The organism is Sulfuricurvum sp. (assembly GCF_028681615.1).
Taxonomy (GTDB): Bacteria; Campylobacterota; Campylobacteria; order Campylobacterales; family Sulfurimonadaceae; genus Sulfuricurvum.
Window position 1 is genome coordinate 513,106 of record NZ_JAQUHV010000001.1, and the last position, 57,671, is coordinate 570,776.

Consider the following 57,671-nt stretch of genomic DNA (forward strand, 5'->3'; position numbering starts at 1 on the left):
CTGCGTAATCCACAAATTTATCTTTTTTCCAAGATATGCAATTCAGTGTTGTTTGGACTTTTTTCATTTTTTTACTAATGTCTTGCAACGTTATACTGTCATCTTTACTAAGCAAAAATACTTTTTCACCTGCACATGTTTTTATATCTCCATTTTCTACTTTTAAATGTCCTTGCCCTTCAATAGTTGTTCTTTTAACCGCTGGAATAGAATTATCATTAATTTCTTGACTAGCCAATAAAGTCAAACACATCAATGTGCCTGTGACAAGTGTTAGTAAAATTTTATTTTTCATAATAAAACTCTTATTTTTTCATTGATTTTAAGTAATATCTTATCTCAAATACATTTGAAGTTAAAGATCAAGGCTAACATTCCCTTTCTCTTGATCTTGTATATTATTTTTGATAATTGTTCCATGTTATTGCAATAATTCTAAAACATAGATAACTAATTATGATTATTTTGTATTTTGAAATTCATATTAAAGAACAGTTAATGATTCAAATACGTTGGCCAACACTATTAAATTTTAAGAAAAAAGAAGTAACTTACTATACATAAATATAGTAACTGGTGTTTTATGAAGTTTTTTTAATGGTGGTCCCAACAGGACTCGAACCTGTGACCACTACCTTGTCGAGGTAGTGCTCTACCAACTGAGCTATAAGACCATCACAATTAATGCAAGAGCGAAATTATAGCCGTGCAGAAGTTAAAAGTCACTTAACTTTTACACATCTGTGGACGAAAGTTTAAAATCATCAAGGCGATAACGGCGATATCAATCATTACATCCGCGAAATTAAAGACGGCGAAATTAAATCCGCAATGCCAATAAACGTAATCGACCACTCCGCCATGGATAAAACGGTCCGCAACATTAGAGAGTCCCGCACCCGCCATAATGCCTACAGGGACAAGATAACACGTTTTTTTGAGCCAAAGGGTATAGCCGATCACTCCGGACAACAATGCAAGCTGAATCCATTTCAACGCTTCGTCTAAAAAAGCGAACATCGAAAAAGCGACCCCTTTGTTAAAAATCAAGATAAGATCGATACATTGGGTATTGAGCCGAAATCCGCCCAGAAAAATTGATTTAATCGCTTGATCGATGAAAAAAACACTGCTCATCGCCAGCAACAAAATAACAATCGATCTAGCCATTCAATGCCTTTTCAAAAAAGCTTACCATCTCGTCCATCGCTTTTTCCATCACTTTTGCATCTTTTCCTTCGAGTAAAACACGAAGTTTATTTTCCGTACCGGAATAACGGATAAGGTGACGCATATGTGCGGCTTCGATTTCAGCGAGTTTATCCTCCAGCCCTTTGATTTGATCAAGCGGTTTTTTGGTTTTAACTTTGATATTCACCAATTTTTGAGGATACAATTTAAACGGCCGTAAGATTTTACTCGCTTTTTCTCCTGAGGTAATCATTAACGATAAAACCTGTAACGCGCTCACCAACCCATCCCCTGTTTTAGCGAAATCATGCAAAATAATGTGGCCGCTTTGCTCACCGCCGAAGTTGATACCGTGCTCACGCATCATTTCAAGAACGTATTTATCTCCGACACTTGAGCGGTAAAGTTTAAGTCCATGAGCGTTTAACATATCTTCCAATGCCTGATTACTCATTACGGTAGCAATGATACCGTCACCCTTAAGTGCTCCGTTTCGTTGTAAAAACAAACTCAATGCACCCAATATCTGATCACCGTCGACCTCATCCCCTTTTTCATCAATTACGATTAGGCGATCGGCATCCCCATCCAGTGCCAAACCGATATCAGCCCGGTATTGCTTAACTGCACTTCGAAGATCTTTGGTGTGCATTGCACCGCACTCTTCGTTAATGTTAAATCCGTTCGGTTTATCATGAAGAACAATCACCTCAGCACCCAACTCTTCCAAAACGGTTGGCCCGACACGATACCCTGCACCATTAGCAGTATCCAAAACAATACGCAAGCCATGAAGGGTCAAATCACTCGAAAAGGAATTTTTAAGATGGACAATATAACGACCGATAACATCATCAATCCGCTTTGCGGCTCCTAAACTCTTGCCTGTCACCTGAGCATCTTGAATTAACCCCGGATCATTAGCAATTACCTCAATTTGTGCTTCCACATCTTCAGAAAGCTTATTACCGTTAGCATCGAAAAATTTGATTCCGTTATCTTCGAACGGGTTATGGCTTGCGGATATCATAATCCCGGCATCACAGCGCATATTTTTGGTCAAAAATGCAATTGCAGGAGTCGGCATCGGTCCGATTTGTATCACGTCATACCCTACTGCCGTCAATCCACTGACAATTGCATTCTCAATCATATAGCCGCTTCTACGCGTATCTTTTCCAACCAGAATTTTTTTTGTTCCAGAATGATCTCTAAAATAAACCCCTGCTGCCATTGCTACACGCATTGCCAATCCGGCACTTAAAAATGAGCCGGCTTCCCCTCGTACGCCATCTGTTCCAAACAATTTCATTCCGTTTTCTCCCTAAAATATTCGTCATTCTATTACACTCTATAAAATTTAACTTAATTTTAATTATCTTTAAGGTAGTATTCTACCCTAAAAAAAATTCGACAAGGATAAATGCCATGGCAAACCATAAGTCAGCATTGAAACGTATCCGTCAGACGGAAAAGCGTACTGAACGCAACCGATTCTATCGCACACGTATTAAAAACATCGTTAAAGCAGTTCGCACTGCAGTAGATGCAGGAAACAAAGAAGAAGCGCAAGCTGCTCTTGTCATTGCTAACGCCAACTTACACAAATATGTTAGCAAAGGTGTCTTGAAAAAAGAGACTGCTGCACGTAAAGTAAGCCGTCTTCACCTCGCTGTTAACGCAATCGCAGCCTAAGCTTGACCCCTCTGGGGTAGCTTTTCTCTTCTAGATTTTCTCAAAACGCCTCTTTTAGGACCACACGTATGTTATCCGACAAACTCACCCCTTTTATCAACCGTTACAACGAATTGACCGAACTGCTTAGTTCTCCTGATATCGGCAATGACATCAAACGGATGACCGACCTCTCTAAAGAGCAATCTTCCATCCAAGCGATTGTAACCAAAGCAACCGAGTATAAAAAACTTCTCGATGATATCGAAGAGAACAAAGCTCTTGCGTTCGATGCTGAACTCGGTGAGCTTGCAAAAGAGGAACTTCGCAGTCTTGAACCGATGGTTGCACCGCTCGAAGAAGAGATCAAAAAACTTCTCATCCCCGCCGATCCGAATGATAAACGCAATATCTATATCGAATTACGAGCAGGAACAGGTGGAGATGAAGCAGCTATCTTTGTCGGTGATTTGTTTAACGCTTATGTCCGCTATGCGGATGTTAAAGGGTGGAAAATCGAGTTAATGAGTTCCAGCCCATCCGATGCCGGAGGATACAAAGAGATCATTGCCCTCATCAAAGGAGAGCAGGTTTACTCACGTCTCAAATATGAAGCTGGAACCCACCGCGTACAGCGTGTCCCTGCAACCGAGTCTCAAGGGCGTGTTCACACTTCCGCCATCACTGTTGCCGTAATGCCGGAAGTCGATGACGTCGAAGTCACGATCAATGAGAATGATCTGAAAATCGACGTTATGCGTTCCTCCGGATCAGGTGGGCAAAGTGTCAATACGACCGATTCCGCAGTTCGTATTACCCATATTCCTACCGGTATCGTCGTCACCAACCAAGATGAAAAATCCCAGCATAAAAACAAAGATAAAGCGATGAAAATTCTCAAAGCGCGTATCTATGAAATGCAGATCGAAGAGGCAAAAGTAAAAGAAATGTCTGAGCGTAAAGAGCAAGTAGGAACCGGAGACCGTTCAGGCCGTATCCGAACCTACAACTATCCGCAAAACCGTATCTCGGACCACCGTATCAATCTCACCTTGTACCGTCTCGATGAGATTATGCAGGGGGGATTGATGGATGATATTATCGAGCCGTTGATCGCCGATGCTCAGGCACAAATAATGGAAAGAGCAGGCTTATAACTTTTAATATTCGTCTCTCTGGCTTCCTTGGAAACCACGCGCGATGGCAGAAGTGCCAAGAGTCGCGTGAGCGCTTTGCCAGAGAGATGCACTTCTTTTGTTTCTTTTCTTGGTGACAAGAAAAGAAAGTAAGTATTAATTTCTCCAAATGGTTTCAAAAACCCCTTTAACTTCCCCTTTGAACGTTATCGTCCCCTCATCAAGTCCCAGATAAAGTGTCTCTCCGCTTTTAGGAAACACACGAGCATTATCCGCAACCATCCCCTCGATTGAAGCGCGATAGAAACACGCAGCCATCCCTGTTCCGCACGCTAACGTCTCATCTTCTACACCGCGCTCATAGGTACGGACACGAATAGCCCCATTGCTCTCGACATGAGCGATATTGACATTGGCATTGTATTTATAACGAAGCTCTCTCGCCATCGCAATATCAAAGTTATCCATGTGGGCATCGAATGTTACAAGATGAGGAACACCTGTATCGAGAAGCCACCACGTCATCTCATACTCTGAGATAGCGTCATTGATAACAAGCGGCGGAGTCAAGTCGCTTTGAACCATATCCCCCTCAACGGCAGCTTTGATAACGCCAGCACCCGTCAAAAATTCCATTTTTTCACCTGCCAAACCGAAACGATGCGCATAATGGGCACATGCGCGGCTTCCGTTTCCGCACATCGAAGCGGTAGAACCATCGGCGTTGTAAAATTCCCATTCAAAATCATGCTGTTCATGCGGAAGAATGACAATCAATCCATCTGCTCCGATACCGTTTTGGCGGTCACACAGCGTTCGGGCAAGTCCGGATCGATCCGCGCCCTGGAAAGCATGAAAGATGACAAAATCGTTGCCGCTTGCACAATATTTGGCAATTTGAAGCATGGTAATCCTTTGGGATTAATAATAAGTGTAATTATACCTTAGGAGCGGGATAGAGAGCTTTAATTGTTTCGACAAAGTGTTCACACTCACTCTGAAGGTGTTTTAAATTGGAGGAGTTATCGATCACCCATGTCGCACGGGCTTTTTTCTCCTCTATATCCATTTGGCTCTCGATACGTCGAAGAGACTCCTCTTCCGAAAAACCGTTTCGCTTCATAAAACGCTCCAGTTGCAATGCTTTAGGGGTGTAAACAACGACAGAATTTTGTATCGGATAGGATAATGTCTCGAAAAAAAGGGGAATATCGATCAAATAGGGATATTTAAGACGGTCTTGTTTCTCACTTTGCTCTTCAATAGCTGCCCGTATCTTAGGATGTAAAAAAGTTTCAAGCTCTTTTTTGGCTTCCGGATCGGCAAAAACTATTTTGCCCAATGCAGGACGGTCTACTTTTCCGTTTTTGACAAAGTCACCACCAAACCGTTCGGCTACCCAAAAGCTGTTTTCATCCAAAATACGATGTGCAATAGTATCGGCATCGATAATACGCAAACCGTTTAGACCCAGCAAAGATGCAACCGTACTTTTACCTGTTGCGATCCCTCCCGTGAGTGCAATGGCATATTCAAATGCCATAATTATCTCGAATAGCGTGGTTTACTGCGCGTGGGCTCTCCGCCGAGGAGAACTTAGCGTTAGCGTAGCTATCGGGACGTGTTCCGATGGCGTGATAAAAAAGATGATACTCAAAAGCCATTAGTTACGGATAATCCCCAAATAATTTTTACGAACATATTGCGGCATCGCAAATGCGGCAACATGAATGTCACAATTATAGTATTGATGCCCTTCCAGTAAATCGCTGCGTTGCAAAATCAAATCTGCCGTCGGGTGATACTCTTTTGAACACAACAAGAGAGTAGAACCGTCTTCTAGGTGATACGGCATAATGATTTTGAAATAATTTCCTAAAATCTGCATCAGATTTGTATTTGCACTTACATCATCCAAATCAGGATGCTTTATAACCATAAGAGCGTCATCTTTTAAAATACGGTTTATATGTGCCAATACGGCACTATCGCTGCTTAGGGTATCGATCATAGCGACGTCAAGCGTTTTGTCTGCTACGTTTCGTAACGATTCAAGCAAATTGCCGCTTTCCACAACTACTGAATGAATATCACGATAACGGCCAAGCTCTTCTCCAAACAGATCACTATTCTCCGTTGCTAACAAAACGAAAGTAGGATTTTTATGCGTACACATAGGGACGTGTACCATCATTTCGGGATAAATAAATGTTTTCATGAGTTGCGTTATCTCTTCTTTACGGAATTTTTGAGCGATTGTAACACGCTGAGATTAAAAGGGTTTGAATATTCCAGCTATCTTTCTACATTAAAGCTTCTGCTATCCGCTTTTGATATAATTTTACCAAATTAATCCTATTATAGAATGGAGTTATAATGTGTGCTGAAAAAATTCAACGTTTTTTGATGGCAATCGTCTTGACAATCGCGATGGTATTGTTTGCAACCGGGAATTTGCAGTGGGGTGTCATTATTCAAACGTTTGTTATCGTCATGATCGTGGCATGGGCATTGACTGATTTCTGCCCTTCATTATGGTTTTTCAAAAAAGTTTTTGGCAAATGCCCCCAAAAAGATTAATCCCCTAAATTTCCCCTAACAACTCATCTGATATAATTCCCTCATTACAACAGATGAGGGACTTCATGAGTCAAATCAGCTATAAAGATGCCGGTGTCGATATCGATGCAGGTAACAGTTTTGTCGAAAATATCAAACCACTCGTTAAATCGACGGCTATCCCCGGCGTATTAGGCGGAATCGGATCATTTGCGGGAGCGTTTGAACTCCCTACAGGCTACCGTGAACCGGTTATGCTTGCCGCAACAGACGGTGTAGGCACTAAGCTCAAACTTGCCATCGACTCAGGTATCCATAATACTGTTGGTATCGATTTGGTCGCGATGTGCGTTAACGATCTCATCTGTAATTTTGGAACCCCTTCATTTTTCCTCGATTATTATGCAACCGGCAAGCTCGATGTATCTGCCGCTACAGCCGTAGTTAGCGGTATTGCTGAAGGATGCCGTCAGGCTGAATGTGCCCTCATCGGCGGTGAGACGGCAGAAATGCCTGGAATGTATCACTCCGATGATTACGATTTGGCAGGATTTGCCGTCGGTATCGGAGAAAAAAGTGAACTTGACCGCAGTGATAAAGTGCATGCAGGGGATGTCCTCATCGCTCTACCAAGTTCCGGCTTGCATTCAAACGGATTCTCATTGGCCCGTAAAGTATTGTTTGAAAAAATGGGGATGAAGTTTGAAGATGAATTCGAAGGAAAACCACTCATCGAAACCCTTCTCACTCCGACACGTATTTATGTCAAAACGTTTAAAGCACTCAAAACTAAAATTCAAGCATTGGCACACATCACCGGCGGAGGAATCGTAGAAAATTTCCCTCGCGTACTACCGGAAGGGTTGCGTGCCGTTATCACCGAATCTTCAATCCGCGTATTACCGATTTTTGAACTTATCGGCCAGCACGTCGAACGCTCAGAAATGTTCCGTGCGTTCAATATGGGTGTCGGGATGATCCTCGTTGTCAAAGAAGCAGATGTAGCAGATGTACTAGCATCTACAGACGGCTATATTATCGGTCACCTCGAAGAAGGTCCACGTGAAGCGGTACTCGTCTAACTAAACGCCTTTTTCCTCCCATCTTTGCTCTTTGAGATGGGTCTTCTTCTCTTCCTTAAAACAAAGCTGTTCTTTTTCTATTAACATTTCTTTTGTGTTTATATATTATTATTCTATTACTCTATGTTAAAAGGATTTTTAATGAAGGTAAAAACCATTGCAATCGCTGCAATAGCAATCGCTGTAGGAATACAGTTTATCCCATATGGCAAAGATCATACTAACCCCCCTGTTATGAGCGAACCGCAGTGGGATTCGCCGCGGACACAAGAGCTCTTCAACCGTGCATGTGCCGCCTGCCACTCCAATGAGACCAAATATCCTTGGTACAGTAATGTCGCCCCTGTATCATGGCTCTTGGCGCGTGATGTCGATGAAGGCCGTGAACATTTCAATGTCTCAATGTGGGGAATTCAAAAGAAAAATGAAGGTAAAGATGCCGCCAAAGAGGTACGTGAAGGGGATATGCCACCATGGTTTTTCCTCCCTACGCACCCTGAAGCCAGACTCAGCAGTACTGAGAAACAAGAGCTAATCAGCGGTTTGGAAAAAACATTCGGTAAAGAGGGAAAAGAAGGTGCTGAAGAGGGAGAAGAAAAATAATCCTAACTTCTCCACTTTAAAAGAGGAGAAGATTAGTCTTCTCCTTTATTTTTTTCTACTTCTTCCACAAGATCTTCTCGCGGGAAAGTAAAGGTCGATTGGCGAGTGACAACCACTTTGTCTTTTGCATCCGTTGCATATGCACGAATTGTAATCGGTATAACCGTATCTTTACGGTCATCTTTAACTAACATCTCATCGGTATATAGAACAACCACTTTTTTCTTAACAATACCCGGTTTCACTTTGAACGGTTTTTCAGGCTCACCGATTTTGATTTTACCTTCCATTCCGGCAGGAGCAATTACATCAAAATAATAATCATGATCTTCATTCAACGTATTTTGTACCAAGAACGTATAGGCATTATCAACACGTACTTTTCCATCGTCTGTTTTATTAATTGAATACAAACGGTTTTCTTTGTTGATATTAAGGAGCATGTACTCTTTTTTGCTTCCCATCATCCCCAAAATAACGCTGACAATGATTAAGATTGCCATATACCCTATAATTTTCGGACGGAAATAATGAGTTTTCCCTTTCATAAAGAGTGTCTCTTTTTCACTCGACCATTCAACGAGGCTCGGTTTTCCGAGTTTACCCATGACTTCAGTACATGCATCAACACATTCCAAACAATTGATACACTCAAGCTGAAGCCCTTTACGGATATCGATATGGGTCGGACATACCGTTACACAGCTTTCACATGTAGTACATTCGGCTTTTGGATTAATTGATAATAAATCTTTTTGTTTGGTGAATAATTTCTCTTTATTTTCATTATAAATGTCTCCGCCGCGGTTTGGATTATAGATCGCCATTACGGTATCTTCATCGTACAATACCGATTGAATACGGGAGTAAGGACATACATAGACACAAAAATTCTCTTGTAAGAAAATAACGTCATACACCAAAAAGGCAACGATTCCAAGAATCGACCCGACAAGTACGGTATGATCCATCGGATTTTGAATATATGCCAAGAAATCTTCCGGCGGAACAAAGTACCACATCAAATCTGCCGCTGCAATAAACGCCAATCCGGTCCATAACAAAATACCGACCACGCGTTTGATTTTATTCTCAAATTTAGAGTAATCCGGCTCTTGTTGTTTATTTTTGATCCGTTTACGAAGTCCTAAGAGTTTTGTTTCAATAAGATCACGGTAAACGACACGGAAAATAGTCTGTGGACACATCCATCCGCAAAATACCCGTCCGCCCAAAACGGTAATACCGAAAATACCGATGAAGAGTATCATCAGCAAAAACGGCATCAAATAGAGCTCTTGCATATCAAATTGAATAAACATCAAATGGAGTTTAAGTTTATCAAAGCTCAACAAAAAGAGATGATTTCCACCCACTCTTATCCATGGTACCGCTAGAGCGAAAATCGTAATCAGTCCGTAAAACCAATACCGTCTAATTCGCCACGGTGTCCACCCTGACAGATACTCTTTTCCTTGAGGACTTACTACTTCACTCATAACACTGTTTCCTTCGAATTAATTTCAATATTCGGGCATCGGATCGTACCGATAACCATTGCTTCCGCATCAACATCATCTCCGATGCCGATTACACCGCTCACAACTTCTTTAAGTTCACGCGATTCGATATAGTCTTTCAGCGAGCTTCGGCTCACCCCCAACACTCGTGCAATCTCGCTCACACTTTTTCGTTTCTTCAATAAATCGATAATTTGTTCTAAATACATATCGAATTTTGAAGATGATTTAGATCCTTTTGGTCTTCCGATCCCTTTTTTGGCATCATCTTGGAGGACCTGACGTAATTGATCAATAAGACCTAAAACGACCATTGTATCACTTTTACGGTCGATTACCACTCCCGGTTTGACAAAATGTATGGTATTGTCATTTTTAAGTAGACAGCTAAACATTTGAACCAAATCCTCGATATAGCTGCTTAATGTCCATGTATCGTAAATGATTAAAGTATCTCCGTTGAGTGAGCGAAAAAATCGAACCACTTCGTGTCGATCGGCTATCCGTTTATTCTGAGAGGTCTGATCGACTAACTCTTCTTGGATAGCAATCTCTTTTTGATCGGCATAGCCGTTAATCAATTTAAGCTGCTCATAAACACCATCGAAATCTTTATCGGGACGGATATAACTGACGGTCATTGTATGCTTAAATCCTTTGCAATGTTTAATTTCATCGTCATTTTATCAACTATGACGATGAAAGTCAATACAAAAGATTATTTTTTCGTCAAGTTTTTGCCGTCCATGATTACAACTTCACATTGCAGATCGATATTAAACTGTGCTTTTACACGAATTTTGGCTTCTTCTATAAGACTTAATGCATCCGCATACGTCCCTCCGCCGGTATTGACGAGGAAATTAGCATGTACGTCACTAAACGCCATTGCACCGACGCGTTTTCCTTTTAATCCGACCGCTTCAATAAGCCGTCCTGCATAATCATTCGGCGGGTTTTTAAAACAACTTCCCGCACTCGGGTCATTCGGCTGGTTCGAGCGCATCTGTGCAAACATTTCGTACCGCTCAACCGAATACCCTTTTTGCGCTTCGAATACGGCTTCAAAAACCACTTCATTGATTGACGTTTTACGATAGCCGTATTCAATCTCCCCTTTTTGTTTCCAACCGCTTTGGGTACGAATAGCAATGAGGTGGTTAAAGATTTCATACTCTTTCAGCCCAGCATTCATCTTGAGCATTCCGCCGAGGGTTCCGGGGAGCTTTGATAAATATTCAAAGTGGGCGATGTCGTGCTTTTTACAGAAGGAAACCACCCGCCCTCCCGGTGTGGCGGCACCGATATGGAGCCCGTCTTCTTCGAGTCGGATAAAATCATATTGCTTGGAAAGAATCATTAATGGCGGAGGAGTAGGAGAGACTAGGAGATTATTAGCACTTCCGACGATAAAATGCCCCTCCGGTACACCATCGTTTTCAATTAGGGCCACATCGACAATCGGACCGATCCGAATCGAACTAAATTTGGAAAAATCGATGGTTTTTGTATTCATAAATGAAACTTACTCCAAAAGTGCAGTTAAAGCACGCAAGCGCGCATGAGCCCTCCGCTGAGGAGAACACAGAGTTATCGTAGCCATCAGGACGCGTTCTGATGGCGTCTAAAATTACTGAGTAAAGGTAGGTATCATATTAAACATACGGATCGTGAAATCCTGCATCTCATTCATCATCCACGGCATCGTTAGAATAATGACGATAACAATTCCGATAACTTTGGGAATAAAACTCAGCGTCATTTCGTTGATCTGAGTCGTGGCTTGAAAAATACTGACCGCAAGCCCTAAAAACATCCCGACAAGCAATGCCGGAAGCGCTAAAATCAACGCTATTTTAAATGTCTCGATCCCCAGCCCGATCAAATCTTCTTGCATCATCTTGATATCCTTACGCCAACAGAACTCGTCCCGATGGCTACGCTAACGCTAAGTTCTCCTCGGCAGAGAGCCCACGTGCAGTACACCGCATTCATACTAACTGTACCTCAATTCTGTATATTCAAGAGGAATCATAAAGTCTTTTGGATTAATTTGAGCATCAAAGAAGCCATGCTTATGCCCCAGTTCAAACAAAAGTTCAATGGCTTTGTATTGAGTTTCGTTCAACGTAATCGATTCATCGTTTGCATACAACTCTAAATATTTTTCCAATGTCGGTGCATCGATGCGGACCAATGATCGCTCCATAAGCATTTTAGAAAGATTCGATTTATGGTCTCTCGCGATCTGAACCGCTTTGGTTAAAAGATTTTCATACATAATGGCGGATGTCAGCGGCAAGGAACGGCGGATTGCCATTCCACCGAGAGGAAGCGGAAGTTCGCCGCCGGAGAGCTCGCACCATACATCCCACAGCTCCCGTTCCACTTCAAGTGATTCGTCATACCCTAATATCGATTCATGGATCAACACACCGGCATCCACTACTCCGTCCAAAACTGCTTGCTCAATCTCTAAAAAATTCATATAGACTATTTTAGCATCCGGATACGCGATACGAAACAGTAATGCATTTGTGGTGTATTTACCGCTGAGCGCCACTTTGAACCGTTTTTTAAGAACGGTATCTTTTTTACGAATCAATTTAGGACCGTAACCTTGTCCGAAACTCACTGCCGTTCGCAATAGGGCATAATCATTCCGGATATGAGGGTATAGACCGAAACTTATGGCACTGATATCGTATGTCCCGTTTAGGGCTTCGACATTTAGCGTTTCAATATCCAATGCAATGTTATCGAACTGAATATTGCTATCCCCGACCCAACCAAACTTGATTGCATAATACATAAAAATGTCATCTGCATCCGGAGAGTGGGCTATCACCATTTTTTTCACTGAAAATCCTGTTCACTTAGCTATATCAATTAAATTTTAACCAAATAACGCTAAAATATCTCTATTCCAGAATGTGAATTATTAATATTTCAATTTGTCATATTTTTTAAATATATTTCAATTTGTCATATTATGACGCAATTTTAAACACTTTAGTCTCAGGAGAGCACCACATGATGGATCCAAACAAACTTAAATCGCTTGAACTCGCGATGAAACAAATCGATAAAACCTTTGGAAAAGGGACGTTGATGCGTTTGGGCGACAAAGAGATCGAGCCGATCAATTCAATCAGTACCGGTTCTATCGGTCTGGATTTAGCACTCGGCATCGGCGGAGTACCCGAAGGGCGTGTTATCGAAATCTATGGCCCTGAGAGTTCAGGAAAAACAACTCTTAGTTTACAGATCACAGCCGAATGTCAAAAAAACGGCGGAATTTGTGCCTTTATTGATGCCGAACATGCACTTGATATCGGATATGCAAAAAATCTCGGTGTTGATGTAGAAAACCTGTTGGTTTCCCAACCCGACTACGGCGAGCAAGCGCTTGATATCGTAGAAACCATCGTCAGAAGCGGTGCCGTTGATCTGATCGTTATTGACTCTGTTGCGGCATTGACACCGAAAGTGGAGATCGAAGGGGAGATGAACGACCAGCAAGTCGGTGTTCAAGCGCGTCTGATGTCTAAAGCATTGCGTAAACTCACCGGTATCATGCACAAGATGAACTGTACCATTATCTTCATCAATCAAATCCGAATGAAAATCGGAACGATGGGATACGGTTCACCGGAGACGACAACCGGTGGGAATGCGCTAAAATTCTATGCATCCGTCCGTATCGATGTGCGTAAAATTGCTACATTGAAACAAGGTGAAAGCCAAATCGGTAACCGTGTCAAAGCAAAAGTAATTAAAAATAAAGTGGCACCGCCGTTTCGTCAAGCAGAATTTGATATCATGTTCGGTGAAGGTATCTCCAAAGAAGGAGAACTTGTCGACTACGGTGTCAAATTGGATATCATTGATAAAAGCGGTGCATGGTTCAGTTTTGAAGATGTGAAACTGGGTCAAGGACGTGAAAACGTGAAACAAAAATTTAAAGATGAGCCGGAATTGGCTCGTAAAGTCGAAGAAAAAATTAAATCGGCGATGGGTGTCAGCGGCATCATCGCAATGGATGAATCTGAAATGAGTGAGGTAGACGAATGATTTTTATTGATGAAGTAAGTGCAATCGAAGTAATGGATTCTCGCGGGAACCCTACAGTAAAAGCAACCGTTCAATTAAGTGACGGCACACGTGAAAGTGCTGTCGTACCGAGCGGAGCAAGTACCGGTAAACGGGAAGCATTAGAACTTCGTGACGGAGATTCTCGCTACATGGGCAAAGGGGTTCTCAAAGCAGTTGAACATGTCAATACCGAGATTGCAGAAGCAATTATGGGACTAAGCCCTTACAATCAAGCAATGGTTGATGCCGTGATGAAAGAACTCGACGGTACAGAAAACTATGGCAACCTTGGGGCAAACGCCGTTTTAGGTGTTTCAATGGCAGTCGCCCGTGCTGCAGCGAAAAGTCTCGGTATTCCATTGTACCGTTATCTTGGCGGTGCGAATGCAATGGTACTTCCGGTTCCGATGCTCAACATCATCAACGGCGGAAGCCATGCAGACAATAGCGTCGACTTCCAAGAGTATATGATTATGCCGATCGGATTTAGCGATTTTGCAGAAGGGCTTCGTGCATCGGCAGAGGTTTATCACAATCTCAAAAAAATTCTCAAAGACCGCGGTGCCAATACGGCGCTCGGTGACGAAGGCGGATTCGCTCCGGATTTGAGTTCAAACGAAGAACCGATCCAAGTTATCATGGAAGCAATCGCAAAAGCCGGCTACAAAGCAGGTGAACAAATCGCTATTGCACTTGATGTTGCCGCTTCTGAACTTGTAACTGAAGGCGGTTATCGTCTTGATTCCGAAAACAGAACCGTTACCTCTGCACAGTTGGTTGATTATTACGCCGATCTTTGTTCCAAATACCCTATCGTATCGATCGAAGATGGTTTGAGCGAAGATGACTGGGCTGGATGGAAAATCTTGACTGAGCGTTTAGGATCCAAAATTCAGCTTGTCGGAGATGATTTATTCGTTACCAATGCGAACATTTTAGCAGAAGGGATAGAGAAAGGGATTGCGAATGCTATTCTCATCAAACCGAACCAAATCGGATCTGTCTCCGAGACTATGCTAACCGTTCGTCTTGCGCAACGTAACGGATATAAATGCGTTATGTCTCACCGTTCCGGTGAGAGCGAAGACGCCTTTATCGCCGATTTTGCAGTAGCCCTTAACTGCGGTGAAATCAAAACAGGTTCAACCGCACGTGGAGAACGTACCGCTAAGTACAATCGTCTTCTAGAAATAGAAACCGAAGTGATGTACGGCGAATACTTAGGAAGTGCCCTCTTCAAGTGATGCAAAAAGACGACCATACCCTGCTGCATGAGGAAAAAGAGAGCTTAAGCGAGCGCTACTTTGGCCTCCCTACCGCTAAATTCCTTCTTGCGGCGGGATTTGTTTTGGTTGCCGGTATTTATTTGGGTGTCATCTTTTTCGGTGACAATTCATTAAGCGTTTTACTCGATCTCGAAGAGCGTCAAAATTATCTCAGCGAAGACATTGAACATCTCAAAGTTGAAAATGCTGCTTTGCAAAAGCAGTATTTTGAGCTTAAAGAGCTCGATGCCGACTCACAATAAATCAGGGAGACTCATGAAACGATCACTTTATCTGTCTCTCATACTCCTAGCACCTTTGATAGCACGTGATAATCCTTTCTTTGCCGCGGACGAAACAAAAAAAGAAAAAATTACCTCCAATTGTCCTGATAATAAACCTCAATTGCAGAGCGTCAACTACACTTTGCCAGATCAAGCACGTATTCTTAAAGAGGTTACCTTTACAATTCAAAATCTCGACGGCAGTATTGAAACCCGTAAAATTGAGGTTGATCAAAGTATCGATTGGCATAAATCTCTAACTATTTCTCAAACCAGAAATGGCGCAAACCCTCGCGCTACAGCCGATGGTTCCGGCTCTGCTGACTTTGGGTTTATCCGATTTGATTCAAAAGGAAAACGCCTCTCCATTAAAACATCTGATACGCTTATGAGACATTTTGTGTTAAGCAATCCAAATCGCATTGTTCTTGATTTCAAAAACAGTTCCGTTTTTAAAATAACACAAAAAGATTTAGGTGCCTCTCCATATGTCAATGTCGTTGTAGGCAATCATGGTAAATTTATGCGAGCGACGATAACACTGGACGGACGTTACAGTTATAGCTTGAGTAAAACGGACGAGTTTATTAGTATTATTTGTAAATAAAAAGAATCTGATTGGAAAAGAGGTTTCTCTCCGAATGGAGAGAAAGAGAGATTATTTAACGGCAGCCAATGCAGCGTCGTAGTTCGGTTCTTCTGTGATTTCAGGAACGATTTCTTTGTATGTTACGATTCCTTCTTCGTTTACTGCGAAGATCGCACGACATGTAACACCAGCAAGTACTGAACCGCCAAGTAATACGCCATATGCATTTGCGAAATCTTTGTTACGGAAGTCTGAACATACTGTCAATTTATCAATCCCTTCAGCTTGGCAGAAACGTCCTGCAGCGAATGGCAAGTCCAAAGATACGATAGTAGCTTTTACACCTTCGATTGAAGACGCTTTTGCATTGAAGTTACGAGTTTCAGTAGCACACACACCTGTATCCAAAGAAGGAACAACTATGATAAGTTGCTTAACGCCTTGCGCTCCACCAACTACTACGTCGCCCAAACCGGCTGAATTTACAACCGTTACTTCAGGTGCTTTATCCCCAACATTAACTTCATTTCCTAGAAGTTCTACGTCTGTACCTTTGAATTTTGTCGTTGCCATATTGGCTCCTTCTTTTGTTTTTTTTATTTGATGAAGAAGTATATTTTAAATCGGATAATTTAACTCTGAATTCTGTAATAGATGTTTGTGTTTAAGCTATTTCACAGTTTACAACGGGGATTGATCGGTATAGCATGATAATCACACTGTGCACCGAGTCTATAAGCTTCAAGGGCAGCACGCCCTATCATCGCGGCATTGTCGGAACAATACTTGAGCTCTGAAAGAAGCATCTCTGCATTATGTGGACGTAACAGTTCGCTTACGCGTTCACGCAAATAAAGATTGGCACTTGCACCGCCAACAATAGCAAAACGATGCGGAGGATGCAATTTAAAATATTTTTTGAGTTTTTGAATCAAGTGTTCCGTCGCCGTATGTTGAAATGCCGCTGCAATATCCGGATAAGATGATGCTTCGTTCGCTTCAATTGCAAGGCGCACCTGATTTTTGAGCCCTGAATAGCTAAACGCGATCAAAGGTGACTGCCACAGAGGAACTGTAAACGTTACTCGGCTTGCATCACCGTTAGCAGCAAGTTTCTCAATCAAGGGCCCGCCCGGATACCCCAAGCTCATCATTTTCGCTACTTTATCAAAACTCTCGCCGTAACTGTCATCCATTGTCGTAGCGACTGTTTCCATATGATCATACGATTTCACTTCGATGAGCTGTGTATGCCCTCCTGAAACCAGCAATACCGAAATAGGTAAAAGGGCTTCTTTTTCTATAAATAAAGAATAGATATGTCCTTTGAGGTGATTGATCGGAAGAATCGGGATATTAAGAGAGATACTCAATGCTTTTGCCATCGTAACCCCTTCGATCAAGGTTACACCTAATCCCGGTTCATTGGTAACGGCAACCGCTTTGAGTTGCTCGAACCAGGGTTCACACTCCGCTAAAATACGCGGTAATGCCTCGGCATGCAAACGGCTGGCGAGTTCGGGGACAACACCGCCATAGACGGAATGTTCTAACTCTTGAGATATTTTCTTATGATAAATAAGTTTTTTTGTCGCTATTTCCGTTATAGCAATTGAACTGTCGTCACATGAACTTTCTATGCTCAGGATCATTGCATGATCCTTCGCTTTTTATACGCCATCTGAGCAAAGCCCAGCTTGGCTACGCTAACGCTATGTTTCCTTCGGCAGGAAGCCCACGCACAGCACACCGAGCTTTTAATCTCATCACATATCATTGCGTAACCCACTCTTTGACCCATGGCCATTCACCGAATCCGGAAGCGGTGTTGATGTGCCCGCCATTCTCAATCACCCTCATCTCTATGCCAAGTACTTTTTGAAGCTCCGAAGCCTCTTCGATAGACATGTACGGATCATTCGTTGACGTAACCAATAATGCCTCTTCGGCAAACAGATTTTTAGGAGCTTCCAAAGGAAAAAAGGTTTTAAGTGTTTCGATTTCACAGGTCAAATGAGGAGGAGCGACAAGCAAGAGGCGTTTTACGGGAGAAATTTCCCCTTCATTACATAAATGAAACCATGCGATATTTGCCAATGAATGACATATAACGACATCAGGTTGAAAATCAGCAAGAATCGATTTGATTTGCTTCATCCATCGGTTTTTACTCGGAAAATGGGGATTGTCTAAAAGAGGAAAAGAGACTGTGCCGTATTTTTTGGCGATTTCACTTGCAAGCCAAGCCTGCCAATGTGGATCATCACTTCCGCCCCAGCCGTGCAGCATCAGCACTTTTAACATGCTAATCCCCGAACATAACGGCGTATTTCCTCATCCATTTCAAAAATTGCATCGATCGATTCAGGAATTTGGGTGAAATGATCGTATGCGCTAAGAATCATCGTGGAGATATCGATAAAACGGATATCACCACGCACAAAACGCTCGATTGCCGCTTCATTCGCCGCATTGACGATTACACCCCGTGCAGGGTTTTGAAGCAAGTCTTCTTTGATTGCCCAAATCGGATAACGCTCTTTTTCAATCGGACGAAATTCGAGCGCTCCGATTTTGGTTAGATCGATTCGCTCTACAATCGGCGTATCCACTTTTCCCATCAATGCATACGCAATAGGAAGACGCATATCCGCATGTGCGAAATGGGCCGTAGTCGAACCGTCCGTATAATCAATCATCGCATGGATCAAGGATTTCGTCTCAACAAGAGCATCGTACTCCCCCTCTCCGAAAAGCCACCGCGCTTCCAAAAGTTCAAACAGTTTATTCACCATTGATGCACTGTCTATGGTGATTTTTTGCCCCATAGACCAGTTCGGGTGCTTTAACGCATCTTCCAGCGTCGCAGTTGATAATTTCTCCAACGGCCAATCCCGAAAGGCGCCGCCGCTGGCAGTAATGACCATCCGTTCAACCTTGCGAGCACCTTGGTTCAAATACCACAATCCGAAATGTTCACTGTCAATCGGGATAATGCGTGAGGTATCGACAAACGAACCCCCTACGACAAGAGACTCTTTATTCGCCAACGCAATTTTCTTGCCGCATTCCAACGCTTTGAGGGTAGGTCTGAACCCGACAAAACCGACCAATGCATTGATGACATGATTCGACTCGGACTCTTCTATTGCATTTAAAATTGCCGTTTCGCCCGCATAAACATTCATATGCTGGACTAAAGAACGGTCTTCGTCCCGCATAACGACGACACGTTTAGGATTATGACGTTTGATTTGTTCATTTAAAAGAGTGATGTTGCGTCCGGCGACGAGGGTATCGACCGATAGATGAAATTGTTCTGCAATATTAAGCGCGTTGACCCCGATCGATCCGGTGGAGCCTAATAGAATCAAACAAGGCCCCGCAACAAGACCAGCATGACAATGGAGGCAAAAAGATATCCGTCAATGCGGTCAAGAACTCCGCCATGTCCCGGCAAGATACTGCCGCTGTCTTTTACTCCGGCTCGGCGCTTGAGATAACTCTCGAATAAATCCCCGAAAACGGCACTGATTGCCGCCATCATAGAAATAATAATCGCTTGGGGCATATCAACAATCGTAATGCCGATAAAGAATCCGGCAGCTGTTGCGACAGCGATACCTCCATATACCCCTTCACGTGTCTTGCTCGGACTTGAGATACTAAACGGAGTTTTTCCGATACTGCGGCCAACCACATAAGCTCCTACATCCGCGGATGCAACCACGACAAGAAGCCATAAGAGTGAGGTTATCCCATATTCTTGGTACATACTAAGGGTGAAAAGCATCCCTGCACTCGGATAGACAAACGGAAAAAAGTTTTTCCACGGAATATTCTGAGTATAGGCAACCGCTGCGGCAAAAATAAGTCCGGCAATGATAAACAGATCCTCACCGTAGGGGTACAGTGCTGCTGCAAGCCAAAGGATTGCTGCATAGGCATAAAGCGAATTATTGTTAATTCCGAACAAACGTGTCGCTTCGTGAAATGCAAGAAGATAGATAACTCCCAGCACTGTCCAGATAAGCCAAAAATTATTGATCAATCCGACAACGAGGACGCCGGTGACTAAGAAGATCGCAGTTACAATGCGTTCTTGAGTTGAGTTTTTCGCGGTTTGCATAGTTTGATTAACCAATGGTTTTAAAATTTCGCGATTATAGCATTTATTTGATTGCAAAAAGCGCGGTTAACCTTCTAAAATTCTAAACTTTGATATCTAAAAGGTGTAGAGGTTTTTGCACCTTTGGTTCCTCACTTGATTCTTCCTGATGGGTTGAGCGTCTCTCTTCTTGCTCCGCTTGCTCTTTTGTATGTTCACGATCGGGATCGACCCCTTGATTCTCTTCGGTCGGGCGAACCTCTTCGATCTCTTTTTTTTCCTCTTGAGCAGCCGATGCGGCAGCCAATGTCTGCAACTCAAAACGGTTCAAAACTGCATTTTTATCACTCGCCACGCTTGCCATTTGTTGGTTTACATAGATAGCGCCGCCAATGGGACCGATATCTGCCATTTTTTATCCTTTTTGGACATTCAAGGTCTTATAGTTGGTGTAAAGGACATTAGCGCCCTCTTGCACACGGACTTCTCTTCGAGGAGTATAATCGACCAAATAGGCTCCCTTTTCAAATACCGAAAAATCTACGCACAATTTTGCCGCTGCTTCAAGTAGCCGTTCAGGGAGCTGCTGTTTGTCGGTTGTGATGATGACATGCGCGGAAGGTCGGTCTTTGAGGTGCATCCAGATATCCCGCGCTTTTGCATTACGGAGCAGTTCAATGTTCCCTTTTTCACTTTTACCCAGTGAAACTTTGACTCCGTCAATCCAAAATTCGGCAATCGAATCCGAAGATTTGAGTTTAGATCCCCCTGTTTTGCTCGGGAACAGCAATGCAATCTCCTCTGGTGTCGATGCCTCCGTTACGGTTTGAATAAAGAGTTCGTGATGACGGATTTTGGATTCGAGATTGCTCCTCTCTTGATGCAATCCGATCGCTTTTTGTTTTGCTTTTTTGGATCGTTTGAAAAAACTCTCGGCACATCCGGAAGCACTGTGGCATCCGGAGGGAAGTTCCAACCGGATCGGCGTACCGTCAAAATCATTCAACTCAACACTCTTTTCATAAGGCTTTATCAAATCCAAGTTTGCCAGAACCAAATGCCCTGAATGCTGAGACTTTTCGGCTTCTTCCATTAATGCGGATTCGCTTTCAAGTCCATCCAAATGCTTTTGCAACGTTGCTAATCGCTTCTTTAAGAGTGCTATTTTCTCAAGTTTTAACCGATTGAGTTTGTCATTACTGCGACGTCGGAACTCATCAACTAAAAATGCGCGTACATCTTCCAGCGGATAAGATTTCGGTTCATAAGGAGGCTTGGGCATATCATCCAAAACCTGTCCGACCCGAACACATCGCGATGAAACTTCTTTATCGATATGGCGCAATGCTTCCAGCACGACTTCATCTTTGTCTAAAATAATGACATTGGTATTTTTTCCGGTAAATTCAAACTGTAAAATCGTCGTTTCCGATTTATACGAGCCGCTTGTATTGACCGTAATTCGAATGATCTTATCATGATTATGGAGCGTAATAGACTGGATGGTTGAACGATTAAATCGTTTGGCCAATAATACGTCAAAGGGAGCCTGATAGACTTTCCCGCGGTTAGCCGCCTCGCCGATACTGATCGTCGAATTGCCCCTTTGCATATCGAAATTCCAACTGTTTTCCCGATCAAATATAAGCCGAATTCCCGTATCGTCATACCGATATGCAGCGACGATATGGGTAAAGCGAACCATATACTCCGCAATCTGCTCTAAATAAGAAAATCTCATATTTTACCTTCGCTTTAGAAAAAGAAAACTACAATCATGCCATCACACAGAGAATGGGTATCCGTACATGAATCTTTTCAACACAATCAAAGCTAAATTTATCGTTAATCTGGTGGCTGCCGTGAGCGCCATCCTTATTAGTGTCATTGTAGCATACTTCATCGCTACCAGCTCGATTAAAACCATCATGACCAACGATCTCAATTCAGTTGCCGATGCTTTGGAAAAAAATGTCAACTTTATCGCTAAAATCGAGCCGAAAGCCTACGAAGACGAAGCATTTAAAAAGGACATCAAAAGCATTAAAATCGGGAAAAGCGGTTATGTCTATTTTATCAATGCCGATGGTGTCATGACCATTCATCCTAAACCCGAAGACGAAGGGCAAAACAAAGCGGGTCACGACTATATCGATCATATCCGTGCAGACAAAGCAGGTGGGATTTACGAATATGTCTCCGCAACTACGGGACAGGACAAAATCGCAGCATACCGCTATATTCCGGCCTGGGATATGTGGGTCATTCCCGGAATCAACAAAGCCGATTATTTTGATGAGCTCAAAACAAGCTTTTTTAAATGGTTTTTACTGTTAGGGAGTATTCTTACCGGCTTTTTGGTTGCGATTAATTATTTTTCCGGAACCAGTATCCTTCGCCCTATCGAGGAGCTAGACAATGTATCGTCCGATCTCGCACACGGAAACGGCGATTTAACAAAACGTCTCCCAATCCTTAATAAAAACGATGAGATCGGGATAGCGAGTAATTATTTAAATCAGTTTATCGTAAAAATACAAAGCACCATCAACGATACCAAACGGATCACCTCATCGGCGGTAACCTCTACAGAAGTGCTCAATGATGCGGCTACTAAACTATCTGCCCAATCGGAAAAAACTAATACCATCGCCCAAAATACCAACTCTACCGCTGCCGAAATCGGCGTAACGCTGGAACAAAGTGTCAGTATGGCAAAAAGTACGCTCGAAAACAGCCAATCCACTGAAAAAGAGTTGGGGCAAGTTCGTGAAATTGCCGGTGCTATTACCCGTGAGATTCATAACACTACCCAAATGAGCAATGATCTCTCCGAACGTTTTGCCCAGCTCTCCAGCGATGCCGCAAGTGTCAGCGGGGTACTCAGTATCATCTCCGATATCGCAGACCAAACCAACCTCCTCGCGCTCAATGCCGCGATCGAAGCGGCACGTGCCGGTGAACACGGCCGCGGATTTGCCGTCGTTGCCGATGAAGTACGTAAACTGGCCGAACGTACCCAAAAAAGTTTGACTGAAATCAATTCCACCATCTCTATCGTCATCCAATCGATTTCCGATTCTTCCGACATGATGAACTCAAACAGCGAAAATATCGAACGTCTTGCCGAACGAAGCGAAGAGATCGACGCAAAAATCAATTCTGCATCCAATGTTTTACGTTCCAATGTTGATGCCAGCCGTAAAAGCGTTCAGGAAGCGGAAAATATGGCACGAAAGATCAATGAAATCATCAGTAAAGTTTCTGAGATGTCCAACCTCTCTGAAAACAATCAATTAGAGATCAAACAAATCTCGAAAATTGCCGGTGAGCTCTACAATGCCGCCACAAATCTTAATACCCAATTAGGGCAGTTTAAGTCCTAAAACCCTTTTCGCTATAATTCCCAAAAAATTTGGGGAGGATTAGCGATGCATGCACCGAAGGGATTTGGTAAAACCTATTTCTCTCTCGTCGCCATACAAGCCTACGCTTCTGAAATCCGTCTATTACAAAATATCACCCGAATTGCGTGGATTTGTCCTACTCATCCGATCCACACCTACTCTACTGTTTCCCCACCAAAAAGTGTCCTGAACTCATCCATTATTACGACATTATTTCAAGGACATTTATGTTTAAAATCACCCTTTCATTTGTTGCTGCGGCAACATTAGTCGCCTCTGCACAGGCTAGTGACCTTACACTCGATCCTATTATCGTCAGCGCTTCCAAAATCGAACAGTCTCTCAAAAACACTACCTCCGATACGGATATCATCACAGCACAAGAATTAGAAGAAAAACATATTACCTCTGTCATAGAGGCTTTACGTCTGCTCGGCAATATCCCTATCGCCCAAAGCGGCGGTATCGGCCAGCAAAGTTCCTTTTTTCAACGCGGATTCAGTTCAGAGAATACGGTCGTCATGATTGACGGTATTCGCTACAATGATCCGACCACAACCAAAGGTCAAAGCCAACTAGAGCACCTGATGGTAAATGACATCGAACGAATCGAAGTGATCCACGGAGCACAAAGTGGCATTTGGGGAGCCAATGCCGTTGCCGGGGTTATCAATATCATTACCAAGAAACCGACTGAAACGCTTCAGGCCAACACCTCCCTCGAGTACGGAAGTTATGCTACAACGAAAATCGGAGCCAATCTATCACAGCGCGTAGGCGCGCTTACGTATTACGTCGGAGCCAACCAGCTAAAAAGCAACGGTATCTCTGCACTGACGCCTCAAGGTGAAAGTCCGAAGCAGTATGAATCCGACGGCTATCTGAACCAAACGATCAACGCAAAATTAGGATACGATCTAACCTCTGCAGACGCACTTCGAACACAGCTGACGTTGATCGATGCGAAAGTCCATTACGATCAATTCAGTCCCAATGATGTTCCCAACGAAATTCACCAAATCAACCGTTTGGGTAATATTGGGTATCGCCATACATTCAACAGTTCGGATTATTTCGATACCACCTATGCAATAACGACGTTTGATAAAAAAGATCCGCTCGGCTGGACCAGTGCTTTTAAGGGGGTCAATAAAGAGCTGAACCTTCTTGGAACATTTCATTATGCACCGGATGCGTTTGTTATAATCGGAGGAAGCACTCTCCAATCAAAAGACACGATCAGTTCCAAAGAACTGAATTCAAAAGGGGTCTTTGCTACCAATACCAATCGATGGGAGAAATTTATCCTGAGCGAATCGATCCGTCGAGACGCTTACGATACGTTTAAAGATAAAACAACCGGAAAAATCGGTGCAAAATATCTGTTTGACGAGGACATCACACTAAGTGGCAACTATGGAACGGCGTATCGCACCCCCTCTTTAGCTGAGCTGTATACACCGATATACGGGAACGTGAACCTGCAGCCTGAGACCACTAAGAGTTTTGATACGACGGCGCAATACAAACATCTAAGCCTCACGTATTATAATAACCGTGTAAATAATCTCATCGGCTACAATCCGTCTACTTATGTGAATGAGCAAGTCAGCGGGACATCTACGTTTAAAGGATACGAAGTGCGTTATAACAATACGTTTGCCGATATTCTTGCAATGAGTCTCTCCTATAACAGACTTTTCGCAAAAGATAAAAACGGCAACGCGTTGATACGCCGTCCGAACGATACCTTTAACGGATCGCTTACCTACTATCCGAGTGACAAACTAACGCTGGGTACTGCCGCAAGTTATATCGGAACCCGTCCGGACACCGACTATTCCACCTATCCGGCTACTTTGGTACAAACAGGGCGTTATACCCTTTGGAATGCATTTGCAAACTACGATATCACATCCAACCTGAGCGTCTACCTCAAAGCTGACAATCTAACCGACAAACTCTATCAGGAAGTTTTCGGATACGGAACATACGGTCGTACCTTCGCAGTAGGTTTAAATGCAAAGTTTTAAAATACTTTGCCGCTTAGCGGCAGACTTTAGTGCCATAGCGGCCAGCAAAAACAAAGGGATTTTATTCCTTTGGTGTTCTAAAAAATGAAACTTCATTTCCGGCCCTATCTCCGCTACAAATTTTTAAACTCCCTCTTCACCGGAATGGTGGGAGGATCTGTTTTTACCATTTACGGTTCGCTTAGCCCCTCCACCTTTTCTGCCGGAGGGATCATGCTCGCACTTGGACTCATGGGAATGGCGTACGTGTATCATCATCTTATGCGGCTGGAGCGCTTTTTTATCCTCTCTCTCGCCGCAGAAATCATTATGCTCGGCATGATCGGATATTTTCTCGTTTTTCCCAAATATCAGTTAACGGCACTTATCGTCTACGGAGCTTATCAGCTCTCCTTTGTGTTCGGAGGGTATTTGGTTCGGGCAGAAACCCATTTTGCCCAAAAAGCCCGTATCATGGGATGGATCGATATTGCCAAACAGCAAGGTTATCTCGCCGGGCTCCTCCTCTCGTACGGATTTTATAAACTCCTTGAACATTACGAATTCAGCGATGCGAAGATGCAGGTTTACGGGCTTCACATTCTTCTGTTTCCGTTAGAGATTACTATTATTATGTTACTGTTTGGGGCTTTTAGGGTAAAATAGAGAAGTTTTAGAGAGGAGAATGTATGCGCATTGTTTTGCTGCTCGCGGCATGGACATTTTGTCTTTTTGCATCTCCTCTTCTCCTCACTTTTGAGGGCAACAAAAAAATATCCGATAGTGATCTCTATGATGCACTGGGTTTACGAAAACCCTATCCCATAGAGGTATGGGAAGATCGCCCTGCCATCGAATCCGTGGCAATTTCCCAAAGTCTCTCCGCGTTGACAAGCTTTTACCGATCCAAAGGGTTCTATCACACAAAAATTACTTCAGAGACCAGAGAAAACGAGGTTGTTTTTAAAATAGAAGAAAACGATCCTATCCTGGTCGGTGACGTGAAAATCAACAGTCCGATTGACGTGGATTCAGCTGTTTTACTCCAGAATGATGACCTTTTCGACCAAGGAAAATTCTCCGAATCCAAAGCCGAAATCAAAAAACGTTATGCCCAGGCGGGGTATTGCAACGCTCAATTCAACTCCAAGGCATGGGTTGATATTGAAACCAATCATGCCTATCTCCTCTTCGAAGCTACTCCGGGAGAACTCTGTACATTCGGTCCCGTCACCGTCGAATCGACTCCGAATATCAACGGAAAGCTTACCGCCTCAATGCTCCGCTTTAAAGAGGGAGACCCCTATAATGTCGAGGCCATCCGCCAAAGTTACGAAGCCCTCTACGCACGAGAAGGGGTCACACGCGTTATTATCAACGACAACGAACGCAACGGCAGTGTGGTTCCGATTATGCTCAACATCGAAGAGGCCGAACTTCCGATCCGATTTACCGCGGGATTGGGGTACAGCAGCGATGAGGGGATTACGGCGCAGACAGGGATTAAACACCGTAATTTTTTAGGAGATCTAAAGACCCTTTCACTGGATGCACGCTATTCTCCGATCAAACAAGAAGCATCGGGAACCTTTGGTTTACCACTCGAAAACCGTGGACTTTTAGGTGCTGAAATCGGATATAAAAACGAGATTTTTGACGGGTATAAAACTGAAAGTACCTATGAAAAATTTACGGCCAAGTATCAGGACATTCCTGCTTCGGCGATGATGGGGGTATTATTTGACGAAGTCAAAACGTATCAAAGTAAAGATATCGCAACCTTTCCAAACAGCAAGCTTTTCATCGCTTCCCCGATTGGAGAGCTCAATTACGATACACGCGATAAACCGCTCAACCCTACAAAAGGGTATTGGCTGAATGCCAACGTGATGGGATCGTTGTATACACCGTGGCTCTCCGATGCCACCTACCTTAAAACGCTTCTTTCCGGTGCATACATCACCAGTATCGATGAACATGTCTTCGGAGCCAAACTCAAATGGGGAACCCTTCGTGTCTACGACGGATCGGTCCCCTCCTCGTATCGTTTTTACGCCGGTGGGATGAATTCCAACCGTGCCTACATGTATCGGGATTTGGGACCAAAAAACAGTGACGGAGACCCTATCGGATTTGCATCGATAACGGAAGGGACAGTAGAATACCGTTTTCCGATTTATCAGGAGTTTCGAGGGGTTTTATTCAGCGATGTCACCTTTGCGTCTCAAAATATCATTCCCGACTATGCAAAAGACGGATATCTGGGGGTTGGTTTTGGATTCCGCTATGTCACTCCGGTAGGACCGGTCGCAATCGATTTTGGGTTTAATCCCGAAGATTTTGCCCAAAATGCGATCCACTTTCGTATCGGAGAACTGTTTTGAAACGATTCCGTTCGCTCCCTTGGCTAAAGTGGCTGAAACATCTGTTTGTAACATTTCATTTTCTCCTTTACAGTGCCGTATTACTCGGTTCGGCAGCTTTTTATATCGCGTTTCGACCCGACAGTCTTGATATCGTCAACACCTACTTTCTCGAACCCTTTGACATCCACTATTCACGATCTGAAGGATCATTACTCACAGGGTTCACCCTCCATGATGTCCAAAATAAAAAGGCAAAAGCCAAAACCCTCATTCTCAAATACAACCTCGTAAAAATGTTGGAAGGAGAGCATACAATCGATTCTATCCGTATCGACGGGCTGCAACTCCATCTGAGCGATTTTTTGAGTGATGAATCCTCCCCATGGCCGTTTCCGACATTTAAGCTCCGCGAAGTCACCGTCACCAATCTTCAACTCATCAGCACCTATCCGATCGAACTCGATATTCATGCCAAAAACGGCAGTTATGACGGAGACGTACTCGATTTCGCATCCTTCGATGCAACCCTAAAATCACGCTATGCCAGCGGTGCGGTTCATGGCAAAGTATCCAAAAATGCCCTCGTAGGAGTGGGTGATCTTTATCCAAATGCAGTCGAGCTGGCTCCCTACATCGGGAAATTTACGACATTGCCGCGCGTTGTTCGGGTTAAAATCAACGAACTTTCCGATACCAAAGCCCTCTTACAGACTTCCATTGCCAGCCTCCCATCCAAACAAGATGCGCTGCTCAATGCCAATACGATAGCCATCGATTTTCGCTATCGCTATGACGATGATTATTTTGATATCGACGCAACCTATCTTCTACAACGCCTCCAAGATTCGATGCAAACCAAACAACACCTCCGTTATGCCCTTGAAGGAAAAACAACAACCGAATTTGACGGCCTTATCACCTCCGCACATCCGCTTCCATCCAATACCCTGCACGGAGAATTTGCCGATAATACGAAGGGAGTGAACGGTACCATGACCCTCGATGGAAGTACGCTGCATCTCTCCAGCCACGATTACGAGCGTTTTGTATGGGAGCTCCAAAGCGAACACCAAAATCTCAATTTCATCCCCTCTCTTCCTACATTTCTAAGCGCTTCACCTTTGAATCTCAAGGCCAAGGGCGACTATCTGCTTAGCTCGGATGCGATTGAGGGTTTCATCGACGCAACCCATGATTCAGCGATCTTTAGCGGAAAATTTTCCACCCAAAACGGCCATCATTCACTCAAAGGAAATCTCACTCTTCCACCCGATGCACCGTTATGGAAAGGGTGGAAACATAAACCGCCCGAACATCTCGCACTCTATCTCAGCAACGAATCCAATGTCAGTCAGATCAATCTCTCAGCAGACAATTTGGCTCTAACGGCGACGTTGCACGGAGAGAGTATCAAAGGTTCGGGAAACTATATCGGTGCCTTCTTCGACTTTGACGGCAGTCTGTCCGCCAATCAAACCACCCTCAATATTGACACCCTGATCCCGTCCGCGTTCGCTTCTCTCTCCAAACTGGACCCCATAGAGCTAAGTCACGGCGAGTACTACGATATGGAAGTCCGGGCAAAAACACATGTAACCCTAAATAATACCCTCCATATCCAGAGCGATATAACCATTCCCTGGTATGCGGCCGTTCTGGATTCTCAACGCTCTTTCGGAGGAACTGACGGCAAAATCAGTGTTTCGTATAACGACGGCAACATAACGATCCCCCGCTACCGCCTCGAAGTCGCCGGACATGACGTTATGAGCGATAAAACCTCACATATGCATCTGGGAACCGATGGCAAACTCAGTATCGATGAGTTTTGGATCTACGATTCATTGCTTCTCACCGGAACCGTCTCTCCCGACTTGAGTACCTCCCTGCGGCTGCGATCGGATCGGTTTAGTTATCACGGTCCGGAAGGTTCTGCCCATGCGGCGGCGGATATCACTTTTGAACGCGATGCCCAAGCAAACCAGATGCTTGCGGGTTCCATCAACATCTTGGACGCAACCATCACCTATCTGCCGCTGCAACAGCTGAAAGTTATGGACGATGACATTATCATTATCCAGGATGTCCGCCCTCCTAGCCAAATAAAGCTTGCCATGAATCTCCATATCACGGCACAGCAACCGATCCACTACCAGACGAAAGAACTCGATTTACGGATAAACCCCGATATCACCCTCTGGAAAGACCCTATTGCTCTGATGCAGATTTTAGGGATGGTGAGTATCTCTTCCGGTACGGCAAAAACAAGCGGAAAAGAGTTCACCATCAAGCCGAGTGAAATCTATTTCGGCGGGGATGTCCCTCTCAATCCATACTTAAATTTGACGATTGCCTATGAAGTCGATTATAAAAAAATCCTCATCTACGTCACGCACACCCTCGATTCGCCAATTTTTCTCTTTAGCTCGGATCCGGTGATGACGCAAAACGACATCATGAGCTATATCCTCTTCGGTACCCCAGCCGGTACGGCAACGGGAGACAACAGCTCTTCCGGAGTCCGTGCCGATGCAACAAACTTTATGTTAGGAGCAGGGATAAAAGGTCTCATCAACGGAGCAACAAAAATCCAAATCGACACGATGAATATCCTCTCTAACGCCGAGGGGGGGATGGGGTTTGAAGTAGGTGCGAAGCTGAACAAAGACCTCCGTGTCCTCTATAAAAATGACACCCTTTCCAGTGTTCTCGTGCAATATCAGGTCAACCGATGGTTACGCTTGGACGCCGACATCCATGCTCTTGGACAGGGGATCAATGCCGTCTACATCAAAGATTTCAGAGACTTTCTTCCGCATAATAAGCCCATTAAAAAATAAATCTTGATTTCCGTCAAGATGTATCCCTATCGATCCTCTTATACTTTCGGTTATACTCTTATCAAGGAATTTGCCATGATTTTCGAATTTATGCGTGACGATCACCGTGCCTGCGACCATTTGTATACCGAAGCGGAAAATGCATTGGCAGCCAAAAACACTGAAAGTGCCAAAGAGCTGTTCGAAGCATTTTCCAGTGCCACGAACCATCATTTTGATATGGAAGAGAAAGAACTCTTTATCACTTTCGAAAAACGGACGGGGATGATGGGCGGACCGACACAGATGATGCGCTATGAACACCAACAGCTCCGAAGTTTGATCGAATCGATGCGATCGGCTTTAAGTGAAAACCGTGTTAATGATTTTTTCGGGATCGGAGAATCGATGATGATTATGCTGCAGCAGCACAACATGAAAGAGGAACAAATGCTCTACCCGATGATCGATCGTGCGCTCAACGGCGACGCGGAACTCATGATCCAAACGTTGCGGGATATGCCGCTATGATTCTTCTCGACACCCGAGAACTCGATCATCCCGTTCCGCTGGAAATGGCGGTCGATGCGTTCAAAAATCTCAAAAGCGGTGAGGTGATCCATATGATTCATCGACGCGAACCGACCCCACTGTTCGAGATTATCGCTAAAAACGGCGGCAAATACCTCTCGTACGCAGAGAGCGAAAACGTTTGGCATATTTATATTACCCGCGACGGGGATTTGGAGGTGTATCGTGTTTGAGGGGTTATCACTGGATCAGGCACCTCCGATTTCGGTTGTGATGCGCTTTTTTCTGAGCGTACCGATTTTCGGCATCGCCTTATCACTGCTGATGATCATCGCTCCGACAGAGGTTCTCACACCAAATCACCCCCTCTCACTCGCTGCGATACATCTGCTGTTTTTAGGAATTATTACGATGAGCATGATCGGTGCGCTCTTCCAGATGCAAAGCGTCCTCGGCGGTCGTCCTATCCCTGCTCCGGCAGGAAATGCTTTTATTATCCATGCGTTGTTGAATATCGGTATTTTTTCTTTGGCGGGGGCATTTATCACTCAGGCGGCACCGTTGTATGTTATAGCGGCTGTTTTACTCGGAAGTGCTTTGGTGTATACCGTTTTTTTAATCACACCGTTATTGATCAAAGGGGGGAATCACAGTACGCTTCGCGGGATGCTGGTTGCATTGGTCTCCCTTTTTATTGCGGCATTGCTCGGAATTGAGATGGCGGATGCATACGCCCAAATGAGTCTTTCTACCCTCCACACACTTATTCGTGAAACCCACTATTCGTTTGCCCTTATCGGTTGGATCGGCGCATTGATAATCGCGGTTGCGTTTCAAGTGGTGGAGATGTTTTACGTCACAACAGCCTACAGCGACTGGTGCAAACGAAATGTTTTTCGGATCCTGCCTGCCGCATTGGCGCTTAAAACACTTTGGCTTTTTTATGATCTTCCCTACGTTTGGGTGTTTGACCTTCTGATGGCGGGGGTCCTTATGGGATTTTTGACGACGACGGTTCGACGCCTGCGTGAACGCAAACGTCGTGTTAGCGATGTTAGTATCTGGTTTTGGGGCACAGGGATGGGGTTGCTTTTGATCGCTTTGGTCAGCTATATGCTCTCCCTTGTCAGCAACGCCGAACAATTCGTTCAGATTGCTCTGATAGCCTATGCATTGTTTGCCGTATCGATTATTTTGGGGATGATCGGAAAAATTGTCCCGTTTCTGGTCTGGTTCCATCTCAATTCCGCAGGATATATGGATGCACCGATCATGTCGAATATTATCCCTCTCAAACGTTCCCAATCGCTGTTCGGTTTGTTTGTTCTCGTATCCGTTACGGCGATCGTATCGGTAGTGTATCCGCCTCTGCTCATCCTCGCGGGGATAATCGCATTCGCCCTCTTCGCACTTTTAGGCTACAACCTCATCGGTGCATTGAAACTATACCGTTATACTCTCGATCACGGTACCCGCTTCGAACAGGTGTAATCGACGGTAGCTTCCAGCAGTGTTATCTCGTCGCTTTGGATAGGGCTCTCCGTAGGGGCTGAGGCCATCATCGCCATCCCCTTCGCCATTATCGGCATCGGACGTGATGCACCGCCGAAGTTGACACTGCTCACGAGGCATTCCATCCCCGTCTCTTTGGAAAATGCTTCGGACTGATTTCGGGCTTTGCGTAAAAGTTCCAATCGCATGCCACCTTGAACCTCAGCCTCCCGAACACTGCTGACCCCCCAATTCAAAGCTCCCTGGTTCTTTCGGACACCGGTAGCCGTAACCTTATCGATCACCGTACTCAGTTCATTATAGGTATCAATGCTCTTAAACTCGCAATTGAAATTGAGGTTAGCGCTGTAGCCGATAAATTCACGTTTTTGATCTTTGTAGCTGTATTGCGGAGAGAGGTAATATCCACCGCCTCGGCATATCTTTGCATTCGGATCAAACCGTTTTACCTCGGCAACGATGGCATTGAGATGCTCTTTGATCGTATTTTGATTTTTGCCCTGCTCTTCAAAACCGATCTGCCCCTGAAGGACATCGGGCTTCAAAGCCGTTTCCACCCGTTCAACCGTCGTAATATTCATCTGAGCGTTGAGTATTACCGGAATAAAAAATAGTATAAAAAATCTATATTTCATGACAATCCTTTTATAAGCAATTCAATTTTCAAAAAATTTGTACCGAAGCACAATTGTACCCTCTCTTTTGAGCGGAAGTAATAATATATTAATATAAAAAAGAATAAGATGAAAATATAAGCAATATTAACGTTTTTTACGACGCGGAGTAAGAATGCTGATTGATTTAAAACCGTTAAAAGTTTTGTACGTTGAAGACGACGCAATGACGCGTGAAGAGATTCTTTTTTCGCTTACCACTTTCATCGAAACTATCTATACGGCTGAAAACGGTGAAGTAGGGAAAGAACTTTTTTATACTCATCTCCCAGACCTGATCATTACCGATATCCAAATGCCTGTACTCGACGGGCTTAGCATGATCAGTGCGATCAAACAAACCCATCCGAAAATCCCGGTTATCATTATGACCGCGTTTAACGACACCTCCTATTTGTTTAAAGCGATTGAATTAGGAATTACCCAGTACGTCACAAAACCGGTCAATCTCAAGAGCCTACTCTCCAAAATCGATGAAATCGCCGAACAGATTACCCTGAAGAAAAAAGCACTTTGGCAGGAAAAACTCCTAAGTCAGTACAAAACCGCAATTGATCAGACACTGGCGGTGAGTAAAACGGATGCGCTTGGAATCATCACCTATGTCAATGAAAAGTTTTGTACTTTGAGCGGGTATACCTACGATGAGATCATCGGAAACTCCCATTCCCTATTCCGTTCACTCCATGAAAAAAATGAAAAATTTAATTCCCTTTGGGAAACAATCACCAAAGGGGGGCAATGGCACGGCGTGATCGAAAACCGGGCGAAAAACGGAGATCATTTTATCCTCGATCAAACGATTTTTCCACTCTACGATGCGGATAACAACGTCATCGAATACATCTCTATCGGCGATGATGTGACCGAGCTCTTCCATTATCGGGATTTTTTGGAGGTTGAACTTCATCGAAACCGTAAAAGTTTGGCTGAAACGCTCCATTTTCTCGAGCAGTACCAAGAAGCGCTCCAAGTCGGAACAGCCGTATGCCACATGTCCCTCGACGGTAACATTATCGATGCAAACGAAACCTTCTGCAATTTGCTCGGATACACCAAAGATTCTATTATAGAAGTGAAAGAGTGCTCTATTTGTCAAAGCGAAGGATTTGATATTAGCTCCATCCGCGAAACGCTGGCAAAAGAAAATATGTATCGAAAAGAGTTTCACTACCGCACCCGAGAAGGAAGTATTAAAACATTTGATTCCGTATTCGTCCCTATCAGCGATAGCAGCGGCACTATCGTTGAGATTCTCAGTATGCACCATAACATTACCGATCTGCTTGAACTCAATCAAGAGGTTATCAAGACTCAGCATGAAGTGCTCACGGTTCTCGGTGAAGCTGCCGAAAACAAATCGGCGGAAACCGGCAGCCATGTCCAGCGCGTTGCTGCATACAGCCGTTTTTTAGCAGAAAAATATGGACTGAACGACGAAGAGACCCGTTTAATAGAGATGGTGGCACCGATGCATGATATCGGAAAAATCGCCATACCGGACGCGATTTTGCACAAACCGGGAAAACTGAGCGAAGAGGAGATGGAAATCATGAAAACCCACTCTCAGAAAGGGTATCAAATGCTTTCACACTCCGATCGACCGCTGATGAAACACGCGGCACTCGTCGCGCTTCAGCATCACGAAAAATATGACGGAAGCGGCTATCCGGCCGGTCTTTGTGGAGAGGATATCCATATTGCGGGACGGATTATTGCGATTGCCGATGTTTTTGATTCTCTGGGGAGTAAACGCTCATACAAAGAGGCATGGTCACAAGAACAGATTGTTGAGTACTTCCGCGAACAAAGAGGATGCCATTTCGATCCCGTTCTGGTCGATATTCTCCTCGAAAATCTCGATGAAATCAATCTTATCAACACCCGCTTTAAGGATTCATAATGCAAAAATGGGTGATATCCTTACTCGCAATGATTTTAGCAAGCTCTCTGTACGCTGAAAAAATCACCGCTGGACTCTATGATCCGGTACTCAGTTCGCGTGTGTCGAAAAAAGATTACGTTATAGGAATGGACATTTTTCTTAAAGAGATCGTTCGTAACGAAGGAATTGACGCCGAAACCATCTCTTACGATGATCCCGTTAAATTGTCCCATGATTTTGAGAGCGGAAAGCTCAATATGATTGTTTGTGATCCGCTGACAATCGTTGAAAACGTCCCCTTAAATTATCTCCAAAGCGGTATTATGGGGTATAAATACAATCAAACCGATTCCATGACCCTTCTCGTCCTCGTCAATGCCGATGACACCCGTCCGCTCTCCGAGCAGCTGCACGGGAGTATCGCTATGGACGGGGATACGAGCGCAGAGCTCTTTCTCAAAACTCTCATGCTCCAAAACGGTATAACGCAAACCCCCAATCTCATTTCCACTAAAAATCCCCAGCAGAGCATACTGAAACTCTTTTTTCATAAAGCCGATCTTACCCTTATCGATCGCGGTTCGTTTCTCACCGCCGTCGAACTTAATCCGCAAATCAAAACAAAAACAAAAATCCTCGAATCAATCCCCCTCACTCTCGGCTCGGTGAGCTATATGCGTAAAGGGATGTCCAAAGAGCTTCAACAAAAAATCTTCGCCCTAGGCAAACGGATGAACACTACCCCTCGGGGAAAACAGCTCCTCGCCCTCTTTCACGGAAACTATATGGATGAATGCGATCCCAAAGACCTCGCAAGCGTCTATGCTCTCAAAAAAGAGTATGAAACGCTGCACAATCTAAAATCCCTGCACCGGAATAACCGATGAAACCGCTTTTTATGATTATTGCTTTGAGCATTTTTTCCCTTTCGCTGCATGCTGAACAGGTTTTGGTAGGGCTCGATGAAGTGTCACTTACCACCGGTATATCGAGAAAAGACTATACGCTGGGGATGACATTACTCCTGAACGAATTTCTAAAAAAAGAAAATATCGAAACCGTAGTAACGTCCTATGATGATCCAGCCCGCTTGATGGACGATTTTAAGAGTGGCAAGATCAACATGATCGCTTCCAACGCCATTAATGTTATCAAATACCTCCCCATCTCATCGCTCAAGAGCGGAATAACGGGCTATAAATACAACAAATCCGACAACCAAACCCTTTTGCTGCTTACACGTTCCGATAATATGCGTCCTCTGGATGAGCTCATCAAAGGGGTCATTGCGACCGATGGAGACAAGGTAGCCGACCTGTATTTTCGTACCCTGATGCTCCAAAATAAAGCAGCGGAATCCCCCAATTACCTCGTACTGAAAAACAATCAGCAAAGCATTTTAAAACTCTATTTCAAACAAGCTGATATCGCACTGGTCGATCGGGGATCTTTTCTCGTCGCCGCTGAACTCAACCCCAGCCTCAATCGGGAACTGAAAATTGTAAAAGACATCCCCCTCACTCTCGGAACCGTCTGCTATACCCGAAAAGACATGTCGCCGGAGCTGCATTCAAAAGTCATCGCAATGGCCAAAAAAATCAATACTACTCCACGAGGGAAACAGCTGATGCAAATGTTTCACGCGGACAAGATGGACGAATCCACCCTTAACGAACTCGGCAGTGTATCGGCACTGATGAGCCAATACAACGAACTCACCCAACACAAACCAAACCCAACACTAGGAAAAAAACGATGAGAAAAGCCCTCTTCTCTCTTGCAGTATTGAGTGCCGGTCTAATGGCACAAAATCTGAGCCTCGATGATGCAATCCGTATCGCACTGGAGAACAATCGCAATCTCAAGATTTCTCAAACGGCGTTGAAGATCGCCGATGCCCAGTACCATCAGGCGCTCAGTGCACGATATCCTCAGCTCACCGCTTCAGCAACCGCAATGCGGATGGATGAGGATCCGTCGTTTTTAATGAAAGGAACGTTCACTCTGCCTCAAGAGTTCACCAACGGACTAGCACTATCAGGGGCTGTGACTCAAGATGAAATTGCATCTATGATGAGCGGGCAACCAAGTAATCATGCTAACTTAGCAACCACATTGGGTTTGGTTCAAAGCGGTTCTATTCCTTCTCAATCCATTCCTCTTAACATGGATGTTAAACAAATGGACCGTGACCTTGGGGTCCTGCGTCTGGATATGATGTATCCGCTCTATAGCGGTGGGAAAATCGATGCAGTTATCAAACAGGCTGCACTCAACAAAAGCATCCAGTCTGAAGAAGCCCGTCGATCTGAGTCCGAAGTAATCTATGATGTCAAACGATACTATTATGGAGCTATGCTCGCCCAACATCTCAGCGCTGAGACCCATGACACCCTCGAGCGGATGAACATGGTCAAAGATCTCACAGAAACCTTCTATCAAGGCGGATCGCTCAAAGTCAAAAAAACCGACTACCTCCGTACTCTCACCACCGTCAACATGATCGCTTCGATGGACGAAGAGATGAAATCCAATGCCGAACTTGCCAAATCGGCTCTGATCAACGCCACCGGATTGCCATGGAACAGTACGGTCGAACTGACGCAGAACGAGTTCCCTGCACCTCAGCTCAGCGGCGATCTAAAAACTCTTGTTGATGATGCGTATAAGTTTAATCCAACCTATGCACAGCTCAAGCTCGCCATCGATGTGCAGTCGGCTAAAGTGGATGAAGCTTCCAGTGCCTATCTTCCGAGCATCGCCCTCACCGCCAATGCCCAAAAACTGCTCAACAGTTACGATGCAGGGGTGGTGAACGATACGAACAAAAACTCATGGACGATCGGAGTCGGATTACAATGGAATCTGTTTGAAGGATTCCGTACCGATTATGCCGTCCAGGAAGCCAAACTGAATAAGCTCAACTTCCAACACAAAGAAGTCCTCCTCCAAGAAGGGTTGGCTTTACAGGTCAAATACGCCTTTATCAAACTGGGACAAAGCGAGCGCCAAAATGTTGCCCTCACCAATGCTAAAACGAGTGCCACAGAGAATGCCGACCTCAACACCCGTGCCTATCAAGAGGACATGGTAGAGACCAAAGACGTCATTGAAGCGCAAATAATGGAGACCTTCGCCAAAGCAGCCTACTGGAAAAACCTCCACGATTTTGCCGCATCCAAAGCACAGCTCGATTATATCATCGCATCTCAAAGCACTCAGGCTAAATGACGATGATAAATGTCGCCTTTAGCAAAATATCCTAAGCGCCTGGAAGAGGAAAGAATGAAACTTTTTTGGATTCTCCTTTTTTTTCTGACAACCATACAAGCCGAAGAGAAAACACTCATGCGTGCGGGATATGTACTGGAAGGGACATCCGCAGCAGTATCACGTGACATGAAAGCAGGATATGAATTCATCTCCAAACGCTTTTCAAAACATTACAACGTTGAAACGGACGTCATTTTTTTAAAATCGCATGACGATGCCATTGCTTCATTCAAACAAGGAGAACTGGATTATATTGCTATGCCGCTTGCGACATTCGCCCCCTATTACCAAGAGTTCATCCCCTATGAAGGACTCGTTTTCCTCAGCGGAAACGGAAACGATATCCTTCAGCCCTATATAACGCTGGTACGCAAAGAAGATCCTTCGTCGTTAAGTTCGTATGCAGGTAAACGGGCAGCCCATGATGAGAATAATATCAATACCGATATTTACATGGACATGCTCACACTGAATCTTGCCGACAAGCACAGCCGTGAAATGTTTAACCTCGTTTCGACTCCCACACCGCAGAGGGCTGTTTTAATGCTCTTTTTTAATCAGGCAGATATTGCCTTTGTCCCTGTCACGAGCTGGGAAACAGTGAAAACGATGAATCCCACACTGGAACAAAAGCTCAAAATAATCGACAAAAGTCCCAGTGTTTTCGGATACGGAATCGAAATATACCGCAAAAATCTCCCCCGAAACGTACTAGAGGATATGATTAGAATGAACAACGATCTCACACGTTCTGAAGATGGAAAACAGCTGATGCGGATCATGAAGGCAAAAAAACGTTCTCTAATCGAACCCAATCAAATTCCCTCGTACATCGACTATTATCTCCAATACGAGACCCTCTTAAAACGACATGAAAAGAAAAAATAATGCATCTTGATTCTGCTATGACCAACGCTGGCAAATATCTTTTTCAAACCAAAACTTCTCAGTACAATGCCAATTTGCGCTATTATAAAGAATATAAAACACTTTTAAGACCATATAAGGGAAAACATCCATGATCTCTTTTTTCCGCCAAAAACTCCTCTATCAGGTCTATGCGATCATCATCATTCTCATGGCATTGATCATGCTGCTGATCGGTTATCTCGTCTTGCAGGAGCAAGAGCGGACAATTCTGAGCGTCATGCAGACACAGGCACAGACCCTCGCCAAATCGATCGAACTCGTTAGTGCCGATGCGATGGTCACTGACGATCAGAGCTTTTTGGTCGAGCACAACCTAAATGTTCTCGCCCACAGCCCAACGATCCGTTTTATCATTATCTCCAAAAACGGACGAGATGCTCTCTTAACCCGTCAAGGAGAGTGGCGCCTTATCCAAAAACTCCCTGCATCCATCCAAAAACTCGAAAGTGACAATGAGCAGGAACAGATTCTAAACGACCCGTATGCCAAAAAAACTGAAAAAATCTATTATTACACCTATCCGCTCAATTTCGACGGTATTTCATGGGGATGGATCCATCTAGGCTTTTCACTGGAGAGTCTCAATGAAGCCTATAATGCTATCTACAGTGAAATTATTATGATTTTCTTCATCGTTTTCATCATTCTGAGTATCGCGATTTATTTTCTCTCCCGCTATATTGTACAGCCTATCATCGCACTAAGCCATGCGAGTAAAAAAATGGCGCAAGGAGATATGAAAATCACGCTTGACACTACACGAAAAGATGAAATCGGAGAGCTCACGCGAAATTTCAGTGCGATGGCCAAAAGTCTCTCACAAAGTCAGCGAGAACTCAAAAACAGCAATTTTATACTAGAACAAAAAGTTGAAGAGCGTACCCGTGAACTCGAAGAGATCAACCATACTCTGGATGAACGTGTCCGGACTGAAATAGCTCATCGCCGAGAGCAAGAACAGATACTGATTCAGCAGTCTCGCTTTGCAGCTATGGGAGAGATGATCGGGAATATCGCTCACCAATGGCGGCAACCCCTAAATGCCCTTTCTCTATTGCTTCAAAATATCGAAAATGCTTATGATTCCGGCAGGCTTGATCATGCATTCATCCAGCGTGTCATTGAAAAAGGGACGCTGCTCACGACGAACATGTCAACCACGATCGATGATTTCAGAAACTTCTTTAAACCCAATCGGAGTAAAGAGCTCTTTGATGTATCGGCACAGCTGAATACGGTATTACTCATGATGAGCGCCTCCTTTGTAGATAACCGTATCGAAACAATCGTTTCTCTGGAACCTGATTTGGAAGTAACTGGCTTTGCCAATGAATTTTCCCAGGTTCTTCTCAACATCCTCAATAATGCAAAAGAAGCATTGATTGAAACGCAAAAAGATCATCGTCTGATCCAAATTCGTGGATATCGACAAGCCAGTGCGCTTTGCCTAGAAATTTCTGATAATGCCGGAGGGATAAACGAGCAGGTTATCGACAAGATTTTCGATCCCTATTTTACAACCAAAGACGAGGGTAAAGGGACAGGAATCGGACTTTATATGTCAAAAGTAATCGTTGAAACCAATATGCACGGAAAACTAAGTGTCCGTAATGACTCTGACGGCGCTGTTTTCATGATTTGCCTTCCTACCTCATATGAGCAGGAGACGAAGTGAGACTTCAAACCCAATTTTTACTTCTGTTTCTCATTCTATTTGCGATTTTGACTGCCCGTTTGTTTCAAAATGCGACGAATCAAAAAGAAAACATTGATGAAATCCAAAAAATCCGAATACATGAGTTTTCACAAACCTTTCACGAAATCATCGATTTAAAGGTATCAAAACCAAAAGTTTTTGCCTATGACTACAGCTATTGGGATGAAATCGTTGATTTTACAACAAGTCATGATCTGGAATGGGCCCGTATCAATCTCGATGAAGGGCTAAAAACCTTTGAAAGCGACTATGTCTACGTATACAACAGCAAAGGAGCCATGATTTATGAACAATACGATCATAAAAGCTATGATTCCATTGCCCGTTTAATCGATCCGAAAACCTTTAATTTCGATAAACCGCAGATTAAAAACTATTTTATCGTATCACATGGAACACCGATACAAATCTTTATTGCCCCGATTCAGCACAGTGACGACATGCATCGCACCGGCAAGCCCTTCGGATATCTGGTAATCGGAAAAGCATGGACGCCTAGTTTCGTAAAAGATTTTCAAAAAATCACCAAACAAACCGTTACCCTCGAAACACTGGACCGACTCCGCCGTAATCACTTTGATGTCATCTATCCGCTCAAAGGGGAGGACGGAAAAACCGTAGACGCACTAACCGTCAATTTAACGACAACCGCCAGTGATACACTGCATAAGATGGCACAAACCAATATGCTTTCCATTATCGTCATCGGTATACTGGGAATGGGGCTTTCAGGATGGTTTGTCTACCGGCGTATTGTCATTCCGTTACGACAAATATCCAAAGCAATGCGAAGCGGGAATAACCATCCGATTCAATCCTTGCTGCACAAACAAGACGAATTCGGACAAATTGCCCACTTAATCAATAGATTCTTCGAACAAAAAAGTCTCTTGGAAGCCCAGTTAGTACGGACCAATCAGGCAGAACTTGAACAACGGAAACTGGAGGCGGAACTTCGCCTCAGCAACCAGATATTGGAACACAAAGTTGAAGAGCGGACCAAAGAGCTCGAAGCGGCAAATCATACGCTGGATGAGCGGGTTAAAACTGAAATCGCCCGTCGGCATGAGCAAGAACAGCTTTTAATCCAACAAGCGCGTTTTGTGGCAATGGGTGAAATGATCGGAAACATCGCCCACCAATGGCGGCAACCGCTCAATGCCCTCTCGTTGCTTCTGCAAAACATCATTTTCGCATATGAAACCAATCGGCTCGACGACGAACTCATGGAACGGGTTAACAGCAAAGGTAATCTACTGATCAACACAATGTCGACAACCATCGATGATTTTAGGAATTTTTTCCAACCGAATCGCAATAAAGAGATGTTCAATATCGCCGCACAATTGGATAAAACGTTGGAAATACTGCAAGGTACACTTGAAAACAATCACATTGTGTTGGAAAAAGAGGTTGGAGCTGATCTCACTATGTCCGGATTTCCGAATGAGTTTTCACAAGTCATCATCAACATCACTAACAATGCCAAAGATGCTTTAAATGAGCGTGCCGTTGATGAAAAAATCATCCGTATTCAAGGATACGACACTGCTGATGAGATCATCATCCGTATCAGTGATAACGGCGGAGGGATTTCTAAATCCATTATAGATAAAATTTTCGATCCCTATTTTACGACGAAAAAAGAGGGGAAAGGGACGGGGATAGGGCTTTATATGTCCAAAGTAATCGTTGAATCCAGTATGAACGGGAAACTTGTCGCATCCAACGATGCTCATGGAGCGGTATTTACCCTTTACTTCCCGAAATCAATCCAAGGGGATACCGATGCTTCCCTCTAACTTTCCTGCATCATTGCGAATCCTTTATATCGAAGACGATAAAAACACCCAAGAAGAGGTCGCCTTCTTTCTCGAACCGCTCGTTAGCAATCTCTATCTGGCATCCAACGGTCAAGAGGGATTGGATCTCTATCGCTTCCATGCTCCCGATCTAATCATCACCGACATTCAAATGCCGATAATGAACGGTTTGGAAATGATCAAAGAGATTCGGAAAAACGATTCCCGTACCCCTATTTTTATCACGACAGCCTATAATGAAACAACCTATCTTCACGATGCCATCAACAGTGGAGTCAATCGTTACATTCTAAAACCGATCAATTTCAAAAACCTTTCCGAAATTATCCGTGAGTTTTTCCCAAACAACACCAATTATCCCTACTCCATCTATATCGATCGTCACGGCACTATTGCTAACACAACCAATAATTGGTCGGAATTGACCGGATATACACTCGATGATCTACGCAATCTTTCTTTCGAAAACTTCATTGCTCCGCAAGACCGTATGGAGTTTCACCGTTTTCTTGTAAATATGGATTCGCCTCAAGAACATCTCAAACAAAAATTCCATCTTCTCCATAAAAATCAAACTTCACTTGAAACCGTTTTGCATACGGTTCATATAAAATATTATGACGATGCCGCACCTCTCTTTCAGCTCGAATTCAAAACCCTTAATACCTATATCCATGATGAAGAACTCTTGAATAAAACCCTTGAAGCAGAGCGTTTTATCAAAAGATTGATACAGATGAACTCCGTCATTTACAAAGAAATTGCACAAACACGAGAGAAAAATGTATTTCTTCAACACTTGACAGACATTTTCAGTAACAATGATATTTTTGAATTTGCCTTTATTACCTATGCGGATGAAAATAATCTTGTCTGGTTTTCGGAGCAAGGAGTTCATAATGCTCTGGATGCCAAATCGCTGTTCCCCATTCCGATTCCGATGGGTGAGGTCGAATGTCCTATGGCGGAAGTACTCCAAAATCAGACGATCGTGCTGATCGAAGATCTTATCCGCTTTAGCAATTTTGCCAGTAAATCCTATTGGATCGATAACACTATCCGGTCCATGGCGATTCTCCCTTTGTATCAAAAGTCCCGTAGCCAAAAAAGAGGCGCATTTTGTTTTATGCTCAACAAAGCATACAAACTTGACAATGAAGTGTTCGAACTGTTTGAAAATATCACCGAAGCTTTAAACATGGGACTTCAATCGATAGACGATCAAATGGAACGCCACCGTCTCGAAAAACAACTCAGACAAGAGCGGAATTTCATCAAAGAGGTCCTTGAAACAGCGGGGAATATCATCCTTGTCTTTAATCGAGAGGGTTCGATTATCCAATTTAACAAAGCTGCGGAAAAATTTACAGGATATACCTTTGCCGAAGTCGTCGACAAACCATTTTTTTGGAAAAAATTTTTACTTTCGGAACAACAAGATGCCGTAGAATCGATATTCTCAAACGCCTTTAAAAGCGATATTACGACACGCAATGAAAATTTCTGGATATCGAAAGGGGGAGAAAAACGGCTGTTTGATTGGTCCAACACCGTCCTCAAAGATGAAAATGACGAAGTGCAGTATCTCGTTGCCATCGGCAACGATATCACCGAACGAAAACAGAGTGAAGAGATGATCGAACAGCTCGCCTTTTACGATCCGCTCACCCAGTTGCCCAACCGAAGACTTTTTAGCGATTATCTGAATAAATCGATTGCATCCAACAAACGCCACGAACATTTTAACGCACTGCTGTTTTTGGATTTGGACAACTTCAAACCGCTCAACGACTTATACGGTCACGCGGTAGGGGATCTGCTCCTTATCGAAGTGGCCCGCCGTATCAAGAAATGCATACGGGAAAGTGATGTTGCCGCCCGCTTTGGAGGGGATGAATTTGTGATCGTTCTTGATAATCTGGATGAGGATAGAGCGTTAGCAACCGACTATGCCCGTATGGTAGCCGAAAAGATTCGCAGCAGCTTGGCCGAAGTCTATTTTTTATCCCCAAAAGAAGAAGAAACCGCTCCTGTTTTAATAGAACATCACTGCACATCCAGTATCGGAATTGTCCTTTTCGGTAGCGACATTACGGATCAGAACACCCTTATCAAATATGCCGATTCGGCAATGTATCAAGCAAAAGAAGCCGGACGTAATCAAATAGTACTCTACAGTATGAAATAACGCCCTAATAGCTAATGCAGTTCCTGCCGCTCGCTTTTGCCGCATACAAAGCTTTATCCGCCGCTTTTATCAACTCTTCTTTATCCAGACCTTTTTGCATGGTGGCAATCCCGACACTGACGGTTACTTTTGTATCTAAATGAAAATCAAAATGTTCTACAATCGATCTAAAATGCTCGGCGAGCTTTACACTGTTTTCCAGATTGGTATTGAGCGCAAGAATCATAAACTCTTCACCGCCCCAGCGGACACAAACATCGGTATCGCGCGTATGCTGATTCATAAGGGAACCTATCAGCTTGAGCACACGGTCTCCTTTATCATGGCCGTAGCTGTCATTGATTTTCTTGAAGTGATCCACATCCATAAAAAGAACCGAAAAAGGAGTTTCATACCGATTGTATTTTTGAACTTCATTGGATAATCTCTCAATCAATACCCTTCGATTATACAATCCCGTCAAAGGGTCTGTTTGCGAGAGTGCATTGAGAAGCCCGTTTTGTCTGACGACATGCCGAATCAGGACCGCGATAATGGCAAACAGGATGAGAAGGATGACAATTACCCCTTTTTGAGTACTGATAACCCCCTCTTTTTCAACGAGGTTTTCTTTTTGTTTTTCTATCTCTTGATTTAAATGTGCCAACTCATCATTGGCTCTGGTAATTTCTTGCTGTTTTTGTTGATGCGATTTGAGGAGAAATTTAAACACACCCTCTTTTTCCGCAATTTTTTTCTCTCCCGCACTCAGTTTTTCTTTTTGCTGATCGATACTTTTTCGTATAGCTTCCGCTTCACTCTGTTGTGAGTCAATCGTATTTTGTTGATCATTGATCGATTGGAGCTGTTGCGCAATTATCTTGTTTTGGGAATCAATCTTCGCTTGCTGCTCAATCAACCCTTTTTTTTGTGTCTCTATCGCACTGATTTTTTCACTGAGTTCCGTATTTCTCTCTTTGATTTTTTTATTCAATTCGGAGATAGTCTCTTTTTGCTCTTTGAGTTCATTTTGGGAACTTTTATACAGTTTTGCGACATCGATTTCCGTACCGCCGAGTAAAATAAGGTCAGGAGAAATCGATAAAGATCTGTTGATCAGATTCGGTTTATTGATCTCAAACGTGATCAAATTCCCACTTTGGACCAGATTGATCATTACTTTTTGTTTATCTTTATAATCATCGCTGATAAACAATACGTCATCCGACTCATAGTCATGAAACAGTTTCTCATACAGGGCCGAACTTTCATTATCGACATAAATCGCTTGAAGATTTTTGGGAGGTTTACCGTCATTGTAAAAAAAGACTCTGATTTTTTTATCTTCGAGCAATTTTCTCGAAGAGAGCATCAAAAACATATTTTTCAGATTCTCATTTTTCGAAACCACGAGAAGATTGTATTCACTGAATTTAGATTCATTTTGCCAAGTTGTATGTTTTAAAAAATTGTAGACATACGCGACTTTTACCTGATCGCTGTTAATCTCTTTTGCATTCAGCACACTGAGCAACAATCCTAAAACTAACCAAATAACAACTTTCATAACGTCCTAAATACTCATAGTAAATGCGATAGAAAACATTTGTGTGTCTTGTGGGGATTTGTATTTTGAACTGCTATTATAGCGTACACCGTAATAATGCTCGTCGAAAAGGTTGTCTACCCGGAATGAGATTTTCTTATTTTGATCGAATGCATAACTGGCAAACACATTCGTCACAAAATGTCCCTTGACCGATGCAAACTTGCCATTGTCATACGGTGCTGCTTCTATCGGGCTGACCCACATGCATGAAGGGGAAAAGCGCCAATTCTGATAACGGAGTGTTCCCCCCGATTTAAAAACATGTTTCGATTGATACGGAAGATCATAATCATACAGATAATCTATTTTCCCATCGACATAGCTGTAGTTCGCCCAATAGCTCACATCATACCCGGCAAAATACGAATGCCCCTGATATGAGATATCTCCTCCGTAAATCGTTGCTCCGATCGAATTTGCCGCTCCGACGGCCTGAATAATCGTTGTATCGGGAATAAAATAGATCTGATCCGGCAAAGTTTCTTCATTCGAGATAATGTCTTTAACCGTAGTGTAATAAGTTGAAAAACTGATTTGATCATTTTGACTCAAAATAAGATCCAAATCATACTCGTAATTTTTACTTCTTTCCGGCTTCAAATCAGGATTTGCGACCCTGTAGCGATCTGTTTGATAGGTATTGCCGTCCCCCAACGTATTAGGTTTTAGCGCCGTACCGTAAATTTTGTATTTCTGATAATTCGAAGGAGCCAAATACGCTTGGGCATAAATCAGCTTTTGTGTTAGCGTATCGGTGGAGTATATCAAGGCGAAGCGGGGATTGAAGGTTGAACCGTACGAAGAACTATGATCATAACGACCCGCAAGAGATAGCTGTACATTGTCATTCAACGCAATCTGGTCTTGGAGATAGAGCGCTTCATTGTTCCATTTGATATGATAAATCGGTGCCACAATATCCGACCCGGTAAAATAGACAGGACCGGAAATGGAGGGAGTCGCCAAATCGATCGTCATCGGAGTTGATTTAAACGATTCATACGACATTCCGAAAATGATGTTGTGATTGTCAAACTTTTTGTTCAATGTCTCTTCTGCCGCGTATCTTTGCGAGTATGAATATTTATATCCCGGTACGTATGAGGTGTATTTGTTATTGAAATAACTCCCCTCCAAAAGCTCGGTAGAGTCATAGCTTAGCGTTGTAGTTGATTGTACATCCTCTAAAAATGTTCCTTTATAACGTCCGTAATATCCGAACAGAGCCGTGTTCAAATTCGCATTGTTATCATAAAGATTGGTTTTTGAATTCCCACCGTTCATTGCGATCAAGGTTGATTCCGACGAATAGCGGTAATTTACCCCTGTATCAAATCCCCCTTTTTCATACCGTGCCCCAACCGATTTGGTAATAGTGGGTTGATAATCAAATTCTCTGTTTTGTGCACTTTGGATAATCGTTGATCCAAGTTTGACATCCTCACGCAAAAAATCTTGAGGATATGCTTTTTCGAGATCAGCATCCTGATCGTTATGGTAATGTGCTTTCAGAGTCAGCCGGCCATCAAACAACGGCAAAGACTTCACCCCATAAAGGTATTTATACCCCTTCTTACCCCCGGCGACGCTCAATTCGTCATTCGGTGCTTTTGAGCTGATGAGGTTAATAACTCCGCTCATGGCATCCGCACCGTACACAACCGATGCCGGACCGTAAAGCACCTCGACCCGCTCAATCCCAAAGAGCGGATACTGCATTGCATGACTCAACACTTCACCGTCGGTCTGATCGATCTCGATACCGTCTTGAAGGACTTTAAAATAGTTTGTCCCCATAATGCCGCGGATACCGATCTGATTCAAAATACCGCTGTCGGCATACCGCATAATTTGAAATCCGGGAAGATCGTTTAACAGCTCATCCAGTCCGCGGTAACCCCGGTCTTCTATTTGTTCTTTTGAAACAACGATCATTTTGGCAGGGGTAAAGTTCAAACTCTGTACTGATTTGGAAGCGGATGAAACCTGCAATTTTTGCAAATCGTATAAATCAAGTCCAAAGACATCATCCATCAAATCGATTTTGTATTCATTTGCACTGAGCAAGGCTACAGAAGCGATAAGAGAAAGAAGTTGTTTCATCCATCCACCCTATGTTTTATCACTAAATCCATGAAATTAGTTATTGATATATTATATTAAAAGAAACTATAGTTACAGCTTGAAGTTTGTCTATTTTTAATACGACTGATTATCATTCGTACGATTGGTATTTCAAATTTATCTTTAGGAAGTCTTTGTAGCGGGAGATTATAATTAAGGTCAGCTAGGGATTCGCAATAACCCTATTTTGTGAGCTTTTAAAGGTATTGATTTTAAATAGGTACATTAAAAGGTACATTAATCGAAATGTGTCTCTATAAATCACCGCTTTTGATGATCTTATTATATTAAATAGAATCAATAAATATTGATGGTTTAATCCAACTCACTCCACGCATTAAAGCTTTTTCTGAAATAATCCATTCTTCCAAAGTCTTAGAGCCTTTCGAAGCGTTACAACCAACGCAACATAAAGCTATGTTATCGGGCTGATTAAGTCTAATGTCATTTATGATATGTTCCCAAGATGCTTTTTTTGATCGAATCGAATCATCAAAATTGCATTTGCAATAAATACATTTTTTATCACGTCCAATGACTATGAGTGCAGTTTCTAATGGAATATTCCATCTTTTGGCAGCTTTTAAAAGTTTATTCATAAATTCACTTTCAATGTTTTTACTACTTTTATACTTATAAGACCCAATTGAGAAACCTTACCAAAGGTTATAAAAATTTGACTCTTATATTTTGTTCAACACCATTTCGCAGAACCTTGAAATCACAATAACCTTTTGAGGTATCATAACTTTTCAAAGTATTTTGGAATTTTGTTTCATTCTCAACTTGTTTACCATCAATCTCGACGATTATGTCGCCTTCTAAAAGATTGGATTTGTACGCGGGAGTGTTGTCAAAAATTATTGTTACTTCAAGCCCATCTCTCCCGATTTCAATTCTTTTATCCCGTTGGATATCAATTGCTTTAAACCCAAATTTTAGTGGTTTGGAATCTTTTATATAAAATATAGCACTTTGATCATATCGTCTTTGTGTGTTTGAATACGGTACAGCCATTGTGGTTGTGGATGAGCCGTTGTATGTTGCGTAGCTAGACCCATATCCATTGTAAGCGTTGACGTTCCCAGAATAATAATTAGTTTGAGGAAGAAGTAGAGTTCCGCTATTTGTTTGTGTATTGGTGTATTTAGATGTGTATAAAACTGCAACAGCTTTAACTTTTTTTGCCTGATCTTTAATAGCTTCAATACTTCCCATTTCTCCGTTAAATTCAGAACTCCCAATTGGATAAAAGCGTTTTCTTGCCATTGTTTTAATATCTTTTGTAATATCTGTTGAGGCTATCATATTGGGTTCTTCACCCTCGGCTAAGAAAATAAAGCCATTGTTTGGATTAGAAAATTGTTGTGTTACTGGATGGTTCTCTTGGTAAAATTTAGAATATGGAGAAGCTACGCATCCTGTAAATATGATAAATGCGGAAAGACTAAAAACTTGGATTAAAAATTTTGAAATCTTCATTATTTCCTACTTTTTTGTTAATTTTTAGTGATGAATTCTGTTAAATTATAGCTCAAAAATTTATCATTTGTTTGAAAGAGATGTAAAAAATTTAAGACTTTATATAAATGGTTATTACTCATAAAAGATTGCTAAATATTTTTGTAGATATCAGCCTATCAATAATATTGAAACTTTATGTCTTACAGACTTATTTTGCTTGATAATCTCATTCAATTCCTTGATGAGGCTATAAAGGTGCGGACTCATTTTTAAAGCATTCATCTTGGAGCGTTCTTTGCCGTAGGGAGTTTTAGCTCCCGTAGATTTCTCCCACGGCTTTGTTCTCATAATCCGCTCTCGTTGCATCTGTCGAAACTTGGCACTATTCTTTTTCATAGCACTTTCTCTTTCACGCTGAGAACTTCCGCATCCGTCGCCGTCTCTGTATGGGTGATGGCTTTTTGTAGTTCGTTCTCATTCTCTTCTTTTTTTTCAGAATTTGAATGAAGGTGATTATGTTGTGCAACTTCTTTGATGAAGGTTGTCCTTTTCGGATTGGTGATCTCATTAATTGCCATGATACTTTTACGTGTCTCTTGCATTACTTTCAACTGTAAGCCCGTTAGGACTTCAAAACCATCGATCTTTTTCCCTGCTTCTCCCGTTATGTTTCTAGTCACCATACCATTGAATAATTGAAGCTGTAATATGTTTGTCGTTAGCATTGTGAGAAGATGGGTTGTATCTCCTTTCTGCATCTTTTTAACCATCTCTTTAATATCATCTCTTAAAACTTTTTGAGAGATAGGTGTAGCACCTTCGCCATATTGATATAAGATATTAACCATCCCACTAAAAAGAGGGGAGCTAAACTGCTTTGTGGCGTGTTTTTTATCCTCTTCTGCTTTATCTTTGGCTTGTTGTATCTCTGTATTGAATTGCTCATGCCACGTCTTGCATTGTTCGGCGGTAATGTCAAACTCATTCATGATCTCTTCATCGCTCATATCAGACGAAGCGGACAAAATAAAGAGTTTTATCAATCCCCGCTCAAACGCTTGGATTACTCGCTCGTCTTGTCTCAGCTTTTTAGATAGGTTGAGTTCATCAAACATATCATCTATTGAGTATTGATCTTCCGCATAGGTTTCAATCTCTTCGAGTATTGCATCGGTAACTTTATATCTGCCCATTGATCTATCCTTTCGTATTGTAAAAAGTGGGAAAATAGCAAAAGTGGGAAAATAGCACTTGCTAAATAGTTACGCTAAAGTCACTTTACTTTTTGCCCTCTGTATAGCCCTATTTTGTGGGCTTTCCTAAAAAGTGGGAAAATAGCACTTGCTAAATGGTGGTATTGCTCCCACCCTCTATTAAATAGGGAGTGAAAAGAGCATTAATATCATGGGTGGGTCTAATCCATAGAATCAGCATCATTATCACCCCTAACACAAAAGGGAGAAGATTATAGATTGTCCGTCTATCCACTCCCAAAAATTCCGCCAACTTGCTTTTATTGATCTCGCCGGAGGGCTTCACAAACGCACCGCTGTTGATCGCATTACTAATCTGATGGATACGATCTTGTTTTTCTGCACTGAGCTGTTTGCCCCGCTTCTGTCCTAAATCACTTCTAAGGGCTGTTAAACCCGTTTTGGATAACTTCACCACCCATTCATCGGATTGAGCCAAAATATCGTTTGTGAGGCGTTCCAATGTCCTTGCTTTATGCTGTTCAGTTGCTTTCATCTTAGAGTTAATCACGATCAATGCCCCCATCATTGAAGCAAAAGACAAAAGCCCCTCATACTTCAAACGCTTGGCATAAGTAAAGGCTTTGCTTCGAAAGGTCTTTTTGTTTGAAGCCCATCGAATAATAGGCGGGTATGCTCTCCCATCGGTCGGGAACACTTTAAGCTCTGTAAGCGTGTAAAGCTCTCCAGTGCTTTCCCATCCGTTACCCTCTATAACAAGATGATCGTCAAACCTAACACCATTAATAACACTTTGGTAACTTCTTTGTAAATCCGCGATAAAATACCACTCATTCGATTTTGTCGGTCGATATTTCAACTCATAAGCCACTTGGATTTTTTGCCCATTATGAGAGGTTAGAGTCTTTTTAAATGAGGGAAGAGGTAACGCACTTCCCCATCGCTTCCACTCACCCGCCCCCATTGTAAAGCTAAAATATCTCATTTTGATTAAGCCGTTCAATGATACGGGCTTTGAGATTTTGGCGTGTGCTATTCATTTCCATCACCTCATCGAGAAAATCCATAACCACTGCTTCGGCTCTCTCTATTGCTTCAACTCTATCACCTGAGAGCGTATCTCTCGGAGCTTTGCCACCTTTGGGGGCTTCTATGTCTAAATGGTTATAGATTGCATCGGTTATGATTTTGAAGTAAGGGCAATTTTTACCGTAGGACTCCCCCCTCTGTTCTTCAGCATAATGGCAAAAGTCCTTTATCTTGTCGGACAAACTTCTTCGGGTGTCTTTACCGTCGCATCGCGCCTCTATCCATGCCTCATTTGCTTTATTACACTGAATAGCAACTTTTACACTAATCGCTTCCGCCGTTGCTTGTTTAAATGCTTCGATAAATGCCCACTTAAACACTTCCGCTTTTTTCCCCGTAATCGATAAACATGTGAACGCAAACGCATCCGCATCCAGTTCAAAATATGGGAATTTTTGACCGCGATAATCTCGTTTTAGTTCCGTAATTTTACGGAGCTTAATTAGTTCATCAAAACTATGGAATGATCTAATTTTTCTCAATAAATCATCATGCCGGATACCAAAATATTGAGAGATTTTTAAACTCGTTGCAAACGGTTCATCGTCATGGAATAGCATAGCCTTTGTGATCTTCTCAATAGTGAGGGTGTCGGTTAATACTTTCATTACGCCACCGCCATACGCGAAGCGATAAACGCATCTAAATCCGATTTAGCCCACACCGTCACACGGTCGCTTAACTTGATCGCTTTGATTTTCCCTTGCTTGGTAAATAACCATACTGTTGAGACACCTATCCCCATGTATTGAGCAGTTTGTTTTGCTCTGAATAATTCGTTCATTTTGTGACCTTTCCGTCGAAAAGCCCTCGAGGGTCGTTTGATAAAATCAAACTACGTCTATTAAAGATTTTAGACGTTGTAAATACGAGTTGAATTGTAATGTACGAGGTATACTTGTATACTTCTATAAAAGTGTAAAGGTGTAAAGATTATTTTCTTTTATAATAGTGTTTACTAACTGCTCTTGGTGTCATATTTATTTTTTCGGCAACATAATTGATAATTTGTGTTGCATTGAAATCTTGATGTTCTTTTTTTGCATTACTGATTTCGTAAATAACTTTAATATGACTATGTGTTTTTTTAAAAGTTGGTTTTTCTATACGCCCCATAAAGAGCAAGGTCTCAACAACGATTTTTTGTTCGGATGGTTCTGAATATCGATTAACAAAATCTTTTTCTTCTTTTGATAACGTTTTTAATGATTGATGGATAAATTCTTTTTCTTCTATTGTGATTTCTTTACATTTGTAAGGGTACGGTGCTCCATTATCATATGCATCTTCGATTTCTTTAAGTAATGTTCCTAATCCTTTCCCTAATGCACTTTCGTTAGCCATTTAATGATTCTCCTTTGATAGCTTTACCTCATCAAGATAATCCGCCCACCATTGCATAAGCCCTAAACGCTCTTGAGAGTATTGAGCATGATTGTATGCCCCTTTAACCTTGTTCCCCTCGACGTGTGCCAAACATCGTTCTATTACGTCGGTGTGGTAGCCGTGTACGGTTATATTCTCGTTTGTTATGGTGCTAAACATTGCTCTAAACCCGTGGGATACTATTTCATCCTTGGTGTATCCCAAACGTCTTAGTGCTTGGTTCATAGTATTTTCGCTGATAGGTTTAATAGAAGTATGGAGAGAGTGAAACAAATATTTACTTTTGTGTTGAGTGTGTGGGCGTAGTGCTTCTATTACTGCTTTTACTTGTTTCGTGATGGGTACGGTATGGGGCTTTTTCGTTTTCATCTTTTCAGCGGGGATAATCCACTCATTTTTTTCTAAATCAAATTCGTCCCATTCAGCGAAGCGGATATTATAGGGGCGTTGAGCGGTGAGGGTAGCTAACTGTAAAGCACTCTTAACGATTATTTCGCCGTGGTAGTCGTCTATTGCATTTAACAGTATTCCTATCTTTTTAGGGTCGGTGATTGTCGGCATATTCTTACGCTCTATCTTTCCAATAACAAAGCGTTTATCAATATCGGCGGTGATGTTGTGAGGGGTGATTTCACGGGTTACGGCGTAACGGTACACTTGAGAAATAATATTGAGGGTTCTTAATGCCGTGTCTGTTTTGTTCGCTAACTTCAATCTATCCAAACACTCTATTATCATCATGCGGGTTACATCATTAATCGGCTTTTGTCCTATGTAGGGGAAGATATGATTTTCAAGTCGTGCAAGTTTAAGAGAGTGATAGCGGGGGACAAGTTCGCCCGTGATACTGTCGATAAAATCCCGTGATACTTTTTCAAAGGTGTTTAACAATACGACGGTTTCGGCTTTGGCTTCTTCCTCTTGGATACGCTTTTGTTCTTTTTGCGCTTGTTTCTCTTTAATCGGGTCGATACCGTTGTTTACTTTCCCTTTGAGTTCGTCACGCTTCGCTCTTGCTTTTGAAAGTGATGTGGCGGGGTAAGCTCCTCCCGTTGTCTTTTTTGCTTTGCCCTCAACGGTGTAACGGATTTCCCAAACTTTACGCCCATCGGGCTTTATATTGAGCTGTAAGCCGTTTCCATCGGGTAGGGTGTACTCTTTTTCTTTGGGTTTTGCGTTCTTTATAGCCGTATCGGTGAGCGGTGTAACCTGTCTATTCGCCATAATGTACCCCTGATTAATGTACCTTTTTTAGGTATTGGTGAGGTACATTATAAGAAGGTACATTTAAAGGTACATTAAAAAGTCGTATGTTGTTGTATTAGATAAATGGGCATTAGAGGCTAAATAGCTACAAAAGTGCCTATTTAAGGGGTTTTTGTTTGTCTTTTTGGATTGTATTAGAGGGGATTGATTTGATGTAATGGCGGACAGCTAGAGATTCGAACTCTAGGTAGGTTGCCCTACACACGCGTTCCAGGCGTGCGCCATCGACCACTCGGCCAGCTGTCCATTTTAAGAAAGAGTGAAATTGTACCGAATTTAGCTTAAGGGTTGGCTATTAATATCCGTATTTACCCATTGGCGGTTTCTTGCGCGCTTGCTCTTTGCTCATACGGTTGCTTAGATGTTTAAGCCATGCCAAGAAAATGAACACAAGAATCGAGACGGCACATACTTCATATCCGATGGCCCAGATAACGGCGAACGAGGTTAAGTTAAACTGTAAGAAATATTCAAAACTGGCTTCGGCAACAAAGAGATACAAAAACGACAACCCTGCCAAATAAGGGATTATAATGATATAAAGGGTGAGAACAATCCCTTCGTAGCCCTCAGGAGAAAAAACAAAATCACGATAATCGAGAGACTTTTTAAAAAAATCCTCTTCGATATTACGACGTGTTTTAAGATTTTCTCTTTGATATGTCTTTGCGCTATCACGTGCACTATCTGAAATTAAAGACGACTGTGTCCATTTGTCATTTTTTTTATCCATAGTTCATACTTTAACTCGTAATAAATAATTATATCTTGTTTTGCAGTGTATGCCGTTTTATTATGAAAAGAAATAGGAAATAAAGCAAATATATAGCAAACCGAAACAATGCATATGCATGTTTCGGTCAAACTAACGAAGGAGAATCGAATCACCATTGTAGAAAAGAAGTGTTAATTTTGTGTAAAGATTTTCAATTTTTAGACAAAAAAAATATTTAATCTGCTTATTTTAGAGCGATAACCGTTTTTACGGGCGATGTAAATCATTGTATAATACTTTTACACTACAAAAAGGGTTCCCGTGCTCCCAAACCAACGTTTTTATCCTATCAGTGACGACTTTCGCTCCCCTTATGCCCGAGACCGCGACCGTATAATTCATTCCGGCAGTTTTCGCCGTCTCGAATATAAAACTCAGGTTTTCCTGAATTCCCAAGGTGATTTTTTCCGAACCCGTCTCACACACAGTATCGAAGTGAGCCAAATAGCCCGTTCAATCGCATCCCATTTGGGGTTGGAAGAGTCTCTGGCGGAGAGTATTGCCCTTTCACACGATTTGGGACATACACCCTTCGGGCATATCGGCGGCGATACTCTCGATGAATGTCTGCGCGAACGAGGGTTTATGAGCGGTTTTGAGCACAACTTCCAAAGTTTCCGCGTTGTTACCAAACTCGAACAACGGTATAAAGCTTTTTTGGGTCTGAATCTCACCTATGCCACACTCGAGGGGATTTTAAAACACTCCTATCCGTATAACAAAGCGTTTTTGCCGGACGAGATAAAAGAAGCATTCGCCCTCGACACCCACCCCAGTATCGAAGCGATGATCGTTGACCGTGCTGACGAGATCGCCTACATCAGTCACGACATCGATGACGGTGTCGCTTCGGGACTCATCACGTTTGAAACCCTGCAATCGAGCGAACTCATCCAGACAGTGTTGCAAAAAGTGTATGATGAAGGAATTCATGAAAACGAAGATGAAATGTTCCGTTATCGCTTCAGTTCCCATCTGATCAATCATCTGGTTTATTCACTTCTGGAATATTCTAAAGACAAAATCGATAACACGAGAGTGTTAGCTTCCGTTATACCGGCAAGTGAGCCGATTATTATAGGGTTCGAACCGGAGCTGGAAACGCAGATCAAAAAACTCAAAAAACTTCTGTATCAAGAGCTCTATCAACACAAACACATTATGCGAAAAATGTTTGCCGGAAAACAAGCCATTAAAGGATTGTTTAACGCCCTCATGGAAGAGCCGAAGATGCTTCCTCGTTATTATCTTGAACAATATGATCGTCGTAACCCTCACCGCGTAATAAGCGACTATATCGCCAGTATGTCGGATCGATATGCCATGGAACTCTATAACGAGTTATACGGAAGAGAAGGGTGAATTTGAATAAAATTGCCATTATTGGAGGCGGCGCGAGCGGATTGATGGCGGCACTCTTTGCCGCACGCGCCGGTGCGGATGTTACGGTTTACGAACACAATTCCGGTGTCGGAAAAAAAATATTGGCTTCCGGTAACGGACGGTGCAATATCATTAATAC

The 57,671-nt window shown here is 42.9% G+C and carries 59 protein-coding genes and 2 tRNA genes (2 of these 61 only partly in view); 28 read left to right on the top strand and 33 right to left on the bottom strand.

The annotated features are described in order from the left end of the window. The 4 genes from PHE37_RS02710 to glmM form a co-directional block, all read right to left on the bottom strand. Positions 1–295 carry the 5' portion of a hypothetical protein gene (locus PHE37_RS02710; RefSeq protein WP_299996957.1) on the bottom strand. 350 nt of this gene lie to the left of the window's left edge, so 295 of the gene's 645 nt are visible here — the first part of the coding sequence; it begins with the start codon at positions 293–295; the stop codon falls past the left edge of the window. Between the two features lie 303 nt (positions 296–598). After that, positions 599–674: transfer RNA gene (locus PHE37_RS02715), tRNA-Val, on the bottom strand. Between the two features lie 52 nt (positions 675–726). Further along, on the bottom strand, positions 727–1,170 hold the full coding sequence (lspA, locus tag PHE37_RS02720; RefSeq protein WP_299996959.1) for a signal peptidase II: 444 nt from the start codon (positions 1,168–1,170) through the stop codon (positions 727–729). Then, positions 1,163–2,503 carry a phosphoglucosamine mutase gene (gene glmM, locus PHE37_RS02725; RefSeq protein ID WP_299996962.1) on the bottom strand — a complete coding sequence of 447 codons (1,341 nt, stop codon included), beginning with the start codon at positions 2,501–2,503 and terminating at the stop codon, positions 1,163–1,165. The genes lspA and glmM overlap by 8 nt, the downstream gene beginning before the upstream one ends. Positions 2,504–2,619: 116 nt before the next feature. Between glmM and rpsT the strand changes: the two genes are divergently transcribed. Beyond that, the gene (gene rpsT, locus PHE37_RS02730) at positions 2,620–2,886 is read left to right on the top strand and encodes a 30S ribosomal protein S20 (protein ID WP_298694080.1); all 267 of its coding nucleotides are present in this window, start codon (positions 2,620–2,622) and stop codon (positions 2,884–2,886) included. Positions 2,887–2,954: 68 nt separating this feature from the next. Continuing rightward, on the top strand, positions 2,955–4,022 hold the full coding sequence (gene prfA, locus PHE37_RS02735) for a peptide chain release factor 1 (protein WP_299996964.1): 1,068 nt from the start codon (positions 2,955–2,957) through the stop codon (positions 4,020–4,022). Between the two features lie 135 nt (positions 4,023–4,157). Here the strand turns inward: prfA and dapF are convergent, their stop codons facing one another. From dapF to PHE37_RS02750, 3 genes are all read right to left on the bottom strand, one after another. Then, positions 4,158–4,907 (bottom strand): diaminopimelate epimerase, encoded by a 750-nt coding sequence (dapF, locus tag PHE37_RS02740; protein WP_299996967.1) that lies wholly within the window; start codon positions 4,905–4,907, stop codon positions 4,158–4,160. Between the two features lie 31 nt (positions 4,908–4,938). Beyond that, positions 4,939–5,544 (bottom strand): dephospho-CoA kinase, encoded by a 606-nt coding sequence (gene coaE, locus PHE37_RS02745; protein ID WP_299996970.1) that lies wholly within the window; start codon positions 5,542–5,544, stop codon positions 4,939–4,941. 120 nt (positions 5,545–5,664) lie between these two features. Further along, positions 5,665–6,219 (bottom strand): spermidine synthase, encoded by a 555-nt coding sequence (locus tag PHE37_RS02750; RefSeq protein ID WP_299997774.1) that lies wholly within the window; start codon positions 6,217–6,219, stop codon positions 5,665–5,667. Positions 6,220–6,377: 158 nt separating this feature from the next. Between PHE37_RS02750 and PHE37_RS02755 the strand changes: the two genes are divergently transcribed. From PHE37_RS02755 to PHE37_RS02765, 3 genes are all read left to right on the top strand, one after another. Continuing rightward, on the top strand, positions 6,378–6,581 hold the full coding sequence (locus PHE37_RS02755) for a phosphoribosylaminoimidazole synthetase (protein WP_299997777.1): 204 nt from the start codon (positions 6,378–6,380) through the stop codon (positions 6,579–6,581). A gap of 65 nt (positions 6,582–6,646) precedes the next feature. Continuing rightward, positions 6,647–7,642 carry a phosphoribosylformylglycinamidine cyclo-ligase gene (purM, locus tag PHE37_RS02760; RefSeq protein ID WP_299997780.1) on the top strand — a complete coding sequence of 332 codons (996 nt, stop codon included), beginning with the start codon at positions 6,647–6,649 and terminating at the stop codon, positions 7,640–7,642. Positions 7,643–7,783: 141 nt separating this feature from the next. After that, complete coding sequence (locus PHE37_RS02765; RefSeq protein ID WP_299997783.1) at positions 7,784–8,245, top strand: heme-binding domain-containing protein; 462 nt, start codon at positions 7,784–7,786, stop codon at positions 8,243–8,245. A 32-nt stretch (positions 8,246–8,277) separates the two neighbouring features. On the opposite strand, the gene ccoG is transcribed toward PHE37_RS02765, so the two are convergent. From ccoG to PHE37_RS02790, 5 genes are all read right to left on the bottom strand, one after another. Beyond that, the gene (ccoG, locus tag PHE37_RS02770) at positions 8,278–9,744 is read right to left on the bottom strand and encodes a cytochrome c oxidase accessory protein CcoG (RefSeq protein WP_299997785.1); all 1,467 of its coding nucleotides are present in this window, start codon (positions 9,742–9,744) and stop codon (positions 8,278–8,280) included. Further along, the gene (locus PHE37_RS02775) at positions 9,741–10,406 is read right to left on the bottom strand and encodes a hypothetical protein (RefSeq protein WP_299997788.1); all 666 of its coding nucleotides are present in this window, start codon (positions 10,404–10,406) and stop codon (positions 9,741–9,743) included. Before PHE37_RS02775 ends, ccoG begins: the two co-directional genes overlap by 4 nt. A 77-nt stretch (positions 10,407–10,483) precedes the next feature. Beyond that, the gene (locus PHE37_RS02780; protein WP_299997563.1) at positions 10,484–11,281 is read right to left on the bottom strand and encodes a UDP-N-acetylmuramate dehydrogenase; all 798 of its coding nucleotides are present in this window, start codon (positions 11,279–11,281) and stop codon (positions 10,484–10,486) included. 114 nt (positions 11,282–11,395) lie between these two features. Further along, on the bottom strand, positions 11,396–11,662 hold the full coding sequence (fliQ, locus tag PHE37_RS02785; protein WP_299925735.1) for a flagellar biosynthesis protein FliQ: 267 nt from the start codon (positions 11,660–11,662) through the stop codon (positions 11,396–11,398). Positions 11,663–11,761: 99 nt separating this feature from the next. Further along, positions 11,762–12,625: a menaquinone biosynthesis family protein gene (locus PHE37_RS02790; protein ID WP_299997522.1), complete on the bottom strand. Its 864-nt coding sequence runs from the start codon at positions 12,623–12,625 to the stop codon at positions 11,762–11,764. A gap of 176 nt (positions 12,626–12,801) precedes the next feature. Between PHE37_RS02790 and recA the strand changes: the two genes are divergently transcribed. Genes recA through PHE37_RS02810 form a run of 4 tightly spaced genes read left to right on the top strand, consistent with a single transcriptional unit; the run spans position 12,802 to position 16,016 of the window. After that, positions 12,802–13,839, top strand: a complete 1,038-nt coding sequence (gene recA, locus PHE37_RS02795; RefSeq protein ID WP_299997568.1) for a recombinase RecA — start codon at positions 12,802–12,804, stop codon at positions 13,837–13,839. Beyond that, on the top strand, positions 13,836–15,104 hold the full coding sequence (gene eno, locus PHE37_RS02800) for a phosphopyruvate hydratase (protein WP_299997519.1): 1,269 nt from the start codon (positions 13,836–13,838) through the stop codon (positions 15,102–15,104). Before recA ends, eno begins: the two co-directional genes overlap by 4 nt. After that, complete coding sequence (locus PHE37_RS02805) at positions 15,104–15,388, top strand: hypothetical protein (protein ID WP_299997565.1); 285 nt, start codon at positions 15,104–15,106, stop codon at positions 15,386–15,388. The genes eno and PHE37_RS02805 overlap by 1 nt, the downstream gene beginning before the upstream one ends. A gap of 13 nt (positions 15,389–15,401) precedes the next feature. After that, a complete protein-coding gene (locus PHE37_RS02810; RefSeq protein ID WP_299997515.1) occupies positions 15,402–16,016 on the top strand; it encodes an AMIN domain-containing protein in 615 nt (204 codons plus the stop codon). Positions 16,017–16,067: 51 nt separating this feature from the next. Here PHE37_RS02810 and tpx read toward each other — a convergent pair whose 3' ends face one another. The 7 genes from tpx to PHE37_RS02845 form a co-directional block, all read right to left on the bottom strand. Continuing rightward, complete coding sequence (gene tpx / locus PHE37_RS02815) at positions 16,068–16,571, bottom strand: thiol peroxidase (protein ID WP_299997513.1); 504 nt, start codon at positions 16,569–16,571, stop codon at positions 16,068–16,070. 101 nt (positions 16,572–16,672) lie between these two features. Then, positions 16,673–17,650, bottom strand: coding sequence for a tRNA (adenosine(37)-N6)-threonylcarbamoyltransferase complex transferase subunit TsaD (gene tsaD, locus PHE37_RS02820; protein WP_300008172.1), 978 nt, complete (start codon positions 17,648–17,650; stop codon positions 16,673–16,675). A gap of 121 nt (positions 17,651–17,771) precedes the next feature. Further along, on the bottom strand, positions 17,772–18,302 hold the full coding sequence (locus PHE37_RS02825) for an alpha/beta hydrolase (protein ID WP_299995701.1): 531 nt from the start codon (positions 18,300–18,302) through the stop codon (positions 17,772–17,774). Beyond that, positions 18,296–19,372: a 1-deoxy-D-xylulose-5-phosphate reductoisomerase gene (gene dxr, locus PHE37_RS02830; RefSeq protein ID WP_299995703.1), complete on the bottom strand. Its 1,077-nt coding sequence runs from the start codon at positions 19,370–19,372 to the stop codon at positions 18,296–18,298. The genes PHE37_RS02825 and dxr overlap by 7 nt, the downstream gene beginning before the upstream one ends. Further along, positions 19,369–20,127, bottom strand: a complete 759-nt coding sequence (locus tag PHE37_RS02835; RefSeq protein WP_299995705.1) for a phosphatidate cytidylyltransferase — start codon at positions 20,125–20,127, stop codon at positions 19,369–19,371. The genes dxr and PHE37_RS02835 overlap by 4 nt, the downstream gene beginning before the upstream one ends. Positions 20,128–20,209: 82 nt before the next feature. Further along, entirely contained in the window at positions 20,210–20,518 is a 309-nt protein-coding gene (locus PHE37_RS02840; protein ID WP_299995707.1) for a hypothetical protein, read from the bottom strand. 3 nt (positions 20,519–20,521) lie between these two features. Next, positions 20,522–21,847, bottom strand: a complete 1,326-nt coding sequence (locus tag PHE37_RS02845) for an NFACT family protein (protein WP_299995709.1) — start codon at positions 21,845–21,847, stop codon at positions 20,522–20,524. Positions 21,848–21,914: 67 nt separating this feature from the next. On the opposite strand from PHE37_RS02845, the gene PHE37_RS02850 reads away from it, so the two are divergent. The 9 genes from PHE37_RS02850 (at position 21,915) to PHE37_RS02890 (ending at position 32,732) form a co-directional block, all read left to right on the top strand. After that, complete coding sequence (locus tag PHE37_RS02850; protein WP_299995711.1) at positions 21,915–23,492, top strand: methyl-accepting chemotaxis protein; 1,578 nt, start codon at positions 21,915–21,917, stop codon at positions 23,490–23,492. Positions 23,493–23,537: 45 nt separating this feature from the next. After that, entirely contained in the window at positions 23,538–23,783 is a 246-nt protein-coding gene (locus tag PHE37_RS02855) for a hypothetical protein (protein WP_299995713.1), read from the top strand. After that, positions 23,741–25,546 carry a TonB-dependent receptor gene (locus PHE37_RS02860; RefSeq protein ID WP_299995715.1) on the top strand — a complete coding sequence of 602 codons (1,806 nt, stop codon included), beginning with the start codon at positions 23,741–23,743 and terminating at the stop codon, positions 25,544–25,546. The genes PHE37_RS02855 and PHE37_RS02860 overlap by 43 nt, the downstream gene beginning before the upstream one ends. An 84-nt stretch (positions 25,547–25,630) precedes the next feature. Next, positions 25,631–26,191: a hypothetical protein gene (locus PHE37_RS02865; protein ID WP_299995717.1), complete on the top strand. Its 561-nt coding sequence runs from the start codon at positions 25,631–25,633 to the stop codon at positions 26,189–26,191. 23 nt (positions 26,192–26,214) lie between these two features. Continuing rightward, complete coding sequence (locus PHE37_RS02870) at positions 26,215–27,909, top strand: BamA/TamA family outer membrane protein (protein ID WP_299995718.1); 1,695 nt, start codon at positions 26,215–26,217, stop codon at positions 27,907–27,909. Continuing rightward, entirely contained in the window at positions 27,906–30,731 is a 2,826-nt protein-coding gene (locus tag PHE37_RS02875; RefSeq protein ID WP_299995721.1) for a translocation/assembly module TamB domain-containing protein, read from the top strand. The genes PHE37_RS02870 and PHE37_RS02875 overlap by 4 nt, the downstream gene beginning before the upstream one ends. A gap of 75 nt (positions 30,732–30,806) precedes the next feature. Beyond that, entirely contained in the window at positions 30,807–31,241 is a 435-nt protein-coding gene (locus tag PHE37_RS02880) for a hemerythrin domain-containing protein (RefSeq protein WP_299995722.1), read from the top strand. Continuing rightward, positions 31,238–31,474: a DUF2249 domain-containing protein gene (locus PHE37_RS02885; protein ID WP_299995725.1), complete on the top strand. Its 237-nt coding sequence runs from the start codon at positions 31,238–31,240 to the stop codon at positions 31,472–31,474. Before PHE37_RS02880 ends, PHE37_RS02885 begins: the two co-directional genes overlap by 4 nt. Then, positions 31,467–32,732: a hypothetical protein gene (locus tag PHE37_RS02890; RefSeq protein ID WP_299995727.1), complete on the top strand. Its 1,266-nt coding sequence runs from the start codon at positions 31,467–31,469 to the stop codon at positions 32,730–32,732. Before PHE37_RS02885 ends, PHE37_RS02890 begins: the two co-directional genes overlap by 8 nt. On the opposite strand, the gene PHE37_RS02895 is transcribed toward PHE37_RS02890, so the two are convergent. Next, positions 32,705–33,388: an SIMPL domain-containing protein gene (locus PHE37_RS02895; RefSeq protein WP_300008174.1), complete on the bottom strand. Its 684-nt coding sequence runs from the start codon at positions 33,386–33,388 to the stop codon at positions 32,705–32,707. The two genes, PHE37_RS02890 and PHE37_RS02895, sit on opposite strands and share 28 nt — an antisense overlap. Positions 33,389–33,542: 154 nt before the next feature. On the opposite strand from PHE37_RS02895, the gene PHE37_RS02900 reads away from it, so the two are divergent. From PHE37_RS02900 to PHE37_RS02935, 8 genes are all read left to right on the top strand, one after another. Continuing rightward, positions 33,543–35,330, top strand: coding sequence for an HD domain-containing phosphohydrolase (locus PHE37_RS02900; protein ID WP_299993789.1), 1,788 nt, complete (start codon positions 33,543–33,545; stop codon positions 35,328–35,330). Continuing rightward, complete coding sequence (locus tag PHE37_RS02905) at positions 35,330–36,199, top strand: PhnD/SsuA/transferrin family substrate-binding protein (RefSeq protein WP_299993790.1); 870 nt, start codon at positions 35,330–35,332, stop codon at positions 36,197–36,199. Before PHE37_RS02900 ends, PHE37_RS02905 begins: the two co-directional genes overlap by 1 nt. Further along, entirely contained in the window at positions 36,196–37,071 is an 876-nt protein-coding gene (locus tag PHE37_RS02910; RefSeq protein WP_299993791.1) for a PhnD/SsuA/transferrin family substrate-binding protein, read from the top strand. Before PHE37_RS02905 ends, PHE37_RS02910 begins: the two co-directional genes overlap by 4 nt. After that, a complete protein-coding gene (locus PHE37_RS02915; protein WP_299993792.1) occupies positions 37,068–38,543 on the top strand; it encodes a TolC family protein in 1,476 nt (491 codons plus the stop codon). Before PHE37_RS02910 ends, PHE37_RS02915 begins: the two co-directional genes overlap by 4 nt. 54 nt (positions 38,544–38,597) lie before the next feature. After that, complete coding sequence (locus PHE37_RS02920; protein WP_299993793.1) at positions 38,598–39,473, top strand: PhnD/SsuA/transferrin family substrate-binding protein; 876 nt, start codon at positions 38,598–38,600, stop codon at positions 39,471–39,473. A gap of 130 nt (positions 39,474–39,603) precedes the next feature. Continuing rightward, positions 39,604–41,190, top strand: a complete 1,587-nt coding sequence (locus PHE37_RS02925; protein ID WP_299993794.1) for an ATP-binding protein — start codon at positions 39,604–39,606, stop codon at positions 41,188–41,190. Beyond that, positions 41,187–43,034, top strand: coding sequence for an ATP-binding protein (locus PHE37_RS02930; RefSeq protein ID WP_299993795.1), 1,848 nt, complete (start codon positions 41,187–41,189; stop codon positions 43,032–43,034). Before PHE37_RS02925 ends, PHE37_RS02930 begins: the two co-directional genes overlap by 4 nt. Then, positions 43,021–45,243 (top strand): diguanylate cyclase, encoded by a 2,223-nt coding sequence (locus PHE37_RS02935; RefSeq protein WP_299993796.1) that lies wholly within the window; start codon positions 43,021–43,023, stop codon positions 45,241–45,243. The genes PHE37_RS02930 and PHE37_RS02935 overlap by 14 nt, the downstream gene beginning before the upstream one ends. A gap of 4 nt (positions 45,244–45,247) precedes the next feature. Here PHE37_RS02935 and PHE37_RS02940 read toward each other — a convergent pair whose 3' ends face one another. The 13 genes from PHE37_RS02940 to PHE37_RS03000 form a co-directional block, all read right to left on the bottom strand. Further along, positions 45,248–46,789: a YfiR/HmsC family protein gene (locus PHE37_RS02940; protein ID WP_299993797.1), complete on the bottom strand. Its 1,542-nt coding sequence runs from the start codon at positions 46,787–46,789 to the stop codon at positions 45,248–45,250. 6 nt (positions 46,790–46,795) lie between these two features. After that, entirely contained in the window at positions 46,796–48,934 is a 2,139-nt protein-coding gene (locus PHE37_RS02945) for a TonB-dependent receptor (protein WP_300008176.1), read from the bottom strand. Positions 48,935–49,242: 308 nt separating this feature from the next. Beyond that, complete coding sequence (locus PHE37_RS02950) at positions 49,243–49,554, bottom strand: HNH endonuclease (protein WP_299993799.1); 312 nt, start codon at positions 49,552–49,554, stop codon at positions 49,243–49,245. Positions 49,555–49,621: 67 nt separating this feature from the next. Then, positions 49,622–50,437, bottom strand: coding sequence for a PDZ domain-containing protein (locus tag PHE37_RS02955; protein ID WP_299993800.1), 816 nt, complete (start codon positions 50,435–50,437; stop codon positions 49,622–49,624). Positions 50,438–50,587: 150 nt separating this feature from the next. Next, positions 50,588–50,815: a hypothetical protein gene (locus PHE37_RS02960; RefSeq protein WP_300008178.1), complete on the bottom strand. Its 228-nt coding sequence runs from the start codon at positions 50,813–50,815 to the stop codon at positions 50,588–50,590. After that, the gene (locus PHE37_RS02965) at positions 50,812–51,612 is read right to left on the bottom strand and encodes a hypothetical protein (protein ID WP_299993801.1); all 801 of its coding nucleotides are present in this window, start codon (positions 51,610–51,612) and stop codon (positions 50,812–50,814) included. Before PHE37_RS02965 ends, PHE37_RS02960 begins: the two co-directional genes overlap by 4 nt. A gap of 151 nt (positions 51,613–51,763) precedes the next feature. After that, complete coding sequence (locus tag PHE37_RS02970; protein WP_299993802.1) at positions 51,764–52,618, bottom strand: hypothetical protein; 855 nt, start codon at positions 52,616–52,618, stop codon at positions 51,764–51,766. Then, entirely contained in the window at positions 52,605–53,330 is a 726-nt protein-coding gene (locus PHE37_RS02975; RefSeq protein WP_299993803.1) for a Rha family transcriptional regulator, read from the bottom strand. Before PHE37_RS02975 ends, PHE37_RS02970 begins: the two co-directional genes overlap by 14 nt. Then, positions 53,330–53,506, bottom strand: a complete 177-nt coding sequence (locus PHE37_RS02980; protein ID WP_299993804.1) for a helix-turn-helix domain-containing protein — start codon at positions 53,504–53,506, stop codon at positions 53,330–53,332. Before PHE37_RS02980 ends, PHE37_RS02975 begins: the two co-directional genes overlap by 1 nt. 149 nt (positions 53,507–53,655) lie before the next feature. Further along, entirely contained in the window at positions 53,656–54,066 is a 411-nt protein-coding gene (locus PHE37_RS02985; RefSeq protein ID WP_299993805.1) for a hypothetical protein, read from the bottom strand. After that, a complete protein-coding gene (locus PHE37_RS02990) occupies positions 54,067–55,332 on the bottom strand; it encodes an integrase arm-type DNA-binding domain-containing protein (protein ID WP_299993806.1) in 1,266 nt (421 codons plus the stop codon). It lies immediately after the preceding gene. A gap of 200 nt (positions 55,333–55,532) precedes the next feature. Then, positions 55,533–55,620 (bottom strand) — tRNA-Ser (locus tag PHE37_RS02995). A gap of 49 nt (positions 55,621–55,669) precedes the next feature. Then, positions 55,670–56,107, bottom strand: coding sequence for a hypothetical protein (locus PHE37_RS03000; RefSeq protein WP_299993807.1), 438 nt, complete (start codon positions 56,105–56,107; stop codon positions 55,670–55,672). 303 nt (positions 56,108–56,410) lie between these two features. Here PHE37_RS03000 and PHE37_RS03005 point away from each other — a divergent pair, with 303 nt between their 5' ends. Both PHE37_RS03005 and PHE37_RS03010 read left to right on the top strand, forming a co-directional pair. Beyond that, entirely contained in the window at positions 56,411–57,511 is a 1,101-nt protein-coding gene (locus tag PHE37_RS03005; RefSeq protein WP_299993808.1) for a deoxyguanosinetriphosphate triphosphohydrolase, read from the top strand. Beyond that, a protein-coding gene (locus tag PHE37_RS03010; protein WP_299993809.1) for an NAD(P)/FAD-dependent oxidoreductase crosses the window boundary here: on the top strand, positions 57,508–57,671 show its start. It continues 1,063 nt past the right edge of the window; the window shows 164 of its 1,227 coding nt (coding positions 1–164); it begins with the start codon at positions 57,508–57,510; the stop codon falls past the right edge of the window. Before PHE37_RS03005 ends, PHE37_RS03010 begins: the two co-directional genes overlap by 4 nt.

Bases quoted from the DNA above. Each gene is read 5' to 3' on its own strand.
- lspA (WP_299996959.1), bottom strand. From the start codon at position 1,170: ATGGCTAGATCGATTGTTATTTTGTTGCTGGCGATGAGCAGTGTTTTT.
- glmM (WP_299996962.1), bottom strand. From the start codon at position 2,503: ATGAAATTGTTTGGAACAGATGGCGTACGAGGGGAAGCCGGCTCATTT.
- rpsT (WP_298694080.1), top strand. From the start codon at position 2,620: ATGGCAAACCATAAGTCAGCATTGAAACGTATCCGTCAGACGGAAAAG.
- prfA (WP_299996964.1), top strand. From the start codon at position 2,955: ATGTTATCCGACAAACTCACCCCTTTTATCAACCGTTACAACGAATTG.
- dapF (WP_299996967.1), bottom strand. From the start codon at position 4,907: ATGCTTCAAATTGCCAAATATTGTGCAAGCGGCAACGATTTTGTCATC.
- coaE (WP_299996970.1), bottom strand. From the start codon at position 5,544: ATGGCATTTGAATATGCCATTGCACTCACGGGAGGGATCGCAACAGGT.
- PHE37_RS02750 (WP_299997774.1), bottom strand. From the start codon at position 6,219: ATGAAAACATTTATTTATCCCGAAATGATGGTACACGTCCCTATGTGT.
- PHE37_RS02755 (WP_299997777.1), top strand. From the start codon at position 6,378: ATGTGTGCTGAAAAAATTCAACGTTTTTTGATGGCAATCGTCTTGACA.
- purM (WP_299997780.1), top strand. From the start codon at position 6,647: ATGAGTCAAATCAGCTATAAAGATGCCGGTGTCGATATCGATGCAGGT.
- PHE37_RS02765 (WP_299997783.1), top strand. From the start codon at position 7,784: ATGAAGGTAAAAACCATTGCAATCGCTGCAATAGCAATCGCTGTAGGA.
- ccoG (WP_299997785.1), bottom strand. From the start codon at position 9,744: ATGAGTGAAGTAGTAAGTCCTCAAGGAAAAGAGTATCTGTCAGGGTGG.
- PHE37_RS02775 (WP_299997788.1), bottom strand. From the start codon at position 10,406: ATGACCGTCAGTTATATCCGTCCCGATAAAGATTTCGATGGTGTTTAT.
- PHE37_RS02780 (WP_299997563.1), bottom strand. From the start codon at position 11,281: ATGAATACAAAAACCATCGATTTTTCCAAATTTAGTTCGATTCGGATC.
- fliQ (WP_299925735.1), bottom strand. From the start codon at position 11,662: ATGCAAGAAGATTTGATCGGGCTGGGGATCGAGACATTTAAAATAGCG.
- recA (WP_299997568.1), top strand. From the start codon at position 12,802: ATGGATCCAAACAAACTTAAATCGCTTGAACTCGCGATGAAACAAATC.
- eno (WP_299997519.1), top strand. From the start codon at position 13,836: ATGATTTTTATTGATGAAGTAAGTGCAATCGAAGTAATGGATTCTCGC.
- PHE37_RS02805 (WP_299997565.1), top strand. From the start codon at position 15,104: ATGCAAAAAGACGACCATACCCTGCTGCATGAGGAAAAAGAGAGCTTA.
- PHE37_RS02810 (WP_299997515.1), top strand. From the start codon at position 15,402: ATGAAACGATCACTTTATCTGTCTCTCATACTCCTAGCACCTTTGATA.
- tpx (WP_299997513.1), bottom strand. From the start codon at position 16,571: ATGGCAACGACAAAATTCAAAGGTACAGACGTAGAACTTCTAGGAAAT.
- tsaD (WP_300008172.1), bottom strand. From the start codon at position 17,650: ATGATCCTGAGCATAGAAAGTTCATGTGACGACAGTTCAATTGCTATA.
- PHE37_RS02825 (WP_299995701.1), bottom strand. From the start codon at position 18,302: ATGTTAAAAGTGCTGATGCTGCACGGCTGGGGCGGAAGTGATGATCCA.
- PHE37_RS02835 (WP_299995705.1), bottom strand. From the start codon at position 20,127: ATGCAAACCGCGAAAAACTCAACTCAAGAACGCATTGTAACTGCGATC.
- PHE37_RS02840 (WP_299995707.1), bottom strand. From the start codon at position 20,518: ATGGCAGATATCGGTCCCATTGGCGGCGCTATCTATGTAAACCAACAA.
- PHE37_RS02845 (WP_299995709.1), bottom strand. From the start codon at position 21,847: ATGAGATTTTCTTATTTAGAGCAGATTGCGGAGTATATGGTTCGCTTT.
- PHE37_RS02850 (WP_299995711.1), top strand. From the start codon at position 21,915: ATGAATCTTTTCAACACAATCAAAGCTAAATTTATCGTTAATCTGGTG.
- PHE37_RS02855 (WP_299995713.1), top strand. From the start codon at position 23,538: ATGCATGCACCGAAGGGATTTGGTAAAACCTATTTCTCTCTCGTCGCC.
- PHE37_RS02860 (WP_299995715.1), top strand. From the start codon at position 23,741: ATGTTTAAAATCACCCTTTCATTTGTTGCTGCGGCAACATTAGTCGCC.
- PHE37_RS02865 (WP_299995717.1), top strand. From the start codon at position 25,631: ATGAAACTTCATTTCCGGCCCTATCTCCGCTACAAATTTTTAAACTCC.
- PHE37_RS02870 (WP_299995718.1), top strand. From the start codon at position 26,215: ATGCGCATTGTTTTGCTGCTCGCGGCATGGACATTTTGTCTTTTTGCA.
- PHE37_RS02880 (WP_299995722.1), top strand. From the start codon at position 30,807: ATGATTTTCGAATTTATGCGTGACGATCACCGTGCCTGCGACCATTTG.
- PHE37_RS02885 (WP_299995725.1), top strand. From the start codon at position 31,238: ATGATTCTTCTCGACACCCGAGAACTCGATCATCCCGTTCCGCTGGAA.
- PHE37_RS02895 (WP_300008174.1), bottom strand. From the start codon at position 33,388: ATGAAATATAGATTTTTTATACTATTTTTTATTCCGGTAATACTCAAC.
- PHE37_RS02900 (WP_299993789.1), top strand. From the start codon at position 33,543: ATGCTGATTGATTTAAAACCGTTAAAAGTTTTGTACGTTGAAGACGAC.
- PHE37_RS02905 (WP_299993790.1), top strand. From the start codon at position 35,330: ATGCAAAAATGGGTGATATCCTTACTCGCAATGATTTTAGCAAGCTCT.
- PHE37_RS02910 (WP_299993791.1), top strand. From the start codon at position 36,196: ATGAAACCGCTTTTTATGATTATTGCTTTGAGCATTTTTTCCCTTTCG.
- PHE37_RS02915 (WP_299993792.1), top strand. From the start codon at position 37,068: ATGAGAAAAGCCCTCTTCTCTCTTGCAGTATTGAGTGCCGGTCTAATG.
- PHE37_RS02920 (WP_299993793.1), top strand. From the start codon at position 38,598: ATGAAACTTTTTTGGATTCTCCTTTTTTTTCTGACAACCATACAAGCC.
- PHE37_RS02925 (WP_299993794.1), top strand. From the start codon at position 39,604: ATGATCTCTTTTTTCCGCCAAAAACTCCTCTATCAGGTCTATGCGATC.
- PHE37_RS02935 (WP_299993796.1), top strand. From the start codon at position 43,021: ATGCTTCCCTCTAACTTTCCTGCATCATTGCGAATCCTTTATATCGAA.
- PHE37_RS02940 (WP_299993797.1), bottom strand. From the start codon at position 46,789: ATGAAAGTTGTTATTTGGTTAGTTTTAGGATTGTTGCTCAGTGTGCTG.
- PHE37_RS02945 (WP_300008176.1), bottom strand. From the start codon at position 48,934: ATGAAACAACTTCTTTCTCTTATCGCTTCTGTAGCCTTGCTCAGTGCA.
- PHE37_RS02950 (WP_299993799.1), bottom strand. From the start codon at position 49,554: ATGAATAAACTTTTAAAAGCTGCCAAAAGATGGAATATTCCATTAGAA.
- PHE37_RS02955 (WP_299993800.1), bottom strand. From the start codon at position 50,437: ATGAAGATTTCAAAATTTTTAATCCAAGTTTTTAGTCTTTCCGCATTT.
- PHE37_RS02960 (WP_300008178.1), bottom strand. From the start codon at position 50,815: ATGAAAAAGAATAGTGCCAAGTTTCGACAGATGCAACGAGAGCGGATT.
- PHE37_RS02965 (WP_299993801.1), bottom strand. From the start codon at position 51,612: ATGGGCAGATATAAAGTTACCGATGCAATACTCGAAGAGATTGAAACC.
- PHE37_RS02970 (WP_299993802.1), bottom strand. From the start codon at position 52,618: ATGAGATATTTTAGCTTTACAATGGGGGCGGGTGAGTGGAAGCGATGG.
- PHE37_RS02975 (WP_299993803.1), bottom strand. From the start codon at position 53,330: ATGAAAGTATTAACCGACACCCTCACTATTGAGAAGATCACAAAGGCT.
- PHE37_RS02980 (WP_299993804.1), bottom strand. From the start codon at position 53,506: ATGAACGAATTATTCAGAGCAAAACAAACTGCTCAATACATGGGGATA.
- PHE37_RS02985 (WP_299993805.1), bottom strand. From the start codon at position 54,066: ATGGCTAACGAAAGTGCATTAGGGAAAGGATTAGGAACATTACTTAAA.
- PHE37_RS02990 (WP_299993806.1), bottom strand. From the start codon at position 55,332: ATGGCGAATAGACAGGTTACACCGCTCACCGATACGGCTATAAAGAAC.
- PHE37_RS03000 (WP_299993807.1), bottom strand. From the start codon at position 56,107: ATGGATAAAAAAAATGACAAATGGACACAGTCGTCTTTAATTTCAGAT.